The organism is Streptomyces sp. NPDC012466, from assembly GCF_042955215.1.
Taxonomy (GTDB): Bacteria; Actinomycetota; Actinomycetes; order Streptomycetales; family Streptomycetaceae; genus Streptomyces.
On record NZ_JBIBEQ010000008.1, the window covers coordinates 451240 to 506397 of the forward strand.

Consider the following 55158-nt stretch of genomic DNA (forward strand, 5'->3'; position numbering starts at 1 on the left):
AGGCGGACCTCGGCGCCGCCCTCGGCGCCGCCCCGGGCCGGGACTGGGTCGTCCACGCACTGGCCCTCGGCACCCGCCACGCCGACGAGGAGAACACCACGTGATCGTCCACCCCGAGCTGCTCCGCGCCGCCAGGGGCGCCCGGCGCCCCCTGCTCGCGTCCGCCTTCCTGCTCGGCGCCGTCACCCTGACCCACCTGGCGCAGGCCGCACTGCTGGCCCTCGCGCTCGCCCACCTGGCCCGCGGCGACACCGGCCGGCTTCCGTGGCTGCTGGCCGCGGTGCTCGCCGTCGTCGCCGCCCGCGCCGGGCTCGCCCTGTGGCAGCGGCGCACCGCCACCCGTGCCGGGGCCCGGGTCAGGGTGGCCCTGCGGGACGAACTCCTCACCCACCTGGGCCGGCTGGGGCCCGCCCACCTGACCACCGCGAGGGCCGGAGCCGTCCGCACCACCCTCGTCGACGGGGTGGAGGGCGTCGACGCCTACGTCTCCCGTTACCTGCCCCAACTGCTGATCACCCTCACCGTGCCGCCCCTGGTACTGGCCGCCCTGGCCGTGGTCGAACCGTGGGCACTCCTCGGCCTCGTCCCCGCCCTGCTGCTGGCCCTGGCCGGTCCGCGCGCCTGGGACCGGCTCCTGGCCGCCCGCGGCAAGGAGCACTGGGACACCTATGAAGGGCTCGGCGCCGACTACCTGGAGGCGCTCCAGGGCATGCCCGCCCTGCGTGCCGCCGGCGCCGTCGGGCGCACCCGCGCACGCCTGGAGGAGCGGTCCGCCGCGCTGCACCGGGCGACCGTTGCCAAACTGAGGGTGTCCCTGGTCGACACGGCCATCACCGACCTCGCCATCCAGGGCGGCACCGCCGCGGCCGCGCTCCTGGCGTGCTGGTCGGCCGTCACCGGATCCACCACGGCGACCGGCACCTATCTGGTGCTGCTGCTGGCCTCCGAGTCCTTCCGGCCGGTCCGCGACCTGGCCCGCGAATGGCACGCCGGATACCTGGGCGTGTCGGCCGCGGACGGCCTCGCGGCTTTGCGCACCGCCGAGCCGGCCGTCTCCGGCACCGGAGAGACCCCCGCCCACTGGACGACCCCGCCCGAAGTGCGCTTCGACAACGTCCGGTTCACCTACGACGGCACACGGGCGCCGGCCCTCGACGGCGTCTCCTTCAGCGCGCAGGCGGGACGGACGACGGCGATCGTCGGCCCTTCCGGCGCGGGCAAATCCACGCTGCTGGCCCTGCTCCTGCGCCACCATGACCCGCAGGAAGGCAGGATCACGCTCGACGGGCGCCCCACGGCCGAGTACACCCTCGACTCGCTGCGTCAGGGCATCGCCGTCGTGTCGCAGGAGACGTACCTCTTTCACGCCAGCATCGCCGACAATCTGCGCCTGGCCCGGCCCGGCGCCACGGACGACGACCTGACCCGGGCGGCACGCGTCGCCGGAGTCCACGACGAGATAGCCGCCCTCCCCGACGGCTACGCCACCGTCCTCGGTGAGCGCGGCGCCACCCTCTCGGGTGGCCAGCGCCAGCGTCTCGCCCTCGCGCGCGCCCTGCTCGCTGACGCCCCGGTGCTGGTGCTCGACGAGGCCACGAGCGCGGTCGACGAGCGCCGCGAAGCGGACATCCTCCGGGAACTGATGAACGCCGCGAGCGGCCGGACCGTCCTGGTGGTCGCCCACCGGCTGGCCGCGGTCCGGCACGCCGACCGCATCATCGTCCTCGACGAAGGGCGGGTGGACGCCGTCGGCGAGCACGCCGGCCTGGTCGAAGCCGGCGGCGTCTACGCGCGGCTCGTCGACGCCGGCCGCGCCCACCGAGGGGAACTCGCCGCATGAGCACCGTCACCACCGCCACCGCACCCTCCGCGGCGGACGTACCCGCGCGAGGCGCACTGCGGGCCCTCCTCCCCGCCCTCGCCGCACACCGCGCCATGACGGCCCGCACCTGCGCCGCCGCCCTCCTCGAACAGGGCTCCCTCGTCGCGCTGGTGACCCTGGCCGCGCACACCGTGGGTACCGCCGTCATCGAAGGGCGAGCCCCCTCGGCCGCCACCGTCACCGCACTGGTCGCCCTGGTCCTCGTCCGCGCCCTGACGACCTGGCGGGAGATGGACCTCTCGCACGACCTGGCCTACCGGGTGCTGGCCGTACTGCGGGTGCGCGTCTTCGACGGACTCGCCCGCAGCGCGCCCGCCCGCATCGCGGGCCGGCGCAGCGGCGACCTCGCCGCCACGGCCATGGCCGACGTGGAGGCGCTGGAATTCTTCTACGCTCACACCACAGCCCAACTGCTGGCGTCGGCAACGGTGTTCACCGGCGGCTCCCTGGTCCTCGCCGTGGTGGAACCGTGGCTGCTGGTGGCCGTACTCCCGGTCGCGGCACTGCTCGCCGCGGCACCCTTCGCAGACGCGCGCGAGCGCGCGGCACGCGGCGGACGCACCCGGGCGGCCGTGGCGAGGCTGTCCGCCGACACGGTGGAGACCGTCGACGGGTTGCGCGAACTGCTCGCCTTCGGCCGGCTCGCGGAACGCCGCCGCACACTGGCGAAGCGGGGACGGCAGGTGGGCGACGCCCAGCGCGCCGAGGCCACCTGGGAGGCGGTCGCCGCGTCGGTCCGCGACCTGCTCATCGTGGCCGCCGTCCTCGGCGTGGTCACCGCGGCGGCGCAGTCCGTGACCTCCGGACGGCTGCACGGCGCATGGGCCCCGGCGGCGATGGCCCTGGCCCTGTCCGTCCTCGGACCGGTCGCGGAGTCGGCCCGCGCCCTGAGCCAGGCCGTGGCACTGCGCGCCGCGGCCGCCCGCGTCGGCGCGGCCGTCAAGGCCCCCGCTCTCGCCCCACCGCCCCCCGCTCCCCGTCCCCTGCCGCCCGGCCCGTTGGGTGTCCGGCTGCACGGCGTGCGGTTCGACTACGGCGGACAGCCCGTGCTGGACGGCGTCGACCTGACCGTCCCCCCGGGTCGGACACTCGCCCTGGTCGGTGTCTCGGGAGCAGGCAAGTCGACCTGCGCCCACCTACTGGCCCGGTTCTGGGACCCCTCCCAGGGAGCGGTCCAGCTGGTGTCCGCCCACGGCGACCCCGTGGACATCCGGGACGTGAGCGACCCCGAACTACGGCGGGCGGTCGTCCTCGTGGGACAGGAGACACCCCTCTTCCACGGCACTCTCGCCGAGAACCTGCGGCTCGCCGCACCCGAAGCGGACGACGACCTGCTCGCCACGGCAGCGCGCCGGTGCGGCGTCGACCGGATCGCCGCGATGGACACCCTCGTCGGGGAGCGCGGCGCAACGCTCTCGGGGGGACAGCGGGCCCGCATAGCCCTCGCGCGTGCGCTGCTGGTACGCCCGCGCGTCCTCGTCCTCGACGAGTCCACCGCCCACCTGGACAACACCGGCGACGCCCAGCTCGCCGCCGCGCTGCGGGAGGAGGGCCGCACCACGATCGTCATCGCCCACCGGCCGGCGACCATCCGCCGTGCCGACCGCATCGCCGTCCTCGAGAAGGGCCGCATCACGGAAGAGGGAACCTGGGAGGACCTCACCAGCCGCCCCGGCAGCGCGCTCAACCGCGTACTCACCACCCCCTCCTGAGCGCGGGACGGCGCCCCGGGGTCCGGGCAGGGGGAGGCTGGCAGGGGGAGGAGTCCCACGTGTATGCGCCCTTGTGTCCGAGACCGAGGGCGGATTCGCCGCTCGCCGCGTCGCTGACGGACAGGCTCTTGCCGCACTCACTCGTCGACGCACCGGGGCCGCCCCTCCGTGTCGCCCGCACGTTCCACCTGGACGTCCGGCCGTCCCTGATGGTGGGGCCGGGCCGATGAGCGTCGCGTGGGGGGCGGTGCGAGCGCGCGCCCCGGTGCTGACCCTGGTGAGCTTCTTCGTCCTCGCCGGCGCGATGTCCGGCTGCGCGAGCGGCGACGACGACCGGCCACGGATCGTGGTGACGACCGACATCCTCGGTGACGTCACCCGGGAGATCGTCGGGCAGGAGGCCGACGTCAGCGTGCTGATGAAACCCAACGCCGACCCGCATTCCTTCGGCCTGACGGCCGAGACCACGCTGAGCAGGGGCATGAGCACGGTGCCGGGCGGCCGGCGCGGCAGGGTGACGACCGGGCTGAGAACTCGTCCGCCCGTCGGGGCGGGGGGAGTTCAGGCGTGCCGGTCCGTGAGGGCCGGTGTGGTGTTCCGGGTGAAGTGGCACCGGTCGCACACGCCACTCAGTTCTACCGTGTGCTCGACCTCGGCGAAGCCCATGACCTCGGCCACCTTTTCGGCCCATCGCTCGACCGTGTCCGCCTCCACCTCCGTGCTGAGGCCGCAGTCGCGGCAGACGAGGTAGTGGCGGTGTCCGTCGGCGGGTCGCGGCCGGTAGAGCCGTTCTCCGCTCCTCTCCCGCACGACGTCGAGCTGTCCGGAGCGGTCCAGGGCGTGCAGGGTCCGGTACACCGTGGTCAGGCCGATGGTGATGCCGTCGGCCTCCATCGCCTCGTGCAGCTCCTGGGCAGAGGTGAAGCCGGCCCGCTGATGCAGGGCGCTCAGGACGGCCTTCCGTTGCCGTGTCGTGCGCAACGGCGCCGGCAGGTGTGTGGCTGATGTTTCGCGCAGGGCTGCCCACCTCCAAGTGATGACGCACACGGTAATCATTTCCATCACGGAGTCAAAGAAGTCGAGGGCTTGGGAGGTTGGGGGCAGGGTGCGTGTTCACCATCCAGGGTTCGAGCGTCCGCGGGGTGTCGAGAGCCGGGTGCTGGGACTCATTCACGCCCGCTTCCTCCCCAGGAAGCGCCGTCGTCGGCTGTCAGGGCAGGTGCAGGAGGTTGAGCCGGTAGCCCTCGGCCTGGGGCAGGCGTTGCGCGGCGATCGCGGACACCATCTGCTGGTAGGGCAACGGAAGTTCGGCCAGCAGGGGGCCGGGGAGGCTGGTGAGGGTGTGTGACGCCAGCACGCCGATCCCGGGGCGCCAGTCGGCCAGTCCGGCCGGGTCGGGGCAGTTCCAGTGCATGCGGGCGTCGACCTTGCTGAGGGCGTCGTGCTGTTCCTGGGTGTCGAAGAAGCCCGGGCCGGCGGTGTCGAGGGCCAACAGGGAACCGGGGAAGCGGTCGGCGAGCAGGTCGACGACCCGGCGCACATCGGGTTCGTGCAAGTAGGGCAGTACGGCCTCCGCGACGAACAGGCACGGCCCGTCGGTGCGCGAGGCCACCTCGACGGCCCATGACTCGTCCGTCACCGAGGCCGCGATCATCGTCCGGCGCGGCGTGTCCGTGAAGAAAGTGCGCCGCAGGGCGATCACATCGGGCAGGTCGAGTTCGAACCACCGGGCGCGGCCGTTGTCCACGCGTTCGTGACGCGTGTTGAGGCCGGTGCCGATCTCCACCACGGTTCCGTCGGGGTGCTCGGAGAGGAAGTCCGTCACCCATCGGTCGAACAGGAGAGTGCGCAGCAGCGCGCCGGTGAGGCTGGGGAGGTCGTCGAAGCGTCCGAAGTCGTAGTCGATCGACGCGACGATCTCTTCGGCCCGCGCGTCCCTCAGCAGGGCGTGTTCCTTGCGGTTCTCCACCGCGCGGGCGTACAGCGGGATGAGGAGTGTCTCCTGCACCGTTCCCAGGCGCGGCTTTTCCCTGTCCATGAGCGGCCTCCCTGACACGGGTGTGTACCGGGCCGGACGGTGCCGTGGCTGCGACCACCGGCCGGCCCGGAGCTTCAGTGCCCCGTCACGGCGGTGAGGGGGTCGTGCTCGTGCGCGCAGCTCTCGTCGAAACCGTAGGTGTCCCACGCAGGGAAGGGATCGGTGGCGGGCGGGGCCTCGTCTTCCCGCATGAGGCAGTCGGCCAGGGCCGCCCGCAGGGATTCCGCGTTCAAATCGGTGCCGATGAAAACGAGTTCCTGGGCGTACGGGCTGTCGGTGTCTCGCGCGGAGGAGGGTTCGAAGCGTGCCACGGAACCGGCCTGGGACCACAGTCCCGTCACGCGCGGCCGGCTGGCCAGCGTGAAGAAGCCCTTGGACCGAAGGACCTGCCCGTGAGCGCCGCTGTCCAGTGCCTCCGTCACGAACGTCCACAGCCGCCCGGGATGGAAGGGCGCCGCGGAGCGGAAGACGGTCGAGGAGATGCCGTACTCCTCCGTCTCGGGCACGTGGTCGCCGTTGAGTTCCCTGACCCAGCCCGGAGCCTGCTGTGCCCGCTCCAGGTCGAAGCGGGCGGTGCCCAGGATCTCTCCGACCGGCACGCGGCCTCGTACGGCCGGCACGATGCGGGCGGCGGGATTGAGGCGGGCCAGGGTGGCCCGCAGCCGGTCGACGGACGCCGCGTCGACGAGGTCGAGCTTGTTGAGGACGATGACGTCGGCGAACTCGATCTGGTCCATCAGCAGGTCGCTGACGGTGCGTTCGTCGTCTTCGTACTGGTCCAGGCCCCGTTCGGCGAGTTCGTCGCCGCCGGCGAGTTCCGGAAGGAAGTTGGCGGCGTCCACGACCGTGACCATCGTGTCCAGCCGGGCCAGGTCGCCGAGGGTGGCGCCGTCGTCGCGGGCGAAGGCGAAGGTGGCGGCCACCGGCATGGGCTCGGAGATGCCGGAGGACTCGATGAGGAGGTAGTCGAAGCGGCCCTCGCGCGCCAGCCGGTCCACCTCTTCCAGCAGATCGTCGCGCAGGGTGCAGCAGATGCACCCGTTGGTCATCTCGACCAGGCGTTCCTCGGTCCGCGACAGCGCCGCCTCGCCGCCGCGTACGAGGGCGGCGTCGATGTTGACCTCGCTCATGTCGTTGACGATGACGGCGACGCGCAGGCCCTCGCGGTTGGTGAGGACGTGGTTGAGCAGGGTGGTCTTGCCGGCACCGAGGAACCCCGACAGGACGGTGACGGGCAGACGCTGCGAGGAGACGTTGGTCATGTGGCGATCAGCCTTCGGGGCGGAGGAGACCGCGCTCGTAAGCCTCGGCCAGCCGCTGGGGCACGCGGTACGGAACCGCGTCCACCGTGACCGTCACCAGCTCAGGCGTCACGGCCTTCCACTGCGCGCGACGGTGCCTGGTGTTGCTGCGGGACATCTTGTGTTTGGGCACGGCCATGGGGACCTCCGAGTACGAGCGGCGTGCGCCACCATACATGAAAATGGATGTCATTACGATTGACGCTCTGCGCACCCGGGCCGGATGATGGGTTTGACCAGAAGAGGGCCGCCGCCGACGCCGAGCGCGATCTGGGAGGGTGTGTAGGGGCCGAGCGGGATTCTTCCGGTCCGCGACCTTGCCGCGGACTCAAGGATGGCGCCTGGCGCCGGTGCAGAAACGTCCCACCCGCCCCGCGGCGGAGGCCGCGCTCACAGCCCACCCCTGGGGCCGATGGAGGACTCGCCCGCGGGCCGATCAACACCGCGCACGATGCCGGGGGCAGCGGGTCCGCCTGACATGGGCCTTCGTACCGTCGGTCGGCACATCCTCCGCGGGCCGCCTCCTCGACAGCGGGGAGCTGGGCGTCTGTACCGGAGCCCATGAAAACCGGGCCCTGACCGTCCTGCGGGCGGCCGGCAGTGAAGCTGCGGGTACGGGCACCCCTTCAGTGACCGACGTGGACATACCCGGCCCACAGTGAGGGGCTGGCCGGATACCGGTCACGCAGGGCGCGTACGGCCCGGTGCAGCGCCTGGGCCGACAGTTCGGTGCGGGGTGGGAGGCTGCCGCCGCGGGTGAGGTCGGTGTAGGTCGCGCGGGTGATCTCCATCGAGGTGGTGTCGTTGACCGGCCAGAGGGTGCCGATGACGCGCCGGTATCCGGCGAGTTGGAAGGCGCCGGTGATGTGCAGTGCCTCGTCGGCGTTGCCCGGGTGCGTGTTGGAGGTGCTGCAGGCGGACAGGAAGGCGAGGTCCGCGTAGGGCAGTTCCATGGCGGAAAGCTGTTCCACGGTCAGCGGTCGGGTGAGGTGGTCGTGGAGCAGCAGCATGCCGGCGCCGGGGTTCTCCCAGAAGGTGAGGCCGTGGCAGGAGAAATGGGCGATGGGGTGGGCGGGCAGCGCGCGGACGACGTTCTCGTACGTGGCCTGCGCGCCGGACAGGACCAGGGCGTTCGGCAGCAGTTCCGTGAGGGCCGCGGCCTCTGCCGCCGCGCCTGGCAGCGAGGGGGCGTTCTCGGCGTCGGGCACCGCCACGACCAGCGTCTGCGGGGTCGTACCGGCCGCCGGGGGACTGGTCCGGGCGGCTAAGGCGCGCACGGTGGTGGTGTAAGAGGAGACCGCCCGGTCCATCACCGTCGCCTTCCCGCCGCTGTCGTGTTGGCCGGCGGCATGGAGCGGGAAGTACGCCATCAGGCCGACGGGGCACCACCAGATGCGGGGCGGGGGCTGCGTATCGGAGGACGGGGCGGTGAGGTTCAGCGCGTCGAGCACGGGTGCGGTGACGCGGTCCCACAGCCAGCGCAGGATCTCGTCCAGGTCCCGCTGGGCGTCCCGACGGGTGAGCAGCGACGGGTCGTTCGGGGCGACGAAGACGGCACGAGTCAGGCGCAGGAGGTGAGCGATGACGTCGGCCTGGGTCAGGCCGGTCAACGGGACCGGCAGGACGGGCTGTTCGGCGTCCGCCCGCAGGATGAGTGCGTCGCAGCGGCGCTCGGTGACGTTCACGATCACTACGGGGCCCTGATCGGCGTGGCGGCGCAGCGCCTGGACGGAGGGCGCCCGCAGGAAGCCTGCCATGCCGTCGAGGCTCCGGATCCGGCTCATCAGGTCGTCCCAGTTCCCGTCGTTCCCGTCACGGGCAGGGGCAGGGGCGTTGAGGACGGTGCGCAGCCGCAGGAACTCGGCATGGAGCTGGGGTGCCCGGTGCCGCAACAGCCGGAGGTCACGGGCCTCCAGCGTCCGGCCGTGCAGGATTCCGCGCGACAACTCCAGAAGTTCCAGGGCCCGTTCCGGTCTGCCGAGCTCCAGTGCGGCGGCAGCGGCACCGTCCGGCAGTCCCTCGATCTGCCTGAGTGCGATGACGTTGCCCATGTAGGACAGCCAGTCCGGGGTGAGCTGCGGCAACAGGGCAACTGCGGCTTCGTAGGCAGCGAGCGCGGCGTGCGGGTCGCCGAGGGCGGCCTCCATGGCGCCCAGGTGCTGGAAGCTCTTGATCCGTACGTTGGGCGGTCCGGCGGCGGACGCGGCCTCGGCGAAGACATGCCGTGCCTGGCGCCGCCACGCGGCGGTGTCGCCGTCGCCGTGCCTGGCCAGGTCGCGCAGGGTGACGCCCAGATGCCACAGGCGATCGCCACGTTCCCGGTGGTCGGGCGGTGTGGCAGCCGCCACGTGCTGGAACAGCCCCAGCGCCTCATGCAGTGCTACGGCGTCCGTACCGCGCGCGTCCACGCTGGAGCGGTACAACAGGACCGTGGCGAGGGTGAATTGTGCCTCTGTGCGCCAGGGGCCGGGGTCGGGGGCGGCGGCCACGGCTGTGCGGGCGGTCAGTTCCGCGTCCCTGAGCGCGAGTTGGTCGTTGGTCATGGTATGCAGGGAAGCCAGCGACTGAGTGAGGTCGATGAGAGTGTCGGCGTGCTCGTCGGCGGCCGACGGTGTCTCGATCGTCGCCCGCATCAGGTCGATGGCCCGGCGCATCAGGTCGGGGTCCCTGCGGTCCTGGGCGAGCAGCCTGACGGCGGATGCGAGGCGTGTCCGGCGGGTGTTGAACCCGGGATCGCGCGCGGGTGTAGCCGCAAGGCACTGTTCGCTCACGTCGACCGCCTCGACCAGCAGTCGCGTGTCCGTCGTCGCGTCGTGCAGTGCCCTCAGAGCGCGTGCGAGATCGAATTGTGCCCCGGCACGGTCGGAGGTGCTGCTGGCCTCGGACAGCGCCTCGCGCGCGAGGTCGACGGCTTCCTGGAGCGGTTCGACGTGTGCGGTGGCGCCCGCAAGATGCCGCAGCGAGGTGATCAGGGCCGTCCGGAACATGGGGCGGAGCTCGTCGCTGGGCGGGACGGTGGCGTAGCCCTCGCGTGCCACCTGGACGGCCTCGACGGGTGCGTCCCGGTCTCCGCTCCGCTCGAAGTGCTCACCGAGCTGGACCACCAGATAGAATTGGTTCACCTGGCGCATGCTGTCGCCGTGCGGCGTCGCCGCCACGGCCTCGCGGAAGGCGAGCACCGACTCGGCCACGGGCTCGGGGGAGTCCGTGCCCTGTGCGACCGTGAACAGCCGTTGCCCCAGGCTGTTGAAGACCCGGCCGCGGTCGTGGTGGCCCGGCGGCACCAGCGGAACGCAGCGATGCAGCAGGGCGATCGAGGCCGCGAGGTCCGATTCCCGCGCCGTGCCGGTTCTGCGGCCGGCGCGGTCGGCGAGCAGTTCCGCGGCAGTGAGCAGCACTTCGAGATCGTACGGATCTTCGGCCGCCAGTTCGTGCAGCCCGGCCAGCACGTCGGACGGGTCGGTGCCCCGCCTCTCATGCACTTCGGCCATGAAGAGCAGTCTGCGGCGCTTCCATTTACTCATCGCTTCCTTGCTTCCTTCTGGTCCCCCGCGGCGTCCCGGCATCACACTGGCGCCACACCGCCGACCACCGTAGCGGGATGCGCCGGATCCTGGGGCCCCGTAGAGTCACCAACCCCGGGATCATGCAACTGACATGGCGGTCGCGAAGGCAGGGAGCGCTCGGTGGACGAACTCGCGGAACGGCTCAGTCGCGTGTGCACACTCATGGGTGCGGGCGAGCTGGAGGAGGCGGCGCGTGAGGCGGGCGCGGCGGAACTCGTCGGGGCTGTTCTTGCGGCGCTGCGCGGAGACGAACCTGTGGCACGCTCCGTGCTGGAGCGTCGGCTGGACACCCTGGACGAACGGATGGCCGCGGCCGGCTTCGGCATCGTGACCAGGGCGGCGAAGGGCTTGCCGACTCTGCCGGGGAACAGCGTCGGCCGTCCGGTGGTGCACCGGTGGATCTGTCCAGCCGCCTACCCCTGCGAGCGGTTGTCGAGTGCGGAGTTGTACCCGGAGGCCCCCATGTGCGCGATGACTGGCCGTCCCTTCGTCTATGGCCGGGCCCGACTGTGACCACCTTTCTGTCCGCCCTCGCCGGCAAGGCCGCCGAGAAGTGGCTCGCCTTGCTCCTCCTGCCCGGGGTGGTCTACCTCGCCGGTGTGGCCGCCGCCGTCGTATTGGGACACGCCCACGCCCTGGACCCGGCCGAACTTCAGCTCGCCATCGACCGGTTGGCCGCCCACCCAGGAGCGTCCAGCGCCGGTGCGATCCTCCTCGTGGCCGCCGGTGTGCTGGCGGCGGCCACGCTGGCCGGAATGTGCGCCAGAGCGTCGGCCGTCGTCGTGGAGTGCCTGTGGACCAGTCGGGGCGACCGGTGGCCCGGGCGCCTTCTCGTGCGGCGCCGCGTCCACCGCTGGCAGCGGGCTGACGCGGCGTGCGAGGCGGCCGGGACCCGCGCCGAACTCGCCAGGGCCATGGAACGGCGCGAGGCCATCGCCCTCGTCCGCCCCCGGCGGCCCACCTGGATCGGCGACCGCCTCCACGCGGCCGACCAGCGGGTGTATGACGCCTACGGCCTGGAGCTCGGCGCCGCTTGGCCCCGGCTCTGGCTGACGGTGCCCGATGCGGTCCGGGCCGAACTCCTCTCCGCTCGCGAGGCCTACGGCGCCGCTTTCGGGCTCGCCGGATGGGCCGCGCTGTACCTGCTGCTGGGCGCCTGGTGGTGGCCGGCGCTGTGCGCCGCCGCGGTCGTCGCGGCCACGGCATGGATCCGGGGCCGCTCGGCGACGGCGGTGTTCGCCGATCTCGTCGAGGCCACCGTCGACCTGCACGCCATCACCCTGGCCCAGGAACTCGGCCTGACTGGCGAACGGCCCGCCCTCACCAGGGAGGTCGGCGACGCCATCACCACCACCCTGCGCAAGGATCCGCCGCCCGATCCACACCGTGATCCGCCGGGCGCCGTCTGATCGCGGCGCCCTGCTTCCCGGCGGCACTGTCACGTTGGCTGACCGGTGGGATGATCTTCAGGTTGATCAACCTGGGAAGGGTCGTCCGCGGGGAGCGCGTCGCCGTCGTACAAGGCGCACCGGTACCCGGTCGAGGTCATCTCCCACTGTGTGTGGCTGTACTTCCGTTTCCCGCTGTCGTTCCGCGAGGCCGAGGAGCTCATGCTCGAGCGCGGGACCGTCGTCTGGTACGAGACGATCCGCCGCTGGTGCGGCAAGTTCGGGCAGACCTACGCAGGCGCGCTGCGCCGCCGACGGCCCCAGTCCGGGAACAAGTGGCACCCGGGCGAGGTCTTCATCAAGATCAACGGGCGGTTGCAGTACCTGTGGCGGGTCGTCGACCAGGACGGCAACGTGCTGGGCATAGCACTGGCAGTCGAAGTAACGAACAAACGGGCGGAGAACAGCCACCAGTCGGCCAGGCAGCGCGAACGTGCGATGAAGGGCTTGCGCTCCGTGGGCGGAGTCCAGCGGTTTCTGTCCGCGTTCAGCGGCGTCTCGCCCCATTCCGGCCCTGCCGTCATCTGATCCCCGCATCCGACTGTCGAGCCGAGATGACCGTCCGCTTCGCGACCTGGGAGCAGGTCACCGGCGTCGCCAGCCTGCCCACCGCGCCGTACACACACAGCCGGAACCCGACTCCACCACGCCCCGGCACACCGTCGGACACCCTCAGACCCGACAACGTGACGACGCCGTCCGGGGCCGTCGGTACCGCCCACTCACCGGGTGTTGTCAGTGAGGTCTGTGAGTATGGCGTGATGACTCACGCCATACCCGTGCCGCTGCCGTCCGCGCTCATCGGTCACCACTCGGTCGACCTGGAACGGAAGTACACCGACGGCTGGGGCGTGAGGGTCGACGACGTCACCACCGCGCCCACCGGTGAGATCTACGTTCTCTACGGCGTCCACCGTCATACCTACGGCGTGACTGATGACGAAGCCGATCCGGCGCAGGCGCACTTCGGCTACTCGTTGTTGACCAAGTACGCCCCCGACGGCACTGTGCTCGCCACCGCGGTCTCGGGACAGAGCGAGTACCTGCGCCAGGACACCACGTTCGGCGGCCCCACAACCGGGCTGGGCGAGGACCTGTGGTGGGCCAAGGGCCTGTGCGTCCTGCCCGACGGAACACTCGCGGCCACCGGGCCGGGTGACCAGACCCATCTGCTCACCGCGGATCTCACGGCGGTGACCGCGCGCCACCGTATGCCCCTCAGAAGCTACGATGACGGCCCGCGCGACCCGTTCGCCTCCTGGATCAGCACGACCCCGGCGGGCCGCCTGCTGTGCACGACCGGCGAGTACGGGCTCTACAACTACGCCAACCTGCTCGACAATATCGTGTCGATCACCGACCAGCCCCTCACCCCCACCTCGAAGCCGACGCTGCGGGCCCTGGCATCCATGGAGGCGGAGCCCGTCAAGCACACCGAAGCCGACCTGAGGCCGGACGTCCTGTTCAACGGCGAGCCGGTCGGCATGGACCACCGGCCGCGGCCCTCGCTGACCGAGCACCTCACCCAACTCGAACAGACCGCGCGGCAGTGGGACTGGCACGACGCCCGGCTCGGCCGGCCCGCAGTGGTACGGGAGGACCTGTTCGTCGTCCCGATCTTCGGGCACCTCTACCGGGGCGGCAGCCGCGGCCAGCGGTTCGCCTTCGTTCTGCTCAGCGACGAAGGCGAGTTCGTCGGCCGGCTCGGCGGCATGCACCTGCACCGCGACAGCCCCTTCACCGGCCACTGCTTCGAGATCGCCGCCGACCCCGTACGGGAGCGGATCTACCACCTCAACCGGTACGGGCTGTTCGCCTGGACGGCCACGGGCGTGCGCGCCCAACGTCTCGACCTGGAGGACAAGCGGTACAAGCTGCTCAAGCACTTCACGCTCGTGGACTGCACCCCTGCGGGCGAGCTGATCCTCCTTCACCGCACACAGCACCTGATGCTCCGCATCCCCTGCCCCGCCTCCCTCGGCGACCTCGACCAGGCGGTGGAGGACGCGCTGCGCTCCTACGCCAAGGAACGCGCTGTCCTCAAGCGGCAGTGGCACCCTGTGAATTGGCACTGGACCGACAGCACGGCTCGCCTGCACCGCCTCTGATCGCATAGCGCGGGCCGGGATCGCGTCGGGGGCGGCGACGCGTCCTGGCCACGTCGCGGAGTCCGGCGGCGCCGCCTCTCCGCAGCCCGTCAGTATCCGTCAACCCCGGTTACGCCGCTCGTTTGACAGACCCACGGCGGCCCGAGCGGGGCCGGGCCCGGCCGGGGAACGGCCCCATCCGCCGCCTTGCCCCGATCAGCCGGGAGCTGGGCGGAGGGCCCGTGTCGTACCTCCGTGGTACTCATGCCCTATGAGCCAGTTCCGCGACTTCAACCTCAAGCTGCTCGTCATCGAGGAGCTCATGTACCGCCCCGAGCCGCTCCTACCGGTCTACGACCTGCCCGCGCGGCTGGCCGAGCGGGGGATCGGCGACCCCGCGTCCTACGTCCTGGAGAACGGCCTCCACGCGGAGGTGCTGCCGGAGTCCCGAGCCCATTTCGAGTCCCTGGAGATCCCGGCCGAGCTGCTCGCCCGCGTCGAGGAGCTGTGCTTCGACGCCGGGGCGGACGTCTTTCGGCACTGTGCTCCCGCCTGGGACGGCGAGGACGATCTGTTCGACGTCCGCTCGCTCGACGACCTCGCCCTGCTGCCCAACCTTCGGGAGGTCACCTTCGTGGAGGACGGTGTCCTGGCGGTGCCGGACGCGGCGGAGGTCTTCGCTGCGCGCGGCATCGACGCCGACTGAGGCCCGGCACCCCTTCGTCACCCGCCGCCCCGGCTGGGCCCTCAGGGGCCCCAGCCGAGGAAGGCCGCGCAGAGGATCATTCGTTACCAAAACAGAGCTCGGAAGCCCTTCCGAAAGTTTTGCTTTTGTGATATTCTGTCAAATTATTGGGCTAATGTCCGGCATCATGATGAACAAGGGGCAACCCAGCCGGACAGCTCTCATGTCGGCCGCAGCACGCGCGGCACATCTCCTCGTCGACAAGACTCCCTCGATCTTCGCCGACACCCTGGCGCAGACTTTCCTGGGGGAGCGTGCTGAAGAACTCCTCGGCTACCACCGGTCCTATGGTGGGCACCCAGTCCTGTCCGGCGCGCGGGCGACGGCCGTTACCCGCAGCCGCTACACCGAGGACCGACTGGCCGAGCTGGTCGACCGGGGCGTCGACCAGTACGTGATCCTCGGTGCGGGGCTGGACTCCTTCGCTTACAGGTCGGAACTGGCCGACGGCGTGCGGGTGTTCGAGGTGGACAAGCCGACGACCCAGCACTGGAAGCGAGCGCTGCTGGTCGAGACGGGGACGACGGTGCCACCGTCCGCCTTCTTCGTCCCGGTCGACTTCGAGACGGAGTCCGCCCGGTCACTCACCGATCACCTCGTGCGGGCCGGCTTTGACCCGGGCCGACCCGCGCTGGTCAGCTGGCTCGGGGTCACGATGTACCTGACCTCGGAGGCGATCAGGCAGACCCTGGCCGTCATCAGCGGCTTCGCACCCGGCACAGAGCTCATAGTGGAACACCTCCTCCCGGCCGGGCTCCGCGACGAGGCAGGTCAGTCGTATGCGGAGCTGGTCATGGCTGCGGCGGCCGAGCAGGGCGAGCCCTGGCAAACGTTCCTCAGCATCGAGCAGATGGACGCCCTCCTGCTCGAGCACCGTCTCCAGCCGATCGAGTACGCCCGGCAACGCGAGACGATCGACCCTGCGGAGTGGGAACGTACCGACGCGCTCCGCCCGTTCGAGTTGTCCGTCCTCGCCCGTGCGAGCGTCCCCACCCGCTAGGTGTGTTGCCTGGAACCGCCTGGCCTTCCTGGACCCGCTCACCGGGCAGGTCATCCGCTGTCACGAACGGGACCGGCCCGGCTAACTACTCCACGTCGACGCCAGGACCGGCCACGCTGGAGTAAGCCGTCGCCGCCGTCAGCGCACCACCGGCGTGCCTCGAAGTGCCCGACGAACTGTCGGCGCAGGGGTATGCCCGTCGACAAGATCGCAAAGGTGACATTCCCCGACCAACTCAGGGCTGTGAGGCCGACATCCTGCGGCGCCACGAGGAGCGGGAAGGACGGTGGGTGTGGAGGACCAGCAGCGCCAGGGCGCCGGTCGCCGCGGACCAGGTGAGGGAGAGCAGGCCGTGGGACCAGGGGATATCGGAGCTGAGGGCTGAGCTCAGCGCCAGCTGGTTCACGCCGTACAGAGGAAGAGCCGACACCCCGGCCACATCCATGAGTGTGTTGAAGACGGGATTCTGCAGGCCGGTGTCGACCAGGCTGAGCATGATGATAAGGAAGAAGCCCTCCAACTCGCCCCGGACCAGGGAGCCGAGCAGAAGGCCGATGCTGCCGTAGGCGAGTCCGGCACCTGCGAGGGCCAGCGCCAGAGGGCCCGCATGGTGTACGGGCAGCGAGATCGACAGCAGGATCGTGGTGTAGGAGGCCAGCAGGACGGCGGTGAGGGCGACGGCCGCCAGTTTGGCGATCAGCATCGGCAGCCGGGGATAGCCGGCCAACAGCAGTCGGCGGTCCATCTGCCGGGACAGGAAGGTCTCCGTGAAAGTGATGAAGCCGGCGACCATGGTGACGGCGCCCAGCGCGCTGGCCACCTGGCCCACCTGGCTGGCACGGGCGGAGACGGGTGCGCTGATGGCGTCCAGCCAGATGCGCACCACTCGGTCCGAGGTGCACACGCGTGCCACGGCGATCCAGATGGGGATGAACGCGACCGCCAGAACCAGGGCCAGCCGGTTGCGCAGGTGGCCCCTCAGAGTGCAGCGCAGCAACTCGGTGAACGCCGTCCAGGACAGCCTCAACGGTCGGCCTCCTCGAAGTGCAGACGGCCCTGGCGCAGTTGAGCGATCACGTCGAAGTGGTGCAGGTCGTGCAGCAGGTGCGAAACCACGATGATCGACCGGCCCCGGTCACGCAGATCGGCGGCCAGCGTCCAGAACCGCTGGTGGGTGTCCCAGTCGAAACCCTGATACGGCTCGTCCAGGACCAGCAACTGCGGATCGTGCATGAGGGCGATCAGCAGGTTCAGCTTCTGCTGTGTTCCGCCACTGAGCTCACCTACCGGCTGTCGCCGGCAGCCGGTCAGCGCCAGCACTTCCATCAGCTCGCCGGCGCGCTCCAGCGTCGGCAGCCGGTAGGCCATCTGGAACAACCGCAGATGCTGTCCGATGGTGAACGCACCGTTCAGTACCGCTCGTTGTGGGCAGTAACCCACCGCCCCGGTCCGCGTCACCGTTCCGCTGTCGGGCGCGAGTTGTCCCACGGCGATCCGCAGCAGCGTGCTCTTGCCCGCGCCGTTCTCGCCGACGACTCCGACCAGCGTCCCGGCGGGTACATCGAGGTCGACGCCGCGCAGAACTTGCCTGCCGCCGTACCCCTTGCAGACTCCGCGGATCCGCAGCGGCGGCCGGTGGTGCGTCGTCGTCACTGCCTGCACATGGGCCCCTCGAGGATCGGACAGGTGTAGCGAGCCGGCGCGCTGCTGCCCGGTGTCCAACGAGTCCGTGCCACCTCCGTAACGGCGGCCTTCCGCTGCCGCGTTGAACAGCCGAATCGCCACTCCACATGTTCTGCGCTCCCGCGCCGGCCGTTACGTGAGCCGCGGCCCGCCGTTGTAGGAGGCGATGCCCCAGACACCGATGCGAGACGTCGCCGCTCCCGTGATCGTGATCGGAGCCGGCCCCCACGGCCTGGCGGCAGCCGCGCTGCTGCGCCGCTCCGGAGTACCGGCCGTGGTCCTGGAACGGTCGGACCGCGTGGGAGCGAGCTGGGCGCAGCGCTATGACCATCTGCGCCTGCACACCCCTCCCGGCGCCTCGAACCTTCCCGGCCTGTCGGTACCGCGCCAGTCGGGCCCGTGGGTGAGCCGGGACGACTATGTGCGATACCTGGAGCGCTACGTCGCCCATCACCGGCTCGACGTCCGGGTGACCACCCCGGCGCAACGCGTCGAGCGGGCCGAAGGCCGTTCGGGAGTTCAGTGGCTCGTCCACATCCCCGACGCTACGGTGGCCACCGGTGCGGTCGTGGTGGCCACCGGCCGCTGCCACACCCCGAACGTCCCCGAGTGGCCCGGGCGTTCGACTTTCACCGGCACGCTGCTGCACTCGGCCCACTACCGCTCTCCGGCCCCCTACCGCGGGCGGGACGTTCTGGTGGTCGGCGCCGGTAACAGTGGTACCGAGATTGCCGCCGTCCTGGCCGGGGCCGGAGCCGGACGGGTACGGATCGCGGTCCGTACCCCGCCCAACATCCTGCCCCGCTCCAGCGCCCGGTGGCATGCGGTCGGCCGGCTGACGGAGGCCCTCCCGCTCGCGTGGCGCGACAGCACCTCGCTGCTCACGCAACGCCTCGCGGTGCCCGACCTGACCTCGTGGGGCCTGCCACGACCGCGCTCGGGCCTGTACACCCGCAATATCCGCGAAGGGGTCAACCCGGTGCTGGACCACGGCTTCGTGGACGCCGTCCGGTCCGGACGGGTCGAGCCGGTCGCGGCGGTTCAGGCCTTCGACGGCCCCGACGTGCTGCTGGCCGACGGTGCCCGCCTGCGACCCGACACGGTCATCGCCGCCACCGGCTACCGGCCCGGCCTGCACGACCTGGTCGGATCCCTGGGCGTACTCGACGAGGCCGGGCAGCCCCTCGCCGTAGGGGGGAGGACCCTGGCGGGCGCCGCACGCCTGTACTTCGCCGGCTACACCAATCCCCTGACAGGCGTCCTCCGCCAGGCGGGCATCGACGCACGCGCCATCGCCCACGCGTTCCGCCGCGAGGAGGCGCGGGCCCCCCTCCCCGCCCCTCGCGTCGGCGACCGCGCGACCGACACACGCCCCGAAGGACACCCACCGAGCTGACGCCGCCCCTGAGTCCCGGCTTTCGGTCGGGACCGCCTCGTGATGCCGGCAACCGAACGCTGCCACGCACGGTGGCGCCCGGATCGCCGCCCTCCTGGACGCCGCCCCGGACGCCGAGCATCCCCGGATGGCCACCAAGTACGTCGAGGGGCTCGGCCTGAGCGAACACCGCTCGCAGCCGCTCTCCGCAGGGGACTCTGTTAGCGAGTTGTGCCGCCCGCTCCGACATGGCCGCAGGGCGGAGACCGGCGGCGGTACGGCGACCGCGAGGCACTGGCCACGATCATTTTCGGGCCACGGCAGGGTTCACCCTGGCGGCACTGCCTTCGGCGTTCGGTGCGTCCGGGCCGACCGCTCACCGTCGCATCACCGGGCGGACTGACCCCACCGGTCTGCTCGCGCGGTACGCAGGTGACACGGTGAACATGCGGGTCATGAAAGGACTTCGGGAACGCGGTCCGGTGACGTCCAGCTGCGGGTGACCGCCGTCGCATCGCCGTCGTGGCCGGCGCTCGGCGGTCACCCGCTGTTAGGCCGTCACGCTTCAGCTCGCACTCCTCGCGGCGGGGCGGCGCGCATGCTCGTTTGGGATCATCCCTGGTCCTCGGACGAGGGGTAGATCCGCCACAGCTGGGAGAGGTTCGGTCCGCCCCACATGCGGGTCAGGCCCACCAGCCGGTCGTTGCCCTGGAGGTGGTCGGCGATGGCCAGGGCGTAGCGCGGGTGCACGACCGAGACCATGTAGAAGTCGTTGCCTCGATCTGCGTGGGAGACCAGCCGCCAGTGCTGGTTGAGGCTGTCGGTGCGTTCTCGAAGGGTCACGATGTCGGGCGGGTTGGCCCCTGCGGTGAGGCAGCGGTGGTTGGCATACGACTCGATGCGCACGGTGGCGTCGGCGTTCTGCCGCAGGAACCACCGGTGCGAGTTGTTGTCCTTGGCGAACGGGTCCTGTGCCCAGGTCTGGGTGTGGTTGCCGACACCGTCGTGCCAGTCGTTGCACATGAAGTAGGTGCCGGTGACGTGGTGGGTCATCGTCACCGATCCGCCGGCGAGCAGTAGGAGGTCGCTCAAGTCAGTGCTCCTCAGCTGCGAGAATTCTCCTCAGGGACGGGCGCCCCTGCAACTCAGCGTAGGGAGCGGGCTGTTGCTCCACAGGGTGGCGAACCGGTCGTTTCCCGAGGCCAGAGCCTGTCCAGGAGGTCTCGAACGGGTGGGCGGTGCTACGTGGATCACCTGACCGAGCGTCACCCTCATGTCCCGCACGCAGCGCATCGGGGTGGCAGGGCACCGCTCGATTCGAACAGGCAGCGGAATGACACGCGACAGGCTGGAGCGGCAAGAACGAGAAACTGACAGCCGTCCCGACGAGCTGGCTGTCTCATACCGGCGATGATCAGCCAGGCCGCCAGGTCGGCTGCCACTGGTTCCCGCAGCCCGGACTTCGTCCAGCCGGGAGTGTGTGGGCAGCGACAGGCCTACGAGCGAGCAGCTCCAGGCGTTGCCCGCCTCCATGGTCCTGATCGGATTCGGCACCGACGGGCATCCCGTCCGCGCCAGCGTTACGCGCTTTGAATCGAGGAGACTGCGGCTGTGTAGAGGCAGAGGCTCTCGCGAAACGCGTTTGCGAATGCCTCGAAGGCTTCCCCGTTCCCTGACTGGACGGGTGCGGCTGGGGTCGACGTTGAAGGCCGAGCGTGCCCTCCAGCTCGACCCCTCCAACCACACCGTGCAGACCCGGGCTCTCCCCGCCTACCTGCGCTGGCGCAACGCCAACGCCCGCCACCCGGGCGTCCTGGCCGCCGAACGCGAGGAACGCGCCCGCATCCGGAGCGAGAAGGGCATCCGCTGGGGCGGACGTCCCCTCAAAACTGCAGTGTGACCGCCCTTCCCGCCGAGCGCGCAGCTCCTTGTGAAAGGCTGGGAGCATGATGGGCGGACGGTCCGAGAACCCGGAACTCTGGGCGTTCCTGGAATCACTGCACTACGGTGACATCCTTTCCGGCACCGTCACAGCGATCGAACGGTTTGGCGTGTTCGTGGCACTGGACGACGGCCCCGACCACCCGGTCTTCCCCGGCGTCGGGTTCATCACGATCCCCGAACTGTCCTGGCGGCGCATCGAAACCGCCTTCGACGTTGTGCAGGTCGGACAGCGCGTCTCAGCCGAGTTCCTCCAGTTCGACACATGGAACCTGGAGGCCAGACTGTCCTTGCGGGCGACACAGCCAGATCCCTTCCAAACATTCGCCGACCGCACCACAGTGGGGCAGAAACTGCACGGACGGGTCACCAAACTGGTCCCGTTCGGCGTCTTCGTCCAAGTCACCGACGGGATCGAGGGACTGGTCCACCTGCGAGAGCTCACATCGACGCCCCTGGAAAGTCCGTCAGATGTCGTCCAGGCCGGCGACGAGGTCACCGTCGTCGTCACTGAGATCGACCGGGAGCGACGCAGGCTCGTTCTCTCCCGACGACAAAGCTCATCCGACCACCGGTGACTCTTTCACGTTCCCGCGACGGTTCCTCGCACGAGCGTTCCTGAACGTCTGAGCGCCCGCTCGGCGCAAGGGTGGAAGTGATTGCGCGTGAATCCAGGGCGCAAATCCAGAAAGAACTCGGGGACCTCTTGCGAACGGCCGTCCCGTCCCCACCCGGACAGCGACTGCCCCCATGCACCTGGACTGCAGCCCCTCTACCAGTCCTCGACGTCTCCAGGACGTTCTGAGGTGCTGGAGCGGCACCGCATCACCTGCCACCGGCTCCTTCCCTGGGAGGTCCCGCACGGGGCGAGATCAAGAGTGACCTTCAACGGAGCTCTACCGGCCTCCAGGCGCCTGTGCCAGTCGGCTTGTGACGGGCCTGGGCGCTGGTCGCGTCGATCGCCACTCTCACCGCCCGTTCGATCAGCGAGATGCCGCCTCGCTTCGACGTGTGGCCGCTGCTGAGGACCGAGACCAGGTACCGGTGCTCGTGCAGCGTGACCTGTCCGATGCTGTTGATGACCCACAGTCCGGTTGTGGACCGCTTCAGCCAGCCGTTCTTGAGTGACCATCGAGACGATGCGGCAGACACTCCCCAGTCCTGGCCCTCCGCGATGTCGCGCATCAACTCTCGGATGTACCCTCGAGCTTCTGCGTTCAGCCCTTCGTGTGAGCGGGCGGAGTCCGCCGGCCCATGGGAAAACACCGACTGCAACAGCCGGATCTGGTCCTTCGCTGTCGTCTGGGTGAGGCCCCAGTGGACGCCGGAGCCGCCACGGGTCGAGGAAAGCCCCAGCCGTTCGTTCGCCGCGTCGAGGCCTCTTCCCTCACCGATGTCCCGCCACAGGAGGTCCGCCGCGTCGTTGTCGCTCGTCTTGATCATCGCCTCGGCGGTCCGGCGTTCCTCAGCCGTCAGTCTCCGGCCTTCATCCTGCGCCTGGAGCAGCAACGCCGCGAGAATGTCCACCTTGCTGATGCTCGCCGTGCTGAACAACGCGTCGCCCTGGTAAGACGCGATTTCCTGCTCAGCGCTGTTCAGATCGAGCACGGCCACGGCCAACCGGGTGTCACCGCCCCTCAGTGCCGACTCGAGCGACCGCTCGAGAGCCGCGCCAAGGCTTACCGACGATGGCCCCGCAAGTGCGGCGGCTGGCGCATCGCTGTGTGCCGAGGGCGTCTGCACCTCCTCGAATGTGCCAGTGGATGAACAGCCGGCGAGCGACGCCATGACCGCGGCGGTGGCGCAGGCTGCCAGCGCGTGCGGACGGAGGGCGACGCAGCGGGATCCTTCGAGCTCCTCATAAGCCCTGTCGAGCTGTCCATCGGGCATGGCAGGCAAGCCTCGGTATTCCTGGGAAGGGATAGGACAATATACCCGGCAAATATGACATATCGACCTCGAGCCCGTGATCAACAGCACGGCAGGCGTGTCGTTCCTCAGATTGCGACGTGGTGCTTCGGAGTCAACGTGCGCCCTAACTGCTGGTTTCTCACATGGACGCACGCCCGAGTCGTTGCCGCAGTGAGTTCGACGCGACGGTTGGAGGGGCGACATGTTCGTACGCAGGTCGGACGGTGAGGTGGCGATCGACGGCGACACCCACGCCTATGCGCGCGGCCGAGAGGAATCCCCGCCGCGCTTTTCGCCGTCGCCCTCGGAGTCCACACCGACGTCGCCTGACAACGGCTCTCCGCAGGCGACTGGGGCACCGGCATCCCCGGTCTCGCAGCGGCCCGCCTGCTGGAACCGCCGACCAAGCCCTTCGCGCCCAACCGCAGGGACACGGTCGTCGTCGCGTACGACCTGAACGAGGCGGCCGGCGCCGAGCAGGGTCCCGAGATCCTCGGCTGGCTCTTCGAGCAGACGCCGGGCCAGATCCTGCACGAACACGCGAGCGACTGGTTCGACCCACCGGTGGCCACCGCCGACAGCGTCACCCTGCCGCACCCGCCGACGACGGCGCCCTGGGAGGGGCTAGGCGTCGATCAGTGGCTTCATCCGCCGGCAGAAGAGCACTTTGGTCTGCTGGCGAAGCTGCGGGCCCGAGCGAACCCTTCGGTAGTGTGAACTGCCGCTCAATGAGCAGGGGTTCGAGCCAAGGAGGCATTTTGGCATTCTTGCTGTACTACCCGTTGGTGAAGCCGCCGACGGAGGTTCTCCATCAGGCGTTGCTCTACTGGGATGGCATCGCGACTGTCGTGCCGCGGGCCCCATCGGTATACGACATCGCCGTGCCCGAGGAACTGAAGGAACTGCGGCAGCGGCGACTGTACGTCCCTTTGACCTTCGACCAAGGCTCAGTGGATCGACTGGAAGAGCCCCACTGGCCAGAAGGTACCCCTTACAGCAGTCCAGCCTCGCGAGCACTGCAGCACGAACTGCGGAGGATGGCTTCGAGGCCCGACCGCCCCCGACTTCCATCCCCACCGGAAGCCTTTCTCTACTGCAGCAAGATCAGTTACTGGCTCAACCGCGAACTCCTCTCCCTGGGCTTGGCCGAACGTCAGCGAAATCCTTTTGCCCTCGCTGTCCCAAAGGAGGTACAGCAGCTGGTCATCGGCACCCTGGCCCGAGAGCTCGCCGCCAGTAGCCGGGATCCGTACGTCCCGTACACCGATCGCCCGCAGGCACACGCCCACGCCCTCGAAGGTCCTGGCGAGAACCTTCGGCCGGCCTGGGAGCTGGAGTTCGGCCGACTGCTCCCTGTACCCGCTCCCGGCACTCCAACCGCTGACGTCCTTGCCTTCCGGGACCGTCACGCCGACGAACGCCAGCGTCTGATGAGGGCCCTCCACCGCCTGCTCGGTGAGCTACGCCGGGACTACGAACACCCTGCCGATGTCCTGTCCCAGCTGCGCCGCGAAGTGGACCAGTCCGTGGCGGACTACCATGCCGCAGCCAGAAGCACCCGGATGGCGTGGGTGACTCGGTCAGTGACCGTGACTATCGCCTTGGCGGCCGCCGCGGGAAGCGTCGTGCAGCCAGGCCTGACCTGGGTGTTGGGTGCGGTTGGTGGCTACGCCCTGAACGTCTCCACTCGTGAGATCCGCTCTTTGGCCCGAGCCCGTGATGAACACGACTTCAGCTATTTGCACAGGGTCACCAACATGTTGACCTGATGTCTCAGCCGACTCGCCACCGAACCGATCCGGGACATGCTGGGAGGCGTGACCGGCGCGCCAAACATCGTGGGACTACACCAAGTGAATGCCGAAGGTGCGCTGCGTTCCCCCACCTGGAAGCGGGCCGAAGGCGTAGGAGTTGACGCTCATGGCGCTCCCTCCTCGTCTGCGTCGCAGCGACGCCAGCGCCGCTGGCTGCTGGAAGGTAGGCGTGCCCGGGATACGCCTTTCCCCACGCGGGCGGCAGTGGTCCGTCAGTTCGGGCAGCGTCTGCTTCGCTTCGCCGACGGGCGGCCGGTCGCTGGTGAATCCGGATGCGGCCATGGTCGGGGTCCTCACCTGGGTCGGGGGCGGCGTTGCCCGCCGCGCTCACGGGTGCTTCCGGCGGTGTCGCCGCGGAGCCGGTTCGGCTCCCGGCCGATCTGCTCGACGACCCGCCTCCGCCGGACGTGCCTGGCCCGCGGTGAGTGGTGGGACGGCGAAGTACCGGACACGGCATCTGTCCACTGCACGCCGCTCACTGAAATACCTCTGGGCTGAGGGTCGTCAGTTGTCCGTGAACGGGCCGGTCGTGGGGGCTGCGCATTTACCGATGACGGTCTTCTCGCAGGCCGCCGAGTCCCAGCGGCCAGGCCGGTGAGCGGGCTCCCAGCGTTCCATGTTCCTCGGTGCAGCCGCAGCCCACAACGAATGCCTCAACGGGTGGAGTACCCGGTTCTGGGCCGAGACGTGACGGTGGGCGCGAGGAGTGATGGCGGCGACGGGGGTGGTGGCCGACGCAGGCGTGGACGAGGTTGTGCGCTGCCTCGACCGCCCCGCCTTCACGGGGCTGTCTCCCGGCATGCTGACGGCGTGGGGCCGGGCACCGGGATGACGGCCGGGCGACGCGCCGCAGCCGGCACCGGACGCAGGCCCGGGACTTGCGCGGGGATCCGTTCCAGCACCCCGCCGGCGAAGACGTCGTACAGCGGCAGCGTCTCCAAGTGGACATAGCCGATGTGGCAGTCGCAGACGGCGAGCGGGCAGGCGCGCGGACGCAGGGCGGCGCGGTACGAGCCGTCGTAGAGGTTGCCGAGCGGGGTGCGGACGAAGTGGCAGCGGCGGACGGTGCCGTCGCCGTCCACCGAGATCACGGAGTCGCCGGTGCGGCAGGGCAGACCGGCGCTGGTGTGCGGGTGACGGCTGTACGGGAAGAGCGGGTCCAGGGCCGTCCACAGGTCGGCTTCGGCGTCCGTGTAGGAGTGGCCTTCGGCGGCGTTGACCCACAGGTAGACGTGCACCGGCAGGTCGGCGCGCAGTCGGCGGGCCGCATCGAGGTGCTCGGGCAGTCCGACGACGCCGACGCTGAACCGGATGCCGCGCGCGGCCAGGTCGCGGCACTTGGTCAGGAAGCGGTCGTAGGGGGTCTGGCCCGGGTGGTAGGTGCACCACAGGGCGACGGTGCCGGGATCGGCCTCGGCGAGCCAGTCGGTGCGGCAGCTGAGGTTGGTCTGGATCGCCACTCGCCGGATGTGCGGCAGACGGGAGAGGTCCGCGAGGGCGCGCCGGTACCAGGACCGCACCAGGCCCTCACCCCAGGGGGTGAACAGCAGGGACAGACGGTCCTCCGTCCGGTCGGCGGCCCAGGCGGCGAAGCGTTCGAGAGCGGCGCGGTCGGCCCGCAGCTGGGCGCCGGTGTCGCGGCGCTTGGCGAACGGGCAGTAGGGACAGTCGTAGTCGCAGGAGGCGAGTGGGCCACGGTAGAGGAGGGTGAGGTCCATGAGGGCCGGTCACTTCCTCTCGTAGGCGGCCATCGCGGCGCGCACGGCGGGGGAGAACAGGGCGGGGCCGATCGCGTCGGAGTGGGCGAGGCCTTCCGGGCTGAGCCGGAGGGTCTCGGAGTCGCCGTCGGCCAGCCAGCCGAGTTCGGCGAATCCGGCCAGTTCGGGGAAGTCGTCGGCGGGGGTGACGCCGAAGCGGGCCCGGTAGTCGTCGAGGCGCAGTCCCTCGGCCTGGAGGAGCGACTGCAGCAGGTGACGGCGGCGCGCCTCGTGGGCGTCCATGGCGTAGCCGACCTCGGCATGGGAGAAGTCGGTGGCGCCGACGTAGTCATCGATGATCGCGCGGATCTCCTGCATGCTCACGGCGTAGTCGAAGGAGTAGTGCAGGCCGGCGGTGTACGAGCGGGCGCCGCAGCCGAGGCCGATCATGCCGTCCGTCTGGCAGGCGTAGTCGTCGGCGCCCTGCGGCGGGGCGTCGGCACGGCGGAACATGCGCATGGACTGCTGGGTGTAGCCGTGCGCGAGAAGGTGGTCCCGGCCGGCGCGGTACAACCGGAGCCGCTGCTCGTCCCAGGCGGGGTCGGGGCCGCCGCCGCGGCGGCCGAGGCCGGTGAGGGGGCGCACGTACAGGGGGTAGAGGTACAGCTCCTCGGGCCGCCAGGCCAGGGCCGCGTCCAGGGACCGGCGCCAGGTGTCCTCCGTCTGGCCGTCGATGCCGTAGATCAGGTCGATGTTGAGCACCGGGATGCGGGCGTCGCGGACGCGTCCGAGCGCGGACTCCACGTCGGCACGTCGCTGCGGGCGAACGGCGGCGCGGGCCTCGGAGTCGACGAAGCTCTGCACGCCGAGGCTGAGGCGGGTCGCGCCCCGGTCGGCCAGCACCGCCAGCCGGTCGGCGGTGGCGGTGGCGGGCGACGCCTCGACCGACAGGGGGACGGCGCGCAGGTCGGCGCCCATGCGGTGCTCGGCGATGTCGCAGAGGCGTTCCAGCTCGGCGGCGGTGAGGAAGGTGGGGGTGCCGCCGCCGAAGGCCGCGGTGGCGAAGCGGACCTCGTCGCCGTCCCCGAGCGCCTCGCGTACGGCGTCTGCCTGGCGTTCCAGGGCGTCCAGGTAGGCGCCGGTCAGGCCGTCCGGGGCGCCGATGCGGGTGAAGAGGTTGCAGAAGCCGCAGCGGACCTCGCAGAAGGGGATGTGCAGGTAGAGGGAGAGGGCGTCCTTGGGCTCGGCGGCCCACAGGGAGGCGAGCTGGGGCCGGTGGGGGAGGGGGCGGTAGGCCGTCTTGTGGGGGTAGGCGTAGACGTAGCTCTGGTAGGGGCCGCCGGCGGGGGTGGCCGGTGCGGCGGACGTCTCCAGGGCTTGTTCCGGGGCTGTCGGAGACGTGGTGGCGGTGGCCGGGGCTTGGGCCGAGGCTGTCGGAGACGTGGTGGCGGTGGCCGGGGCTTGGATTGCGGTGGTCGGAGATGCGGTGGCGGTCATCGGGTGGCCTCGGTCGGGCGGGCGTCGGGGTGCGTCGCGGGTTCGGTCGTGGAAGGTGCGGGTTCGAGGAAGAAGTGGCCGTAGGGCACGGTCCAGACGCAGTCGTGACCGAGACGGTGGCCGGTGTAGCCGCCGTCACCGTAAGCGGTTCCGTGGTCGGAGCAGACGATCGCGAAGCAGCGGCGCCGGCTGCTCGCGGCGGCGAACAGTCGGCCGATGTGCCGGTCGACGTACTCCAGTGCGGCGGCGTGCGTCTCGCGGGTGTCGCCGTCCTCCCGGGTCGCGCCGGGCCGGTGGAACCAGTTCGGCTGGTGCAGGGCGGACACGTTGACGAAGAGGAACAGCCGCCGCTCGTCGGGGAGTTCGCTGATCACGCGTTCCGCGCGGGCCACCTGGTTCTCGAAGGACGCGGGTGAGGTGACGCCGAACTCCGGCTCCCAGTGCGACTCCTCGAAGAGGCCGGGCAGGACCGAGCCGAGCGGGCCCTGCTTGTTGAAGAAGCCCACCCCTCCGACGCAGACGGTGTGGTAGCCCACTTTCGCCAGCCCGGAGACGAGGTCGGGGGTGTCGTAGACGAAGGTCTTCGAGGCGGTGGTCTCGCTGCCCGCGAAGCTCGCCGCGAACAGCCTCGGGTGCGGTCCGGGCGCGGCCGGGGTGGGCAGGAAGCCCGCGAAGATCGCCTGATGCGAGGCGTAGGTGAAACTGCCCGGGGCGTGCCGCTGCTCCCATCGGCCGTCGGGCAGGTGGCGGGTCAGGTTGGGTATGCGTCCGGCGGCGGCGAGTTCTGCGGCGACGTCGTAGCGCAGGGTGTCGAGGGTGACGAGGAGCAGGTCGTGGCTGCCGACGATCTCGTTCATGTCCGGCTCGCCCGCTGCCGGCGTGGGCGGGAGCGGCTCAGGGGTCGGTGCGGGCGAGGGCATGGGCGCTGGTTCCTGTTCTGTTGGCGTGCTGGTCGTGCTGGTCGTGCTTGTTGCGGGGGGAGGGGGGCTGTGGTCACTCGGCGGGTCGGCCGCCGTAGGCGTGCAGGGCGGCCGCGACCTGGGTGGCGTACGTGTCGAGGCCTTCCGCTCCGCTGCCGGGCAGGCCGGTGAGCCGGGGCAGCAGATCACCGAACGCGTTGACCTCGCCGATGGCGGCTCTGCGCCACCCGACGGCCGGCAGCAGGTCGACGCCCACGCACAGGGTGCGCGGGAAACAGGCCGCGGCCCGCTCGCACACGTCCAGCAGGTCGGCCCAGCGAGCGCCTGCCGCCTCGACGGCCTGCCGGGCCGTGTCGAGGTCGCCCCGGCTGCCGCCGAGGTGGAGATTGGTCAGAGGCCAACGGCTGGTGCGGACCACCGCGTGGGTGGCTCGGCCGGCCACCACGACGACTCTCAGGTCCGCGACCCGACTCTGCTGCGAGGCCTTCGGCAGCCAGCGTTCCAGGTGCAGGCCGTCCGGAGCGAGCGCGTCGACGATGGCCGCGATGTCCCCCTCACGCTCGTAGCGGCGCACCTTGAGCGAGTTGAAGAGTCTTCCGTCTGCCGTGAGTTCCACCGAGGTGGTGGCCCGGATGCGCCCGGCCCCCGCCGACTCCACGGCCAGCACGCCCGACGCGGACGAGCCGTGCGCGGGCTTGACGAACAACCGGTGCATCCGGTGCTCCCGCATCAGCGTCCGTACGTCGTCCCAGCCGTGGACCGGTGCGGCCCCCGGCCCCGACGTGGGCGAGGTGGGGACCGGCACGCCTGCCGCGTCGAGGACGGCGTGGCAGCGCCGTTTGTCGAAGAGCACGGCCAGGTCGTCGGGATCGTCGAGCCGTATGCCGCCGCGCAGGGAGCGCAGCGCGGCGGTGAACCCGGCGTACCAGCGGGCCGAGCCCTCCACCCGGGTGGGATCCTCGACGCCGCGGAGCAGCCGGTCGACGTCGGTGTTCTCCCCGGGGGAGTCGATACGGACGATCTCCCCCGCGCCGAACTCGGCTCCGCCCGCGCGTAGTACGTCCGGCCACGGGACGACACGCGGGGCCGGCAGCCCGGCCGCGCGCACCGCCTCGGCGAAGAGGGTGACCCGGCGGTTCTCCGGATTGCCCACGACCGCGAAGCGGCGGCCGGGGGGACGGCCGGATCGCACGCCCGTGACGCTCATTCGCCCACGGCGACGTACCGCCACACCGTGCCGTCACCGTCCTGGTCCTCGTCGGCGTCGTCGCGGTCCAGGTTCACGGCCACGCCGGCGGGTCCGAGCGTCTGTCGCAGGCGCTCGAGGAGGGGCTCGCTGATGTAGTGGTGGTGCAGGTCGAGTTCCTTGAGGTGGGTGAGCGGCTGTCCGGCGAGGAGGGCGGCGGCGCCGTCGTCGGTCAGGACTCCCATGGACAGGTCCAGCACTTCGAGGCGGGCGACCACAGGGGCGGCGGCGATCGCGGCGGCGATGGCGTCCTGCATCTCGCTGTTGCGCAGGGCAAGGTGGCGCAGGCGCGGCAGTCGGGCGCCGGACAGGATGGGCGCCAGGTCGGCGGCCTCGCTGTCGCCGCCGTAGTCGGGCGTGCCCAGCCACAGGTCGAGTACTTCCAGAGCGGGCAGGTCGCTGTGGGCGACACCGCGGACGGCCTCGGCGGGCAGCCCGCCGGACTCCATGGTCAGCTTGCGCAGGCCGGTGTGGCGCAGGGCGGGGAAACGCAGCCCGGAGCCGCCGCGGACGCCGAACTCCTCCAGCTCGGGGAAGGCGGTGAGAAGCGGTGTGACGTCGGTCTGGTTGATCCAGGAGATCTCGCACTCCTCCATCACCATGTCGCCGAGGAACAGCGCCCGCAGAGCGGGGAAGCGGTCCCGTGCGGCCACCAGCGCCTCGATGACGTCGGACGGGTCGGTGTCGTACGCCTCCTGCCAGGCGCCGACTATCAGCGCGCGCACGCGCGTGGTGTCGACGGTGGCGCGGAATCGCGCGAAAGCCTTGGTCCAGTCCTCGTCGGCGTCGTAGACGTCGCTGGTGACGCGCCAGGCGACGGAGTCCGCCTCGGGCAGGTCGTCCGTCCGCTCGTCGGGGCCGGGAAAGGTGTGGGCGGGCAGCCGGTGGAGCGCGTCGAGATGGTCAACGATGGTCATGCGGCTGCTCCTGTGAAGAGTGTGAAGAGGACGGGGTGTTCCGTCGTGACCGCAGTTCTACCAACTGGCACTGACAGGGCCCGTGACGGGGCCCGCGGTTCCTCCCGTTGTCAGTGGCTGCCCCTACGGTCATGAGTCATGAGGCCGGTGCGTGGGCGCCGGTGGGAGGGAGGCTGCCGTGTACCGGCAGGGAGACGTGCTGATCGTGCCCTTGGACGAGGAGGCGGTGCCGGCGCATGTCGCCGCCTCGCCCCGGGAGCCGCGCGACGCGCGGGGCCGGCTGGTGCTGGCGCTGGGCGAGGTCACCGGCCACGCGCACGCGGTCGTCGGGCCGGGTGAACTGGTGCGGGAGCCGGGGCCGTTCGGTCCCCTGCTCCTGCATTTGCCCCAGGGCGGACGGGTGGTGCACGAGGAGCACGCGTGGATCCCTCTTCCCCGGGGGTGGTACCGGGTGATCCGGCAGCGGGAGTACGTGCCGGGGTCCGTGCGGATCGTGGCGGACTGAGGGGACGGGCTCGATGGGTTCGACGGGGTCGATGAAGTCACTGAAGTCAATGGGGCCGACGGGGTCGATGGGTTCCCCACCAACGGCGACGGAGGGTCGGATGACCGTTTCGGGCGGGCTGGACGAGGGGGAGGGGCCGGAGGGTTTTCAGGCGAGGGCCGGCGCTTGCGGGGACGTGGAGTTCTGGCGTGGGTGTGCCACGGCGACGGCTCCGGCCGAGCGCGCGGCGGCAGAGGCAGGCGTACGCCTCGCCTACCGGCGGGCCGGTCTTGCGGAACCTGAGCGGGTGCTGTGGGCCGACTCCCCTCGCGGCGCGGTCACGCTGCTGCTGGGCCTGGAAGACAAGGGCCCCAGCGTGCGTGAGGAGATCCGGACGAAGCCGTGGGCGCTCGAACGCGACCGGCTGTACCAGGAGTTGGGCCCTGCCGGTTGGTCGGCGCACTGGGGGGCGACCGGTGGCCGCCTCTGGGAGTCCACGCAGACGCTGGTCGACCGGATCAGCACAGGGCTGCTGAACGACCTGTGCGGCGGCGCCGGCGACACGGCCGACTCGGGTGACACGGCGGGCGCGGGCGGCGCTGTGGGCGCGGGGGTTGTTGCGGAATCGGGCGGTGCGGCCGGAACGGGCGGCGGGCCCGGCTCCACGGGTCGGGGGAGTGCCGCCGACCGCGCTCAGGAGACCGCGATTCGGCTGCTTCTGCTGGACGCGGTGCTGGGTCAGCACGACGCTCCCTGGCTGGCCGCCTTTCCCACCGACCGTGCGCCGTTGGACGGCCTGGGCGCGGTGTGCCGCAGCGCGGGCTGGTGGTGGCCGTTCGCATCAGTCGCGGTCGTCTGCGAACGCCCTGTCGCCCTGCACCGCGACGAGGCGGGCCGCCTCGACCGCGGGGACGGCCCCGCCCTCGCCTACCGTGACGGGTTCGCTCTGCATGCCTGGCGTGGCATGCCGGTCCCCGCCGCCTTCCTCGCCGAGCTGTCCACGCTGACGCCGGACCGCATCCGGGCCGAGGAGAACGCCGAGTTGCGCCGGGTGATGCTGGAGTACTACGGCTACGAGCGCTACCTGGCGGACTCCGGCGCGCGTCCTCTGCACTCGGACGAGACGGGCACGCTGTGGCGGATCGACCTGAACGGCGACGAGCCCGTGGTGATGGTCGAGGTCTTGAACAGCACACCGGAGCCGGACGGCACCCGGCGCACCTACTGGTTGCGTGTCCCGCCCTCGACCCGCACGGCCCGGCAGGGCGTCGCCTGGACGTTCGGGCTCGGCGCGGACGTGTACGCGCCGAGCCGCGAGACCTGACCGCGTCGGCCGACGCGGTCAGGTCTCGCGGCCCTCCATACTTCGGGCTGTGAGCCGTCCGGGCCGACGGCGGAAGCGCTGCGCTTGGTTTGCGACGCGTGGGTCTCGGCTGTTACCGCCCGGCCTTACTCTGCGCCGGAATGAGGCCCGCCCCTCCCCGAGGGAGTCGGTCGAGCGCAGGCACCAGAGCTGCGCACACTGTCCACCAACACCTCGACGGGACGCGATCCTGGAGGGTGCGCCCGGCGAGCGGTGGTCCACCCCACAAGCATCCGCCCCGCCCGCCAGGGCTGGACTTCGCACCCCGCACTACGAGCGGAGCTCCGCCGTGCCGGCCAGTTCATGCGAGGTCGAAGGCGCGGCGGGCGCGTTCCACTTCGGGCATGTGGGTCGCGACCCACTCCAGGAGCACCTCGATTGGCTGCCGCATGGTCTTGCCCAGGGGTGTGATCCGGTACTCGACGGCGACGGGGCGGGAACTGAGGAGCACGCGTTCCACGATGCCGTTGCGTTCGAGTCGGCGCAGCGTCGCGGTGAGCGACTTCTGAGTCACTGCGGGGATCGCACGGCGCAGGTCGTTGAAGCGACAGGGGCGTTGGCAGAGTTCGTTGAGGACGCTCAGTGACCACTTGTCGAGCACTTGGTCGAGGAACTCCCGGTGGGGGTGCTCGATCCTGAGTTCGTCGTGGTGGCTGTGCGTAGTACCCGGCACGATACCTGGTCTCCTTGAAGTGTCCTTCGTCTACCAGGTAGCAAAGGTATACCGAGTTTGCCGACGTGAGGAGACCTCCATGTCCGTCCTTCGTTTCACACCCGAAGGCTTGATGCAGCCCACCCCGTACGAGCATGTGGCCGTGGGCACCGGAAGGCGTCACGTGCATGTCAGCGGCCAGGTCGCCCGGTCGGCGGACGGGTCTCCCGTCGCCCCGGGAGACCTCGCCGGACAGGTCGCCCACGCGCTGCGGAACACCGGGAAGGGCCTAGCGGGGGCGGGTGCGTCGTTCGACGACGTCCTGAGGCTCACGTTCTACGTCACGGACTGGGCTCCCGAGAAGATCGACGCGTTCATGGCAGGGGTCGGCCAGGTGGCGGAGGAGATCGGGCTGACGGTGCCGCTTCCGCCCTCCTCGCTGATCGGGGTCGACTACCTCTTCGAGCCCGACGTCCTGGTCGAGGTGGAGGCGACCGCGATCCTCGACTGAGCCGGCCCCCGGCGCGACGCGGATTGCGTTTTCGCGGCGGCGCATGCGGATGTGGGCGGCGCGGAACTCTTGCGTCACCGTCGCCCCTCACCACAGTCGGGTGCCCGGGGCACCCTTGAACGGCCCCCGCACCTCCGCGGTGATCCAGCCGCCGTAGAAGTCCCCCTCCTGCGCCGTGACCTCTTCTCCGTCGACCGTGCAGCGGTCCATGCGGTTCGGGTAGAAGGCGAAGAGGTCGGCGAGGGCTGCGTAGCCGGGCTCGGGACGGGGATAGCTCCAAGCGGCGCGAGCGCGTACGTCGTCTCCCACGACGACGTCCCAGTACCGGGCCGCCCCCTTCCATTCGCACCAGGTCCGGCCTGCGACCGCCGGGAACAGAAGCTCCGTACGGACGTCCCGCGGAGGGATGTAGAACACGGGGGGATGGGTGGTCTCCAGTACCCGGACGGCCCTGCGGGTCTCGGCCACCACCTGGCCGGCGCACTCCACCCGCACGTCACGGTCGTCCTCCCGCATGACGGGCGGCCGCGGGTAGTCCCAGACCGACTCGGGCGTCCGCGGGGCGGAACGCGGCAAGGGCTCTTCCAGCGGGTCCAGATACACCTCGTCCTCGTAGCACCAGGCCCATTCCCGGTCGTGTGCCAGGGTGCGTGCCACCGGGTGTGCGCTGGAGCCGAAGTGCGCCGTGGCGTGAGCCCCACGAGAGCTGTCGCCGCAGCCCACGTGGCCGCAGGTCAGGCACAGCAGCAGGTCGGCCGGTGCGCGTCCGCGGGTCGCGCAGGACGCGCACGTCTCACTCAGCGGCGGTGGGTCCGCCGTCCAGGTGTGGGAGCAGGGTTTCCCCGAGGGCCGTCCGCCATCGGGCCGGGGTGCCCATCTCGTCATCGGTGATCACCGGCCGGTGCAGTCGACGTCGTCACGGTTCTCGGCGGCACTGCGCCCCGGTCCACGCCCGTGTCGGTCACGATCTCTCCTCCGCGGTCCTTGTTCTCCACCCTGTTTCGCCCCGGGACCGCGCAGGAGATGCAGGCCACCGGACACTCCGTCCCCAGCGGCGACTCTTCACGCCGGAGGCATGCGCCACCTGGAAGTGACCACGGTCAACATCGTCTGGGAGGGAACCCGCAGCCAGGCGGTCGACCCCGGATGGGTGCCCACCCGTATGGCAGAGGCGGGCGCGCCGGACGATCTGCAGCCGGGCACCGGACCCAAGACGTGGCTGGCGGTCGCCGGCGGCGTCGTCCCGCGCAAGGGCGGCCGCTGATACCACCGGCGTCCCGGGCGCCGCATCCCGTACGCGAGGACGAACGGTTCCAGGCTCGTCTGCTTCAGGCCTTGGAGCTGCAAACGCGTGGGGTGCCCGACCAGGAGCCAGACCTTCCTCACATCTCACTTGCCATGGAGTGCGCTCGAAGTCATAACGTCGAGGACACAACGGCGCACGAGGCCGTCTCCCCCCTCGGCTGCCGGGTGCTGGGATCTGTGCCTGGATGGACGGGAGACTTCGTGCCGCCCGAAGGACGATCAAGCGTGCAGGGAAGGCTGGACACGACATGCAGAAGCGCAGTCTGCGGGAATTGCAGGTATCGGCCATCGGTCTGGGGTGCATGGGCATGTCCGCCTTCTACGGAACCGCCGACGAGGAGGAGGGCGTCGCGACGATCCGGCGCGCCCTCGACCTCGGGGTGAACTTCCTCGACACCGCGCAGATGTACGGCCCGCTCACCAACGAGTCCCTCGTCGGCGAGGCGATCCGGGGGCGCCGCGACGAGTATGTGATCGCGACGAAGTTCAACTACCGGATGGACGACGCTGTACCGGGCGACATCAGCACGGTCGGCCCGCAGGACGGCTCGGCCGAACACGTCCGCAGCTCGGTCCACGGCTCCCTGAAGCGTCTGGGAACCGACCACATCGACCTGTACTACCAGCACCGGGTCGACCCGAACGTGCCCATCGAGGAGACGGTCGGCGCGCTGGGTGAACTGGTCGCCGAGGGCAAGGTGCGCTACATCGGGCTGAGCGAGGCGAGCGCCCGGACCATCCGGCGTGCGCACGCCGTGCACCCGGTCACGGCCGTGCAGAGCGAGTACTCGCTGTGGTCGCGGGACGTGGAGGCCGAGGTGCTGCCCGCCTGCAGGGAGCTGGGCATCGGCTTCGTACCGTACTCGCCCCTCGGCCGCGGCTTCCTCGCCGGGCGGTTCACCTCGCCGGACGACCTGGACGCCAACGACTGGCGCCGCCAGAACCCGCGCTTCCAGGACGCCAATCTGGAGGCGAACCTGCGCTTGGCGGTGAAAGTGAAGGAGATCGCCGCCGAGAAGGACGTGACGCCGGCCCAGCTGGCCATCGCGTGGGTGCTGGCCCAGGGCGAGGACCTGGTGCCGATCCCGGGCACCAAGCGCCGCACCTACCTGGAGCAGAACGCCGCCGCCGTCGACATCGACCTGACGAAGGACGACTTGGCCCGCATCGAGGCGGAGCTGCCCGAGGCGGCCGGTGAGCGGTACGACGAGGCAGGCATGCGGTCCGTCAACCGGTAGGCGGAGGAGGCGCACACACCATGTGGGGGCTCCGTTGGGAACGCGGGGGGGCATCGGTCTCCCCTGGGATGTGCGCCGCGAGGACGCCGTCGCCCTCAAGGACCTGCTCCTCTACCCCGCCTGCACCGCGGGGAAGATCGCCGCTCTGCTGCGGAGGGGTGCCGCCGGTACGGCCGAAGTATCTGAACCGATACCGAAATCAGGCCGCGAGGAGCTCCTGCTCGCGGGCCGGCGTTTTGACCTTGGGCTTCTTGTTCGGCAGCGAGAGCCGGAAGACCTTGTGCCACGCGGAGAACACCTGCTTGGGCAGCGGCCCGGTGACGTACTCCAGCTCATACTTTTCGAACAACGCGCGCACCTTCACCGCGACCTCGGCATACCGGTTGCTCGGCAGGTCCGGGAACAGGTGGTGCTCGATCTGGTGCGACAGGTTGCCGGTCATGAAGTGCATGGCCTTGCTGCCGCTGATGTTCGCCGAGCCCATCATCTGGCGCAGGTACCACTGGCCGCGCGTCTCGCCCTTGATCGACCGGCGCTCGAAGACCTGTACACCCTCGGGGAAGTGCCCGCACATGATCACCGAGTGGGTCCAGAGGTTGCGGACCAGGTTCGCGGTGAACGTGGCGGCGAGCGTGGGCAGGAACGACGGGCCCGACAGCAGCGGGTGGATCACGTAGTCCTTGAGCACCTGCTTGCGGATCTTGCGGCCCACGGCCTTGGCCCGCGCGCGGAACTCCGGGTTCTTGCGGCGGCGCTTGTGCAGGTTCTTGCCGAGCTCCAGGTCGTACGCTGCGATGCCGTACTCGAAGAAGCAGGCGTTGATGAAGTTCCACAGCGGCTGGCCGAGGTGGAACGGGTGCCACTTCTGGTCCTCGTCGACGCGCATGATGCCGTAGCCGAGGTCGTTGTCCTTGCCGATCACGTTGGTGTACGTGTGGTGCAGCTCGTTGTGCGAGTGCTTCCACTGGTCGGCCGGCGAGACGTGATCCCATTCCCAGGTGGTGGAGTGGATCTTCGGGTCCCGCATCCAGTCCCACTGGCCGTGCAGGATGTTGTGCCCGATCTCCATGTTGTCCATGATCTTCGCCACGGACAGACCGGCGGTGCCGATCAGCCACGCGGGCGGGAAGATCGAGAACAGCAGCACGCCCCTGCTGACCAGCTCGAGCTTGCGCTGCGCCGAGATGACCTTGCGGATGTACGCGGCGTCTTTCTCGCCGCGGTCGGCGATCACCTCGTCGCGGATCGCGTCCAGCTCGCGGCCAAGCTCCTCGATCTGCTCCGCGGTCAGGTGGGCGGTGGGGTCGATGGCGGTCAAGGTGCTCCTACCGTTCGATGTCGCAGGGGCCCGCCGCGGCGGACACGCAGGTCTGGATGAGGACGCCGGGCTCGGCCTCGGTGATCTCGCCGGTGCGCAGGTCGCGGACGGCGCCCGCCTTGAGCGGCGTGATGCAGCCGAAGCAGATGCCCATGCGGCACCCGGAGGGCATGAGCACGCCGGCCTCCTCGCCGACGTCCAGCAACGGCGTGGCGCCGTCCGCGTCGGCGGTCTTGCCGGTGGCGCTGAACGTGACCTCCCCGCCGTCGCCGGCGACGACGATGCTGGGGCGGAAGCGTTCGGTGTGCAGGCGCTCTTGGGCGCCGTGCTCGCTCCAGTGCTCTTCGGCGGCGTCGAGCAGGCCCGCGGGCCCGCAAGCCCAGGTCTCGCGCTCGGCCCAGTCGGGCACGAGTTCGTCGAGACGGGCGATGTCGAGCCTGCCGTCTGTGTCGGTGTGCACCTCGATGAGCCGCAGCTTCTTGTCCGCTACCAGGTCGTGCAGTTCGTTGCGGAAGATCACGTCTTGCGGCTGTGGCGCGCAGTGGACCATGACGACGTCGTCGAACTCGATGTCGCGCAGCATGCCCATCACGGGCGTGATGCCGCTGCCGGCCGTCAGGTAGAGCACCTTGGCGGGCTTGGTCTGCGGCAGCACGAAGTCACCGGTCGGCTGGTCGAGCTGGATCAGCGTGCCCGGTTTCGCCCTGCGGACCAGGTGGTTGCTGACCTTGCCGTCCGGAATCGCCTTCACGGTGATCGTGACGCGGCCGTCCTGACGGTTTGTCGGCGAGGTGATGGAGTAGGCACGCCACAGGCGCACCCCGTCGACGTCGACCCCGATCCGCACGTACTGACCGGCCGTGTGGCCGCGCCAGCCCCGTCCCGGCCTGATCACGACAGTCGCGGCGTCACCCGTCTCGGGGTGCACGGCCTCGATGCGCCCCCGCAGGTCAGCGCCCGCACGCAGCGGGCTGACCAGGTCGAGGTAGTCCGACGGCAGCAGCGGCGTCGTGACCATCTCCAGCAGTTTCCACGCCCTGGTGCGGAGGGCTGTACTCGTCATGACTCCAGCTTGCTGCGTCTCAGGGCGTAAAGTCCTGACCGTAGGACGTGAATCTGGTCGGTCGAATTGTTCGCAGGGAATAAAAAAGTGAGCCATGCAATCCGGAGGGCCAGTGAACTGGCCCTGGATGAGACGACGGTCACCGCACTTCGGGCTGCGCTGAAGGCCACCGCCGACGAGGTCGTCCAGGCGATCATCGACGAGGTCCCTCCCTACGCCAACGCCCTTTCGGGTCACATGGGCGCCACCATCCGCCGAGCCGTCCGCACCGCCCTGGGGCACTACCTGGACCTCGCGAGCGGGAACGCCACCGGCGGCGACGGCGGTGACGCGGCCTACGAGCTGGGCCGCGGCGAGGTGCGTGACGGCCGTTCGATGGACGCCCTGCTCAGCGCGTACCGCGTCGGCGCCCGAGTGGCCTGGCGATGCCTGGCAGCGGGTGCTGTCTCCACAGGTCTGCCCGCCGCCGAGGTCGCCAAGTTCGCCGAGCTGACCTTCGCCTACATCGACGAGCTCTCTGCCGCGAGCGCCGCGGGCCACGCCGACGAACTGGCCGCCCGGGGCAGGGACCAGGAGCGCCACCTGGAGCACTTGGCCCGCGATCTCCTCGCCGGCGCGAGCCCGGACGTGCTGCTCGTCTCCGCTCAACGGGCCGGGTGGCAGCCTCCGGATTCGCTGACCGCGGTTCTGCTGCCCGCCGCCCAGGCCCGGCCTGCCTACCGCGCGCTCGACCCGAGCACCCTCGTCCTCGACGATCTGCCGGACGCCACCGGTGTGCTGCTCGTCCCCGATGCCGACCGATCACATCTCTTGCGGCAGCTGACCGACCGCACCGCCGTGGTCGGCCCGGCCCGGCCATGGACTCGTGCGTCCGCCTCCTACGCGCGAGCCGCACGCGCGCGCTCCCTCTCCTCCGATATTCGCGACACCGAGGACCACCTGCCCGAACTGGTGCTGAGCGCCGACACGGACGCGTTCGCAGACCTGCGCGCCCGAGCCCTCGCACCGTTGCGTACCTTGCCTGTTGCGACCGCGCGGCGGCTTGAGGAGACGTTGCGGGAGTGGCTGCTGCACCAGGGCAGGCGGGACGAGGTGGCGGCGGCGTTGTTCGTCCATCCCCAGACCGTCCGGTACCGGATGTCGCAACTGCGGGAGCTGTTTCCGGATCTCGCATCGCCGCACCGGGTCCTTGAACTGACGCTGGCGGTCGGCCTTCGGGTCAGCTGACGCGTTCTTCGCCCCCCGCTGTCACTCCCTTTATGGTGCCCGGGAACGGCACGGCGAGCCGCCCGAGCGGCATCGCCCGGCAGACCGGGGTCGACCGCGCCTTCCTCTACCGCCACCGCAACCTGCGCGCCCCCATCCACGCCGCCGAACGGCAACCCTCTGCGTCGGAGCCCGGGGCCGGGCCCCGGTCGGCCTCGCCTCGCTCCAGGCAGACCTCGCCGACGCACACACCCGCAACACCCGGCTCGTCAGCCGGACCCAGCGCCTTGAGCGCCGGCAGGCCGAGCTGTTGGGCGAGCAGGCGTGGCGGCAGCCGGGCCTCGGTGCCCCCACCGACCAGGAAGAGCTTCAGTGCCAGGTCTCCCGCCTGGAAGAGGCGAACACCGAGCTGTTGGCGCGGCTGGAGGAGAGGGACGCGGAGCTGGAGGCTGCTCGGGCGGTCAACCGCGAGCTGAGCCGGGCCCTGAACCAGAAGGGAACCGCGCACCGCCACGGCCTGGCCGGCCGTCCGGTTTCCGGTCGAGGCAGTCCTTGGCCGCGCAAGGGGTGCCCTGGCGGGGCGCCTCCCGCTTCGACGGCCGCCCCGAGGAGGCCGACGCGACCATGACCGGTCTCGCGCAGCCCATTGGCTAATACTTGGCTAGCCACATATTTGCTGTTACGGTGATTATGTGTCCAGCCACCTAAATGGGTGGTGGCACGAGAGGAGTCGTCATGAAAGCCATCCTGTTCGACCGTTTCGGAGGCACGGACGTGCTGCGCGAGGCGGACATCGAGATCCCGCAGCCCGGCCCGGGACAGGTCCGCGTCCGCGTCAAGGCGGCCGGGCTGAACGCGCTGGACGGCAAGATCCGCTCCGGCGCACTGGAGGCAGTGTTCCCCACGCCGCTCCCCTCCGTCCCCGGTCACGAGCTCGCCGGCGTGGTGGACGCCCTGGGCGAGGGCGTGCGGGACATGCAGGTGGGCGATGAGGTGCTGGGCTGGTCGGACACCGGCTCGTACGCCCAGTACGCGCTGGCCACCACCGTGGCTCCCAAGCCCGCCGGCCTCGACTGGCAGCACGCGGCCGCACTGCCCGTGGCGGGCGAGACCGCCGAGCGGGTCCTGAACCTTCTGGGCGTCGCCGAGGGGGAGACGGTGCTGATGCACGGCGCGGCCGGAGCGGTCGGAACCCTGGCGGTCCAGCTCGCCACTGCCCGCGGAGCACGTGTCATCGGCACCGCCGGCCCCGCCAACCAGGACTACCTCGCCTCGCTCGGCGCCACCGCGACCCTTTACGGCGAGGGTCTGGTCGAGCGGGTCCGCGCGCTCGCTCCCGACGGCGTGGACGCGGTGTTCGACCTGGCCGGGAAGGGGGCCCTCGAGGACTCCATCACCCTGCGGGGCGGCACCGAACGCATCGTCACCATCGCCGACTTCCGCGCGCACCAGCTCGGCATCACCTTCGCCAACGGTCCCAAGGAACGCTCGGCCGCCCGCCTGGCCGCCCTGGCCGAGGACGCCGCGACCGGCAAGGCCGTCACCACCGTCACCGCCTACCCGCTGGACCAGGCCGCCACGGCCCAGCAGGTCAGCGACGCCGGGCACGTCCGGGGCAAGCTCGTCCTCACCCTCGACTGATCACGCCGTCTCTTCTTCCGCGACGCTCCGCTTACCCGATCATCACCCGTTCACCACCGCACCCAAGGACCACTCATGCTGAACTCCCTGTGGACACCCACCACTGTCGGTGCCCTCTCCCTCCCGCACCGCCTGGTCATGGCCCCCATGACCCGTGACCGCTCCACCCCTGAAGGCGTACCGACCGAGCTGAACGCCGAGTACTACGCCCAGAGGGCCTCGCACGCGCTGATCATCACCGAGGGGACACAGCCCTCCGCCGACGGCCAGGGCTACCTCCTCACCCCCGGCATCCACAATGACGAGCAGATCGCCGGGTGGCGCAAGGTCACCGACGCCGTGCACGCGGCCGACGGACGGATCGTCATCCAGCTGATGCACACCGGACGCATTGCCCATCCCGACAACACCCCCCACGGGCGTCTGCCGGTCGCCCCTTCGGCCATCCGGCCGCAGGGCACGATGTTCACCGCGTCCGGGCCCCAGGAGATGCCGACCCCCCGTGCGCTGTCGACGCGGGAGGTCGCGGCGACCGTCGACGACTTCCGCCGCGCCGCAGCGGCCGCCGTCGCGGCAGGCGCCGACGGCGTGGAGATCCACGGCGCCAACGGCTACCTGGTGCACCAGTTCCTGTCCGACAACACCAACCAGCGCACCGACCGCTACGGCGGCTCCCTCGAGAGCCGCATCCGCTTCGCCGTCGAGGTCGCCACCGCCGTGGCCGACGAGATCGGTGCCGACCGCACCGGCCTGCGCGTCTCTCCCGGAAACCCCTACAACGACATCGTCGAGTCCGACACCGCCGAGCTGTATCCGGCGCTCCTGCGCGCCCTCAGCCCGCTCGGCCTCGCCTACCTCCACGTCCTCCACGCGGGCGACGACGCGCTGCTGGGCACCCTGCGCGCGCTGTGGCCGACCACGCTGATCCTCAACCGCGGCGGCACCGACCTGCCCACCCGCGCCAAGGACATCGACCACGGCACGGCCGACCTCGTCTCCGTCGGCGCCCTTGCGCTCGCCAACCCGGACCTGGTCGAGCGGCTACGCTCTGACGCGCCGCTGAACACCCCCGACCCGGCGACCTTCTACGGCGGCGGAGCGGCCGGCTACACCGACTACCCCACCCACACCGCTTGAGGAACCGAACCATGCCCGCCCCCACACCCCGCATCCCGAGTACGGCCAGCGAGGGGCCGATGAGCTACGCGATCTTCCAGCTCGCCCGTGCTCACCGTGCCCGCGCTGCCGCCATGCTCCGCGAGATGGACCTGCATCCCGGACAGGAGCTGCTGCTGATGCAACTCCTGGACCGGGACGGCCAGACCCAGTCCGAGCTGCTGGAAAGCGTCGGCCTGGACCACTCCACCGTCTCCAAGTCCCTACGCCGCATGCAGGACGCCGGTCTGCTCATCCGCGAGCCGGCCGCACACGACCGGCGCGTCATGGTCGTCCACCTCACCGACAAGGGCCGTGCCATGCGTGAGCCCTTGGCCGCCATGTGGCGGGCCCTGGAGGAGACCTCGGCGCTGAACCTGTCGGCGGAGCAGGCGGAGTCCTTCGTCCGCACCGCCTACGCCATCGCCGACGCGATCAACAACCGTGCTCTTCCGCGGGAGGAGTCCGAGTAACTCACCTCGGCGTGCACCCGGGTTCCCGCCTGGAGTGCGAGGCGCTTCCGGCGTCCTGCGAAGTGGGCGGAGCCGCAGAGCACTCGGCTCACGAAGACCAGCGTTGAACGGATCCGGGCTTCCCACGTGTGGGAAGCCCGGTGAGGCGAGCCAGCCGATCGGGCGGGACCCCCGCTCACCGCCGTACGTCCGGGAGAACGGGGACGAGCGGGGAGTCAGGGGCAAGCGCGAGCCGTCCCGGTGCAGGCAGCAACACCTCTCCCACGGGAATGTCGAGCCCTTTTCCGACGTCGACCGACCGCACATAGAGGACGGCCGGATCAGCCGCGTCCGGGTGACCGCCGACCTCCGCAAGCTCCTGCAGGCCGGCGACGACCCGCGCCGCGAATCCGCCCATCACAAGCCCGCCCCTTGAGCAACCCGCGTCGACGACGCCTACGTCGGCGGCCACCTACTGAGGTTGAAGTCGTGGTGTCGTGGAGGGCTGACGGGACGCGGTCCCTGCCGTATGACCGAGCATGAGGTATCCACAGGGTGGCGGGCTGACCGCCGAACGTCAGCAGTTCCGCGCGGAGTTACGGCTCCGGGCGGCCGAGCGGTTCGCCAGAGGCGAGCCGAGCTCAATGTTCGGCCGCCACCACGACCCCCGCGACAGCGGGCCCCACCCGCTGGTGATGCTCGCCGTCCGTACCGCGGCGATGTGTCCGATGCCCGCTGGGCTCTGATCGAGCCGGTCTTCATCGCTTGGCGGGCGGGGCGGACAGGTGGCGGCCCGGGGGCACGACCTACGGAAGATCGTCAACGCGATCCTCTACCTCAACCGCACCGGCATCCCATGGGAGTACCTGCCTCATGACTTCCGCCGCACGAGACCGTCTACGACTCCTACGCGAAGTGAGAAGCGACCCGGGGCCGGAAGGGTTCGACGAATTCAGGGCGGGCCAGCAGAACCACGGCCCGGAATCCGGGCGCACTCGGGAACGGCGGATCCAGGTTGACGTCCACCAATCGGGAAGCGGGCGAAGGCGTCAGCAGTGCGTCGTCGGCCCCGTCACGCCGTGCCCAGGCGGTCTCACCGTCGGTCAATTCTCGGCCAGCCGCAACAGGTCACGCACTCGGACGTCGGGGGAGTTGCCTTTCCTCTTTTCCTCCGGGGCGACCGGGGTGAAGATACACGGGCGCCCAAACCCGCGTCATGCAGCCCCTGGCCTAGGAGACGCAAGTGACTGTCTACGTGTGCTCGTTGAAGACCGAAGCCGCGCAGTCGATCCCCGCCGACGGCGCCTACCACATCGTCCGCTTCCCGTTCGGCTCCGGCGAGCCGTACGACGCGCACAACATGCACCAGGCCGTCCAGCCGGACGCCTACACCGTCACCAACTGGGCCACGGACGACCGCTCCGGCCTCATCTGGCCCTCCACCGCGGGCTGGGGCCAGATTTACGCGATGATCCAGTGGGAAGACGGCTCCTACACTGAGCTGCGGGACCGCTTCGTCCGCGACCCGCTGAACCTGTCCACCGGCTACGACTCTACGGCCACCGACCACCGTCCGCCGTCGCCCGGCATGCAGTGCTTCACCAAGGCCCACGGCCTGTTCACCTCCATCGGCACGCCACTCGCGCTGCTCGTCTCGCACAATGACAGCACCGCCTGCGACCTCGTGCTCGCCGAATTCAAGCTCGCCATCCACACCTGACCGGAGGGCCAACGCGGACCGCTTCTGTGGCTGTGGGCGACCCCGGCTGCGTCTCTACTGCGGACGGCGACACCGGCCCATGACGGTTCTTGGTCGCGGTGGATCGGCAGCAGCCGCAGAGCATCCCTGAAGTGGTAGTGCTCGCGAGAACGGGCCTCATCTCCGCGCGTTGTACCCGACCTATTTCCCAATCGGGCCGTCCCGTATGGTTAATCGAGTGACGCTTCCCCATGCCCCGCGCGGGCGCCCCCGAGACAGCCGGGCCCATCAGGCGATCTTGACCGCCACAACCGAGCTGGTGACTGAACTCGGCTACGCCGCCACCTCCATCGGTGCGGTGGCGGCTCGGGCCGGCGTCGGCAAGGACACCATCTACCGCCGTTGGTCGGGCAAGGCCGAGTTGGTGTACGAGGCGGTCTTCACTCAGACCGAAGCAGCCCCGGCACCGGATACCGGCAGCCTGACCGGCGATCTCACCGCCCTGCTGGAGGCACTGATCCAGGAGTTCTCCACCCCGGCCGCGGCCGCTGCCCTGCCGGGCCTGCTGGCCGACTTCGCCGCCGGCCCGGAATTGCAGGTCCGCATTCGCTCCGACTTCCTGACCCCGGCCAAGGACGGGCTGGCGCCGGTGTTCGAGCGAGCTGTGCAGCGCGGGGAGGCCGACCCCGGCCTACCGGTCGACCTGGTTCTGGACACGCTGGCTGGCGCCGTCTTCTTCCACGTCGCCCTGGTGGGCGAACAGCCCGGCCCACGGCTGGCCACACAACTGGCGGCCCTCGTCGGCCGCGGAATCGAGACCCGATGAACGCCTGGTTTCTCGCCGCCGGCATAACGGCCGGCGCGGTCGCAGCCATCCATGCCGTGGCTGGCGGTCGGGATGTCATCCGGCCACTGCTGGCCGGCAACCTCCCCGACGAGCCCCGCCGTGTCCTGCACGCGGTCTGGCACATGGTCACGGCCGACCTGCTCCTGGCCGCCGCCGCCCTGATCTGGCTGGCGCTGGGCAACCGCTCCGGCGGTGACACCATCGCCTGGCTCCTGGCCGCCCACTTCGTGGCCTACTCCGGCGTGTTTCTCATCGTGTCCCTGGCGGCCAACTGGTCGAAACCGCTGCTGCGCCTGCCGCAATGGATACTGCTGTTGCCGGTGGCGCTGCTCGCGGCGGCCGGCGCAGCGTGAACCGCGGGAGCGCGGGCCGGAAGCATCTCCGCCAAGGCGGGATCCGCGCCGTCGTTCCCCAGCCGCCCGACCAGGCCGGTCACCGTCGGCGCCGAGGCCGCTCGGGTGGCCGGCCGGCCGCCTTCGGCGCCGAGGCGTACAAGCAGCACAACGCGGTCGAACGATGCATCAGCCGGCTCAAGCAGTGGCGGGGGCTGGCCATGCGGACGGACAGCTCGCGATCGCCTACCAGGCGGCGCTCTACGTCGCTGCCGTCCTCATCTGGGCCCCGGCACAGGGGCGTCGGGCCATATATTTCGGAGACGACCTTCTCAGTCCAGCATGGCAGCATGCGGCAATGGTCTTTCGACACCCCGACGGCGACTACGCGATCACCGTGATGTACTCCGTGCCTGAGGACGCCTGGTATCCGGAACTGGATCTCGTGGCCGGGCAACGGACGCCCGGGACCGCAATCGTCCCCGACGAGGATCCGGCACGGGAACCCCCGACGTTCCAGAGGCCGCCTTCGGGCGGGCTCCTGACGGCACCCCCATGGACCACCCGCAACGTCCCAGCCTGTAGACGGTCAAGGAAACAGGGCTTAGTCAGCTCCGACCACGGCTGGTCAGCGAACGGCCGGCGCCCACGGAGGCTGCCCTCTGTGGCGATGCCATGAGAGACACGGTGCGTGCCGCCGGTACGTACCCGCCGCCTTCGCTCAGGGAGCGGTCGTCGAGGCTCGGGCGTCGGCGCGCAGCATGGAAAGACCGGCCGGTGTGAGGGTATGCAGAACGTTCCCGCCGTGTCGGCTGCTGATCAGCAGTCCCGCGCCGCGCAACACCCCGGCGTGTTTGCTGACGGAGGACGGGGAGATCCCCGCCGCGCGGGCGATCTCCCCGGTGGTGGCGCCCGCTCCCGACGCTGCGACGCGCAACACGGTCGCCCGGGTACGCCCGAGCAGTGCAGTCAGCGGGGTGGTGAGGGTCGCCGCGGCCGGTTCGTGCAGCAAGGGGTAGAGCAGCACGGGCGGCAGCCGGGGGTCCCCCTGGCAGCCCGCGCGTCACCTCAAGACCCCCAGGGGATGAGTCCGCCGGGCCGGCGCGCACCTTACGCCGGGAAGGAGATCAACGGCCGCAAGCGGCACCTGCTCACAGGCGACCCTGACGGCGGAGCGCCCTGTGTCCTGGAAGATGCGGCCGACCACAGCGGGCAGTAGACACTGTCTACCGTGCTTGGTAGACAGTGTCTATGAACGAGCCGAACACGGGACTGCGGTCCCGGCTGGTGGACGTGGGAGTGGAGTTGGTGACGACGGAGGGCGTTCAGGCGCTCTCCCTGCGGAAGATCGCGCGGCGGGCGGGCGTGTCGCACGGGGCGCCGCGCCGCTACTTCCCGACCCACCTGGAGCTTTTGTCGGCCATCGCGCGCCGCGGGTTCGAGGAGTTGGCGGGGCAGGGGGTCGCGGCGCTCGGGGACGGCACGGCCAGCCCGCGCGAACAGATCTCGACGCTGGGACGCGTGTATCTCGACTTCGCGCTCACCCACCGGGGCATGCATGAGCTGATGTTCCGTCACGATCTGCTCGAGAGTAATGAGTTGGGTCTGCGAGACGCCAGTTTGCCGATCTTCTCCCTGCTGGTGGATCTCGTCGGACAGGCCCGGCCCGACGCCGATGCCCCCCTCGTCGCGGGCGCACTGCTGGCGAATTTGTACGGCATCGCCCAGCTGTGGACGTGGGGCAGCCTTCAACTCACCACGGGAGCGGACAACTTCGTCCCGTTGCTCGACGCCGCTTTGGAGGCACATCTGGGGAGGGGAGGACGATGACGGCGTCCACCACGGAGGCCGACGTCGACCGGGACGGGCCGAAACGCGCGCCGCACCCCCGCCTCACGCTCGCCAACAGCGTGCTCGGTGCCGTGATCGTCGCCCTCGACGGGACGGTACTGACGATCGCCCAGCCCACCCTGCGACGCGACCTCGACGCGTCCCTCACCGAGGTCCAGTGGACCAGTACCGGCTATCTGATCGCGGTGGCGGGCCTCCTGGTGTTCGCCGGGCGGATCGGTGACCGGTTCGGTCATCAACAGGTTTTCGCCTGGGGGGTGTTGGGGTTCGGCGCGGCCTCCGCGGGAATCGGGTGCGCGCCCGAAGTGGGCTGGGTGATCGGGTTGCGGGTCGTCCAGGGCATCTTCGGAGCGTTGTTGCAGCCCGCCACGCTCGGGATGCTGCGGGCCGCGTTCCCGTCCGACCGCTTGGACATGCCCATCGCGTTGCGGACCAGCGCCATCGGGGTCGCGGCCGCGGCCGGCCCGCTGGTCGGGGGTGTGCTCGTCGCCCAGCTGGGCTGGCGGGCGGTCTTCTTCCTCAACGTCGTACCGGCGCTGGTCATGGGTCTCCTGGCGCTGGCGTTGCGTCCCCCGGAGACGAAGCGGACGAGGCCGGGGCCCATGCCCCGGCTCGATCTGACTGGCGCCGCGCTGCTCGCCGTCGCCCTGGCGGCTTTCGTGCACACGCTGGTCGGTGTGTCGGAACACGGCCGGATGGCGACCGGTGCGGTCGGCCTGCTGATCGCGGCCGTCTCGGCCGGTGCCCTCGTCCGCCACGAACGGCGTACCCCCGACCCGCTGTTGCCGCCGGCCTTGCTGGGGTCGGCGACGATGACCGCGGCGCTCGGGGTGTTGGTGGCCGCGTCCGCGGCGATGCTCGGCACGCTGTTCGTGTGCAGCTTCGTCCTCCAGGACCTCCTCGGCATGGACCCGCTGCGCACCAGTCTCGTCGCGTTACCCGGCGGTGTGATGATGGTGCTCGGGGCGCCCCTGTCGGCCGTACTGCTGCGCCGATGGGGCGCCCGTCCCACCGCCCTCGCGGGGACGGCGCTGCTCGCCACAGGGGTGCTGGCGCTGTCCCGGCTCGGCCCCGAGTCGTCGACGCTGCTGATCGGTGGTGGGTTCCTGCTGCTGGGAGCCGGATTCGGCGCGCTGATGGTCACCGCGACCACCGTCGCCGTACGGCATGCGCCGCCGGAGTCGGCCGGGGTGGCGGGCGGCCTCCAGCAGACCGCGATGAACGTCGGCCCGACCCTGGGGGTGGCGGCCGCGAGCACGCTGATGCCCCTCGGCACGGGCCCCGCGCTCCTGGTCCTGGCCGGCGTGGCCGTGCTCGGTGCTCCTCTTGCCATACGAATGCCCCGGCCCGCCCGTCACGCAAGGGATGGAACGCGATCAGTACGAAGGAGCACGTGATCGGCCGCGCTGCTGTCCCCTGCCGAGTGCCCGGCAGGGGTGGGCCGTGAGGCGTGATCGGCGCAGCAGGGTGTGGGGTCGGGCACTTCGAACGGCGCGAGTACGCCACCGGCGGCCGGGAGCACGGCGAGGGTGAGCTGCCCGTCCCGCCAATCGGGTCGTACGTGGTCGCGGGTGAGCACGGGGGTGGCAGGATCGGGCCCCTGTGCGTGCGTCGACGGTTGCCCGACCACGGTGATCCGGTCGATGGCGGTCAGGCCGAGCAGGTCGGCCACGGTGACGGTGCCGGTGAGGCGGTCGACGCCGGGATAGACCACGGCCCGTCCATTTCGCCGGTGGGCGTGTTCCGTGGCGGCCAGTGCCGCCGTGCGGGCGGCCTGGTCAGGACTGCGTACGGCGACTGGCCGCCCACCCCGCCTTCGGTACCCACCTCGACCTGGACGGCATCGCCCGCCGACACCATGCCCGCTGCCAAGGGCTGGAGGCCGCAGGGCGGCGGTGCAGATCCTGGACTGGTCCGTACACATCTGGACCGGGCCGCCGTACAGCCCGCCCAGTGGTGTCCGGACGGTTTCACGGAACCGCAATACGCCCTCCGCCTCCGTCCGTCCGGATTCGCCAGTTGAGGTGGCCGAAGCGGCTCCGGGAAGCCCGGGGCGCCCGGCAGGTCGGACCGTGGTGAGTCGGTGTGCTGGCTCCGCAACCAACCGGGTTCAGTACGCAGTCATAGGGGGCCGGATGACCGGGTGGGGCTTCGATGTCGGCGTCCGACATGGGACGAGCGGACATGGCTCATCCCCGGACCGCTTCGTTCGGCGGACCGGATGCTGGCGGGGCCCGAGCCCGGGATAAGGGGTGGCCGGCGGGACGACTCGGGCCGGCGACCCGCATGGGCCTGGAGTACGCCCGGTTCTGCCGGATGGTGAACGGGCGGATTCCAAGACTCAGTTGGTGGTGGCGGCCGTGTCCCATTAGGCGTGGGCCCAGCACGCGTCGTAGGGCAGGGTGAGGATCACGGAGCGGATGGCCAGATCGGGCTCGCCCAGGGCACGCAGCCGGGCGGCGCCGGGACCGGCCAGCCAGGCCCGCAGGTTCGCGACGCCCGCGTCCTCGCTGTCGTCGTACCACCAGGTGAACGGGGGCGCGTCGCTGAGCAGGTCGTGGAGCCAGGCGTCGGCGCAGTGGACGAGGTGCGCGTCGGCGGTGGGGCCCTGGATCCAGCCGTCGAGGAACGGGGTCACGGTCCCGGCGATCGTGACGCAGGTGTCGAAGACGTCGTATGGCGGCTAGGGCGTCGCGGGGCCGTCCTGCCACCAGGCCTGCTTGACGCGTCGATGGCGGCGGCCTGCTCGGCCGGCCGGGAGCGCCAGTCCAACCGGGTCAGCCCGTGGGCGCCGTAGCCGATCATCCCCAGGGCACCGTCGGCCACCGCCCGTGCCGCCTGCGGAACGAGGCGGCGCATGGCGGAGGTGTGGTCGTCGAAGTGGTCGTGGACCTCGAAGAGGTACCTCTGCAGGACGTCCAGGGGAACGTGGGTGTAGGGGGTGCGCAGGTAGGCGGTCTTCTCGGGCGCGTGGCACAGGGGGCAGCCGGATCCGTGCGAGCCGGCGAAGCCGTTGAAGACGGTGTCGATATCGGCGAGGGCCGCGTCGAGGGCGGGCGACGGCGTGGGGGTCGGTCCCGTCAGGACTGCGCGCACGGCTGGGGCGCTGGCCGAAGAGCGTGACGCTACCAGGCGCTAATCCGTTGGACCCACCCCTTTCCCGTGCGGAGAGTGGGGAGCGATGAAACCCACGTAGGTACCTGGAGGAGCCCCCATGTCGACGCTGCGCGTCACAGCCGAAGTGTTGACCGTGCACGAGCACCCGAACGCCGATGCGCTCGAGCTGGCCCAGGTGGGGCTGTATCGGGCCGTCGTCGCCAAGGGCGCGTATCGCACGGGTGAGGCTGCGGTGTACATCCCCGAGCAGTCGGTGCTGCCGCCCGAGCTGATCGAGGAGCTGGGGCTGACCGGGCGGCTCGCGGGCGGCAACGCGGACCGGGTCAAGGCGGTGCGGCTGCGGGGGGAGCTGTCGCAGGGCATCGTGTGCCGGCCGAAGGCGCTCGCGGGGTTCGATCTGGCCCGGGCGGCGCTGGAGGGGACCGACTTCGCCGCGCTGCTCGGCATCACCAAGTGGGTGCCGCCGGTGCCGCCCATGATGAACGGCGACGTGGAGGCCGCGCCGGAGCTGCTGCCGTGGGTCGACATCGAGAACATCCAGCGGTTTCCGGGGATCTTCACCCCGGGCGAGGATGTGGTCCTGACGGAGAAGCTGCACGGGTCGGCGTGCCTGCTGACGTATGTCGCGGGCGAGGGACGGGCGTACGTCTCGTCCAAGGGCTTCGGCGCGAAGTCGCTGGCGCTGAAGGAGGATCCGCGCAATTTGTACTGGCGGGCGGTGCGCGGGCACGGCGTCGCCGAGGCCGCGGCGCGGCTCGCCGAGCGGTTGGGGGCACGTCGGGTGGGGATCTTCGGCGAGGTGTACGGCGCGGGCGTGCAGGACCTGACATACGGCGCGGACGGGCGCCGCGACACGCTCGGGTACGCCGTGTTCGACGTGTCCGCGGAGATCGACGGGCAAGTGCGGTGGCTGGACGCGGCGGAACTGCTGGAGGGGGAGCTGCCGTTGGTGCCGCGACTGTTCCAGGGGCCGTACGACATCGAGCGCGTGCTGGAGGTCGCTGACGGGCGGGAGACGGTGTCCGGGCGGGGGCTGCACTTGCGGGAGGGTGTGGTGATACGGCCTTCCAGTGAGCGGTACAGCGCGGTGACCGGGGGGCGGGCGATCGCCAAGGCGGTGAGTCCGGCGTATCTGACGCGGAAGGGCGGCACGGAGTACGAGTGAGGCAGGCGGGAGTGGGCCGGGGCGGGTCGCGCCGGCCCGCGCCGGATCATGACTTTGGCGGGCCCGCGACCAGTCCAGCTGGTTCTTCGACCGCAGCTTGTTCCGCAGAGCTGGTGCAGCTGGTCCCAGACACCGGCCTCGTTCCAGGCCACCAGGCGCCGCCAGCAGGTCATGCCCGAGCCGAAGCCGAGCTCCTGGGCGCTCTTCTCACTTCCTCATGATGAAGCAGATTCAGTATCAGCGTGGCCGCCCCTCAGGAAGAGGCCACACGATCCGGTGAATGGGCTTCCTTTCGCCAGGTGGCGTCGTTCACCAGGCATGACTCCCATCGACCGACCGACAGTGCGCTCCCGTGGTTCCGGATTGTTATTGCTACGTACTGCCACGACCGTGCAGAAGCGGGAGGACGCTCGCCCTCGCGGCCTGGGGGCACGACACCGCCTGTCGCGCCGGTCGGAGCAGGTGCTCGCATGCCTTGTCGCCGCTGGCGGCCTTCTGATCATCTGCCTGGTCGAGCCCCACTTCGGGCTGTTCGGTCAACTGGTTATCGGGCTGGCTGTCGCCTGCTGTGTGACGTTCATGGCCTGGCACGAGAGCTCCTGGGTCCAGCTGCAGGTCCTGTGTGCCGTCGCTGTGGCCTGCACGGTGGAGTTCGTGGGAACCCATGACATGGAATGGTGGGACTATCGGCTCGGCAACTTCCCGGCCTGGGTTCCCCCCTGCCACGCGGGTATCTTCCTGACCAGCGTCGTCCTCGCCCGCACGCCTGCACCTCGAGGGCTCCATAACGCCGCTTACGCTGGCCTGGCGGCGTGGTCACTGTGGGGGCTCCTGCTGGCCGAGCGGAGGGACTACAGCGGCGTCATCGGCCTACTCATCATCGCAGCGGTCCGTCAACACCCCGTAATGCGAGCGCGTGTTCCATGGATCATCGCGGTGACCGTTCCCTGCGAGTTCGCCGGCACCCTCTTCGGCCTCTACAGCTACCGGCCCCACGACATCACCGGACTGCTCCTCATGGGTAACCCGCCCTCCGGACTTCCCGGCGGCTACGCCCTTGTCGACTTCGCGGCACTCCTCATGGCCAGCGCTGTGCACCAGGCGTGGCACCGGCACCGTGGCTCGGCCGAAGCCCGCAGCGCGGTCGCGTCCCTGCCCCCCACACAGTGATCCCCGCAGGCAATCACCCGCTAAAAGTAGAGAGCGAGTTCAGTTGCTGTCTGGGCTGGCTCGGCCTGCTCAGCCTTCGTCCGCGGGCATACGATCACGCGACGGACGGTGCGAAAGGTCAGCAGGCCCGCCCCGTTGTACCCGGTCCGGTGAACGCTGTCCCGATGCGAGAACCTCGGCAGGCGTCGGAGCGTCGCTCCGGGTATGAGGCCGATCAACGAGGCTCTACGGCCCTGCCCACAATCTGGACGCCCTTCGGGACCGGACCCCACGCCTGCGCCGCCGCCCAGCTTGCCCACGCCCAAGTCCGAGCGCTCATGCACGCCCTCCCCGGCCGAGGCGACCTCGAACCGGCCTCGCCCCGAGGCGAGCGCCTTGGACACCGATCGGGATCGGAGATCTACCCAAGGCAAGGTTGCCGCGTCATCCTCCGCAAACGGCGATGAACCGCCGGCAGTGTCACCGCCACGCCAACGCCTGAACCACTCTGAGATGGCCGGTATCTCCGTCAAGTAGTCGAGCGGCGGACGTCTGTGACCGTACTGGCCGGCCACGAGCCCCTCGTCCTGGTTGCGTCGTCGGCCAAGTGGCAACACGCGGCGACCGTCTGCAGAACCTGTGGCAGCCGCGGTGGCGAACCGAACGGGCACCGACCGCTACCAAGGCCTCCGCAGCCACTCCGCCGGATCGCACCGGGCCCGCGGCACGGAAGCGCCCAGCGGGATCAGCCGGCCTCCACGTATTGGTGGCCCTGCTCATGGCGGCGGACCTTCTGCGCGGCCCGGTCATTGAGAACCGTGCCGTAAGGCAGGACTTTGATGGTCCGCGCGGTCGCTCTGCGAGCGTAGATCCCGTTTGTGGCCTGGTGGATCCGGCCACAGTGTCCCGGCATGATCGGGGTGCCGGAGGCGGTGCGCCGGGGGACGGGGTCGGCGAAGGACACCACCCCACGCACGCCTGCGACGAGCAGCTCGGCGTGGCAGCGCGCCAGGAGCCAGCTCTCGGAGTTGCCCGGGCACTCGTCCAAGAGCACGAACCGCGAGCATTCCAGGGGCTCCGGGTACGGGATGAGCTCCGGCAGAGCCGCGGTGAGCACGGCCTGGTTGACCGGCACGCCGAACACCGCAACCGCCCTGCGGGCCGGGGCCCTGAGGGGCGGACTTACGGAAGACGAGGTTCCCGTGGCGGTCGCCCCGCCAGGCCCGTACGACGGCGAAGTCGGTGGTGATGCCGTGCTCCAGGACGTACGTGCGGTCCGCGAAGTCGCGCATCTCCTTGGCCGGGGAGGCCACCGCCACCGTGCCGTCGTCCGCGTGGCGCCAGGGCAGTCCGCCGCGGGCGGCCTGGGTGCCCGCCCCCGCGGGGGTGTAGAAGGCGGGGATGCCCGCTCCTCCGGCCCGCAGCCGCTCGGCGAGCGTGTCCTGCGGCACGAGCTCCACCTCCCGTTCGCCCGACAGGTACTGACGGGCGAACTCCTTGTTCTCGCCCACGTGACTGCCCGTGACGCGGGCGATCCGGCCGTCGGCCAGCAGGACTCCCAGTCCGCGCCCGTCCACTCCGCAGTTGTTCGACAACGACCTCCAGGCCGGTGGCGCCCTGGGCGTGCAGGGCCTGGATGAGTACATCGGGGATGCCACTGAGGCCGAAGCCACCGACGGCCAGGGACGCGCCGTCGGGGATGTCGGCGACCGTCTCCGCGGCGCTCGCGCGGACCTTGTCCATGGGGGGAGGGCGTTTCTGTCGTGCGTTGTCGCTGGTGTCAGGCGCCTGGCCGCAGAGCGTCCGAGATGGGCTTGGCGCCGCCGTGTG

Annotated in this window: 53 protein-coding genes and 10 pseudogenes (2 of these 63 cut by a window edge); 34 read left to right on the top strand and 29 right to left on the bottom strand. The window is 70.5% G+C overall.

From position 1 onward, the window contains the following. From ACFY9E_RS29525 to ACFY9E_RS29540, 4 genes and pseudogenes are all read left to right on the top strand, one after another. On the top strand, nucleotides 1-104 hold the 3' portion of the coding sequence (locus tag ACFY9E_RS29525; protein WP_390989034.1) for a SagB/ThcOx family dehydrogenase. The gene continues 1123 nt to the left of window position 1, outside the view; only the last 104 of its 1227 coding nucleotides appear in the window; its start codon lies off the left edge, out of view; the stop codon is at nucleotides 102-104. Next, nucleotides 101-1840: an ATP-binding cassette domain-containing protein gene (locus ACFY9E_RS29530; protein WP_390989036.1), complete on the top strand. Its 1740-nt coding sequence runs from the start codon at nucleotides 101-103 to the stop codon at nucleotides 1838-1840. The genes ACFY9E_RS29525 and ACFY9E_RS29530 overlap by 4 nt, the downstream gene beginning before the upstream one ends. After that, nucleotides 1837-3594 carry an ATP-binding cassette domain-containing protein gene (locus ACFY9E_RS29535; RefSeq protein ID WP_390989038.1) on the top strand — a complete coding sequence of 586 codons (1758 nt, stop codon included), beginning with the start codon at nucleotides 1837-1839 and terminating at the stop codon, nucleotides 3592-3594. The genes ACFY9E_RS29530 and ACFY9E_RS29535 overlap by 4 nt, the downstream gene beginning before the upstream one ends. A gap of 226 nt (nucleotides 3595-3820) precedes the next feature. Continuing rightward, nucleotides 3821-4054, top strand: a pseudogene (locus tag ACFY9E_RS29540) (metal ABC transporter solute-binding protein, Zn/Mn family); the annotation flags it as partial. A gap of 101 nt (nucleotides 4055-4155) precedes the next feature. On the opposite strand, the gene ACFY9E_RS29545 reads toward ACFY9E_RS29540, so the two are convergent. The 5 genes from ACFY9E_RS29545 to ACFY9E_RS29565 form a co-directional block, all read right to left on the bottom strand. Then, nucleotides 4156-4575 (bottom strand): transcriptional repressor, encoded by a 420-nt coding sequence (locus tag ACFY9E_RS29545; protein ID WP_390989182.1) that lies wholly within the window; start codon nucleotides 4573-4575, stop codon nucleotides 4156-4158. Between the two features lie 229 nt (nucleotides 4576-4804). Next, a complete protein-coding gene (locus ACFY9E_RS29550; protein WP_390989040.1) occupies nucleotides 4805-5632 on the bottom strand; it encodes a class I SAM-dependent methyltransferase in 828 nt (275 codons plus the stop codon). Nucleotides 5633-5706: 74 nt separating this feature from the next. Beyond that, entirely contained in the window at nucleotides 5707-6894 is a 1188-nt protein-coding gene (locus tag ACFY9E_RS29555) for a GTP-binding protein (RefSeq protein ID WP_390989041.1), read from the bottom strand. Between the two features lie 7 nt (nucleotides 6895-6901). After that, nucleotides 6902-7072, bottom strand: a complete 171-nt coding sequence (gene rpmF, locus ACFY9E_RS29560; protein ID WP_390989042.1) for a 50S ribosomal protein L32 — start codon at nucleotides 7070-7072, stop codon at nucleotides 6902-6904. 487 nt (nucleotides 7073-7559) lie between these two features. Further along, nucleotides 7560-10424, bottom strand: coding sequence for a CHAT domain-containing protein (locus ACFY9E_RS29565; protein WP_390989043.1), 2865 nt, complete (start codon nucleotides 10422-10424; stop codon nucleotides 7560-7562). A 195-nt stretch (nucleotides 10425-10619) separates the two neighbouring features. Here ACFY9E_RS29565 and ACFY9E_RS29570 point away from each other — a divergent pair, with 195 nt between their 5' ends. From ACFY9E_RS29570 to ACFY9E_RS29595, 6 genes and pseudogenes are all read left to right on the top strand, one after another. Further along, nucleotides 10620-11012: a hypothetical protein gene (locus tag ACFY9E_RS29570; RefSeq protein WP_390989045.1), complete on the top strand. Its 393-nt coding sequence runs from the start codon at nucleotides 10620-10622 to the stop codon at nucleotides 11010-11012. Then, a complete protein-coding gene (locus ACFY9E_RS29575) occupies nucleotides 11009-11908 on the top strand; it encodes a hypothetical protein (protein ID WP_390989047.1) in 900 nt (299 codons plus the stop codon). Before ACFY9E_RS29570 ends, ACFY9E_RS29575 begins: the two co-directional genes overlap by 4 nt. Before the next feature lie 138 nt (nucleotides 11909-12046). Continuing rightward, nucleotides 12047-12564: pseudogene (locus tag ACFY9E_RS29580) on the top strand (transposase); the annotation flags it as partial. Nucleotides 12565-12708: 144 nt separating this feature from the next. Next, a complete protein-coding gene (locus ACFY9E_RS29585; protein WP_390989193.1) occupies nucleotides 12709-14055 on the top strand; it encodes a hypothetical protein in 1347 nt (448 codons plus the stop codon). A 250-nt stretch (nucleotides 14056-14305) separates the two neighbouring features. Next, on the top strand, nucleotides 14306-14740 hold the full coding sequence (locus tag ACFY9E_RS29590) for a DUF6892 domain-containing protein (RefSeq protein WP_390989049.1): 435 nt from the start codon (nucleotides 14306-14308) through the stop codon (nucleotides 14738-14740). A 202-nt stretch (nucleotides 14741-14942) separates the two neighbouring features. Continuing rightward, nucleotides 14943-15779, top strand: a complete 837-nt coding sequence (locus ACFY9E_RS29595; RefSeq protein WP_390989051.1) for an SAM-dependent methyltransferase — start codon at nucleotides 14943-14945, stop codon at nucleotides 15777-15779. 235 nt (nucleotides 15780-16014) lie between these two features. Here the strand turns inward: ACFY9E_RS29595 and ACFY9E_RS29600 are convergent, their stop codons facing one another. Next, entirely contained in the window at nucleotides 16015-16806 is a 792-nt protein-coding gene (locus tag ACFY9E_RS29600) for a hypothetical protein (RefSeq protein WP_390989053.1), read from the bottom strand. Continuing rightward, nucleotides 16803-17432 (bottom strand): ATP-binding cassette domain-containing protein, encoded by a 630-nt coding sequence (locus tag ACFY9E_RS29605; protein ID WP_390989184.1) that lies wholly within the window; start codon nucleotides 17430-17432, stop codon nucleotides 16803-16805. Before ACFY9E_RS29605 ends, ACFY9E_RS29600 begins: the two co-directional genes overlap by 4 nt. Nucleotides 17433-17628: 196 nt before the next feature. On the opposite strand from ACFY9E_RS29605, the gene ACFY9E_RS29610 reads away from it, so the two are divergent. Beyond that, nucleotides 17629-18858, top strand: a complete 1230-nt coding sequence (locus ACFY9E_RS29610; protein WP_390989054.1) for an NAD(P)-binding domain-containing protein — start codon at nucleotides 17629-17631, stop codon at nucleotides 18856-18858. 591 nt (nucleotides 18859-19449) lie between these two features. On the opposite strand, the gene ACFY9E_RS29615 is transcribed toward ACFY9E_RS29610, so the two are convergent. Further along, the gene (locus tag ACFY9E_RS29615) at nucleotides 19450-19929 is read right to left on the bottom strand and encodes an RICIN domain-containing protein (RefSeq protein WP_390989056.1); all 480 of its coding nucleotides are present in this window, start codon (nucleotides 19927-19929) and stop codon (nucleotides 19450-19452) included. Between the two features lie 646 nt (nucleotides 19930-20575). Between ACFY9E_RS29615 and ACFY9E_RS29620 the strand changes: the two are divergent. After that, a pseudogene (locus ACFY9E_RS29620) lies at nucleotides 20576-20737 on the top strand (IS630 family transposase); the annotation flags it as partial. Nucleotides 20738-20783: 46 nt separating this feature from the next. Then, the gene (locus tag ACFY9E_RS29625; RefSeq protein WP_390989058.1) at nucleotides 20784-21356 is read left to right on the top strand and encodes a S1 RNA-binding domain-containing protein; all 573 of its coding nucleotides are present in this window, start codon (nucleotides 20784-20786) and stop codon (nucleotides 21354-21356) included. 307 nt (nucleotides 21357-21663) lie between these two features. On the opposite strand, the gene ACFY9E_RS29630 is transcribed toward ACFY9E_RS29625, so the two are convergent. Further along, nucleotides 21664-22668: a serine hydrolase gene (locus tag ACFY9E_RS29630; protein ID WP_390989060.1), complete on the bottom strand. Its 1005-nt coding sequence runs from the start codon at nucleotides 22666-22668 to the stop codon at nucleotides 21664-21666. 779 nt (nucleotides 22669-23447) lie between these two features. Between ACFY9E_RS29630 and ACFY9E_RS29635 the strand changes: the two genes are divergently transcribed. Next, nucleotides 23448-24458, top strand: coding sequence for a hypothetical protein (locus ACFY9E_RS29635; protein WP_390989062.1), 1011 nt, complete (start codon nucleotides 23448-23450; stop codon nucleotides 24456-24458). Between the two features lie 824 nt (nucleotides 24459-25282). Here ACFY9E_RS29635 and ACFY9E_RS29640 read toward each other — a convergent pair. From ACFY9E_RS29640 to ACFY9E_RS29660, 5 genes are all read right to left on the bottom strand, one after another. Beyond that, nucleotides 25283-26221, bottom strand: a complete 939-nt coding sequence (locus tag ACFY9E_RS29640; RefSeq protein ID WP_390989063.1) for an STM4011 family radical SAM protein — start codon at nucleotides 26219-26221, stop codon at nucleotides 25283-25285. Nucleotides 26222-26230: 9 nt separating this feature from the next. Then, nucleotides 26231-27574 (bottom strand): STM4012 family radical SAM protein, encoded by a 1344-nt coding sequence (locus ACFY9E_RS29645; RefSeq protein WP_390989186.1) that lies wholly within the window; start codon nucleotides 27572-27574, stop codon nucleotides 26231-26233. 119 nt (nucleotides 27575-27693) lie between these two features. Next, the gene (locus ACFY9E_RS29650; RefSeq protein ID WP_390989187.1) at nucleotides 27694-28554 is read right to left on the bottom strand and encodes an STM4013/SEN3800 family hydrolase; all 861 of its coding nucleotides are present in this window, start codon (nucleotides 28552-28554) and stop codon (nucleotides 27694-27696) included. Between the two features lie 136 nt (nucleotides 28555-28690). Beyond that, complete coding sequence (locus ACFY9E_RS29655; protein ID WP_390989065.1) at nucleotides 28691-29809, bottom strand: STM4014 family protein; 1119 nt, start codon at nucleotides 29807-29809, stop codon at nucleotides 28691-28693. Between the two features lie 11 nt (nucleotides 29810-29820). Further along, nucleotides 29821-30780, bottom strand: a complete 960-nt coding sequence (locus ACFY9E_RS29660; RefSeq protein ID WP_390989067.1) for an STM4015 family protein — start codon at nucleotides 30778-30780, stop codon at nucleotides 29821-29823. A gap of 178 nt (nucleotides 30781-30958) precedes the next feature. On the opposite strand from ACFY9E_RS29660, the gene ACFY9E_RS29665 reads away from it, so the two are divergent. Continuing rightward, complete coding sequence (locus ACFY9E_RS29665) at nucleotides 30959-31285, top strand: hypothetical protein (RefSeq protein ID WP_390989069.1); 327 nt, start codon at nucleotides 30959-30961, stop codon at nucleotides 31283-31285. Nucleotides 31286-31385: 100 nt separating this feature from the next. Further along, nucleotides 31386-32588 (top strand): DUF6745 domain-containing protein, encoded by a 1203-nt coding sequence (locus tag ACFY9E_RS29670; protein ID WP_390989070.1) that lies wholly within the window; start codon nucleotides 31386-31388, stop codon nucleotides 32586-32588. 340 nt (nucleotides 32589-32928) lie between these two features. Here ACFY9E_RS29670 and ACFY9E_RS29675 read toward each other — a convergent pair whose 3' ends face one another. Continuing rightward, nucleotides 32929-33300: a winged helix-turn-helix transcriptional regulator gene (locus ACFY9E_RS29675; protein WP_390989071.1), complete on the bottom strand. Its 372-nt coding sequence runs from the start codon at nucleotides 33298-33300 to the stop codon at nucleotides 32929-32931. Between the two features lie 79 nt (nucleotides 33301-33379). On the opposite strand from ACFY9E_RS29675, the gene ACFY9E_RS29680 reads away from it, so the two are divergent. Beyond that, nucleotides 33380-33790, top strand: a complete 411-nt coding sequence (locus ACFY9E_RS29680) for a Rid family hydrolase (protein ID WP_390989073.1) — start codon at nucleotides 33380-33382, stop codon at nucleotides 33788-33790. 87 nt (nucleotides 33791-33877) lie between these two features. Here the strand turns inward: ACFY9E_RS29680 and ACFY9E_RS29685 are convergent, their stop codons facing one another. After that, nucleotides 33878-34675: a DUF427 domain-containing protein gene (locus tag ACFY9E_RS29685; protein ID WP_390989074.1), complete on the bottom strand. Its 798-nt coding sequence runs from the start codon at nucleotides 34673-34675 to the stop codon at nucleotides 33878-33880. A 190-nt stretch (nucleotides 34676-34865) separates the two neighbouring features. Between ACFY9E_RS29685 and ACFY9E_RS29690 the strand changes: the two genes are divergently transcribed. From ACFY9E_RS29690 to ACFY9E_RS29700, 3 genes and pseudogenes are all read left to right on the top strand, one after another. Then, nucleotides 34866-35054, top strand: a complete 189-nt coding sequence (locus ACFY9E_RS29690) for a hypothetical protein (protein WP_390989076.1) — start codon at nucleotides 34866-34868, stop codon at nucleotides 35052-35054. Between the two features lie 289 nt (nucleotides 35055-35343). Continuing rightward, on the top strand, nucleotides 35344-36333 hold the full coding sequence (locus tag ACFY9E_RS29695) for an aldo/keto reductase (protein ID WP_390989078.1): 990 nt from the start codon (nucleotides 35344-35346) through the stop codon (nucleotides 36331-36333). A gap of 76 nt (nucleotides 36334-36409) precedes the next feature. Continuing rightward, nucleotides 36410-36505: pseudogene (locus ACFY9E_RS29700) on the top strand (fic family toxin-antitoxin system, toxin component); the annotation flags it as partial. Nucleotides 36506-36532: 27 nt separating this feature from the next. Here ACFY9E_RS29700 and ACFY9E_RS29705 read toward each other — a convergent pair. Then, nucleotides 36533-37651: a fatty acid desaturase gene (locus ACFY9E_RS29705; RefSeq protein ID WP_390989080.1), complete on the bottom strand. Its 1119-nt coding sequence runs from the start codon at nucleotides 37649-37651 to the stop codon at nucleotides 36533-36535. Between the two features lie 7 nt (nucleotides 37652-37658). Beyond that, the gene (locus ACFY9E_RS29710) at nucleotides 37659-38714 is read right to left on the bottom strand and encodes an FAD-binding oxidoreductase (protein ID WP_390989081.1); all 1056 of its coding nucleotides are present in this window, start codon (nucleotides 38712-38714) and stop codon (nucleotides 37659-37661) included. A gap of 87 nt (nucleotides 38715-38801) precedes the next feature. Between ACFY9E_RS29710 and ACFY9E_RS29715 the strand changes: the two genes are divergently transcribed. Beyond that, the gene (locus ACFY9E_RS29715; protein ID WP_390989083.1) at nucleotides 38802-39941 is read left to right on the top strand and encodes a helix-turn-helix domain-containing protein; all 1140 of its coding nucleotides are present in this window, start codon (nucleotides 38802-38804) and stop codon (nucleotides 39939-39941) included. A gap of 106 nt (nucleotides 39942-40047) precedes the next feature. On the opposite strand, the gene ACFY9E_RS29720 is transcribed toward ACFY9E_RS29715, so the two are convergent. Continuing rightward, the gene (locus ACFY9E_RS29720; protein ID WP_390989084.1) at nucleotides 40048-40428 is read right to left on the bottom strand and encodes a hypothetical protein; all 381 of its coding nucleotides are present in this window, start codon (nucleotides 40426-40428) and stop codon (nucleotides 40048-40050) included. A 227-nt stretch (nucleotides 40429-40655) separates the two neighbouring features. Here ACFY9E_RS29720 and ACFY9E_RS29725 point away from each other — a divergent pair, with 227 nt between their 5' ends. The 3 genes from ACFY9E_RS29725 to ACFY9E_RS29735 all read left to right on the top strand — a co-directional run bounded on the left by ACFY9E_RS29725 (nucleotide 40656) and on the right by ACFY9E_RS29735 (nucleotide 43189). Further along, complete coding sequence (locus tag ACFY9E_RS29725; protein ID WP_390989085.1) at nucleotides 40656-41561, top strand: alcohol dehydrogenase catalytic domain-containing protein; 906 nt, start codon at nucleotides 40656-40658, stop codon at nucleotides 41559-41561. A 75-nt stretch (nucleotides 41562-41636) separates the two neighbouring features. Then, nucleotides 41637-42698: an alkene reductase gene (locus ACFY9E_RS29730; RefSeq protein ID WP_390989087.1), complete on the top strand. Its 1062-nt coding sequence runs from the start codon at nucleotides 41637-41639 to the stop codon at nucleotides 42696-42698. An 11-nt stretch (nucleotides 42699-42709) separates the two neighbouring features. Further along, complete coding sequence (locus tag ACFY9E_RS29735; RefSeq protein WP_390989088.1) at nucleotides 42710-43189, top strand: MarR family transcriptional regulator; 480 nt, start codon at nucleotides 42710-42712, stop codon at nucleotides 43187-43189. 175 nt (nucleotides 43190-43364) lie between these two features. Here the strand turns inward: ACFY9E_RS29735 and ACFY9E_RS29740 are convergent, their stop codons facing one another. Beyond that, the gene (locus tag ACFY9E_RS29740; protein ID WP_390989090.1) at nucleotides 43365-43640 is read right to left on the bottom strand and encodes a hypothetical protein; all 276 of its coding nucleotides are present in this window, start codon (nucleotides 43638-43640) and stop codon (nucleotides 43365-43367) included. Between the two features lie 249 nt (nucleotides 43641-43889). Here ACFY9E_RS29740 and ACFY9E_RS29745 point away from each other — a divergent pair. Beyond that, nucleotides 43890-44081, top strand: a pseudogene (locus tag ACFY9E_RS29745) (transposase); the annotation flags it as partial. A gap of 5 nt (nucleotides 44082-44086) precedes the next feature. Here the strand turns inward: ACFY9E_RS29745 and ACFY9E_RS29750 are convergent. Further along, nucleotides 44087-44272, bottom strand: a pseudogene (locus ACFY9E_RS29750) (phosphatase); the annotation flags it as partial. A gap of 139 nt (nucleotides 44273-44411) precedes the next feature. On the opposite strand from ACFY9E_RS29750, the gene ACFY9E_RS29755 reads away from it, so the two are divergent. The 4 genes and pseudogenes from ACFY9E_RS29755 to ACFY9E_RS29770 form a co-directional block, all read left to right on the top strand. After that, nucleotides 44412-44888 (top strand): hypothetical protein, encoded by a 477-nt coding sequence (locus ACFY9E_RS29755; protein ID WP_390989091.1) that lies wholly within the window; start codon nucleotides 44412-44414, stop codon nucleotides 44886-44888. Between the two features lie 277 nt (nucleotides 44889-45165). Then, complete coding sequence (locus tag ACFY9E_RS29760) at nucleotides 45166-45693, top strand: TetR/AcrR family transcriptional regulator C-terminal ligand-binding domain-containing protein (RefSeq protein ID WP_390989093.1); 528 nt, start codon at nucleotides 45166-45168, stop codon at nucleotides 45691-45693. Between the two features lie 56 nt (nucleotides 45694-45749). Further along, complete coding sequence (locus ACFY9E_RS29765) at nucleotides 45750-46067, top strand: hypothetical protein (protein ID WP_390989094.1); 318 nt, start codon at nucleotides 45750-45752, stop codon at nucleotides 46065-46067. A gap of 17 nt (nucleotides 46068-46084) precedes the next feature. Beyond that, nucleotides 46085-46332, top strand: a pseudogene (locus ACFY9E_RS29770) (IS5/IS1182 family transposase); the annotation flags it as partial. A gap of 435 nt (nucleotides 46333-46767) precedes the next feature. Here the strand turns inward: ACFY9E_RS29770 and ACFY9E_RS29775 are convergent. Beyond that, nucleotides 46768-47073: a helix-turn-helix domain-containing protein gene (locus ACFY9E_RS29775; RefSeq protein WP_390989096.1), complete on the bottom strand. Its 306-nt coding sequence runs from the start codon at nucleotides 47071-47073 to the stop codon at nucleotides 46768-46770. 224 nt (nucleotides 47074-47297) lie between these two features. Between ACFY9E_RS29775 and ACFY9E_RS29780 the strand changes: the two genes are divergently transcribed. Both ACFY9E_RS29780 and ACFY9E_RS29785 read left to right on the top strand, forming a co-directional pair. Next, on the top strand, nucleotides 47298-47876 hold the full coding sequence (locus tag ACFY9E_RS29780; protein ID WP_390989097.1) for a WHG domain-containing protein: 579 nt from the start codon (nucleotides 47298-47300) through the stop codon (nucleotides 47874-47876). Further along, nucleotides 47873-49294, top strand: coding sequence for an MFS transporter (locus tag ACFY9E_RS29785; RefSeq protein ID WP_390989099.1), 1422 nt, complete (start codon nucleotides 47873-47875; stop codon nucleotides 49292-49294). The genes ACFY9E_RS29780 and ACFY9E_RS29785 overlap by 4 nt, the downstream gene beginning before the upstream one ends. On the opposite strand, the gene ACFY9E_RS29790 is transcribed toward ACFY9E_RS29785, so the two are convergent. Continuing rightward, the gene (locus ACFY9E_RS29790) at nucleotides 49252-49611 is read right to left on the bottom strand and encodes a hypothetical protein (RefSeq protein WP_390989101.1); all 360 of its coding nucleotides are present in this window, start codon (nucleotides 49609-49611) and stop codon (nucleotides 49252-49254) included. The two genes, ACFY9E_RS29785 and ACFY9E_RS29790, sit on opposite strands and share 43 nt — an antisense overlap. Nucleotides 49612-49688: 77 nt before the next feature. On the opposite strand from ACFY9E_RS29790, the pseudogene ACFY9E_RS29795 reads away from it, so the two are divergent. Further along, nucleotides 49689-49819: pseudogene (locus tag ACFY9E_RS29795) on the top strand (glutathione S-transferase family protein); the annotation flags it as partial. 446 nt (nucleotides 49820-50265) lie between these two features. On the opposite strand, the gene ACFY9E_RS29800 reads toward ACFY9E_RS29795, so the two are convergent. Together ACFY9E_RS29800 and ACFY9E_RS29805 are read right to left on the bottom strand one after the other, a co-directional pair. After that, complete coding sequence (locus ACFY9E_RS29800) at nucleotides 50266-50535, bottom strand: hypothetical protein (protein WP_390989102.1); 270 nt, start codon at nucleotides 50533-50535, stop codon at nucleotides 50266-50268. After that, on the bottom strand, nucleotides 50532-50993 hold the full coding sequence (locus ACFY9E_RS29805) for a hypothetical protein (RefSeq protein WP_390989103.1): 462 nt from the start codon (nucleotides 50991-50993) through the stop codon (nucleotides 50532-50534). Before ACFY9E_RS29805 ends, ACFY9E_RS29800 begins: the two co-directional genes overlap by 4 nt. A gap of 118 nt (nucleotides 50994-51111) precedes the next feature. Between ACFY9E_RS29805 and ACFY9E_RS29810 the strand changes: the two genes are divergently transcribed. Further along, a complete protein-coding gene (locus ACFY9E_RS29810) occupies nucleotides 51112-52179 on the top strand; it encodes an RNA ligase (ATP) (protein ID WP_390989105.1) in 1068 nt (355 codons plus the stop codon). A 115-nt stretch (nucleotides 52180-52294) separates the two neighbouring features. Here the strand turns inward: ACFY9E_RS29810 and ACFY9E_RS29815 are convergent. Further along, nucleotides 52295-52385 (bottom strand): annotated as a pseudogene (locus ACFY9E_RS29815) (IS5/IS1182 family transposase); the annotation flags it as partial. Between the two features lie 184 nt (nucleotides 52386-52569). On the opposite strand from ACFY9E_RS29815, the gene ACFY9E_RS29820 reads away from it, so the two are divergent. Further along, nucleotides 52570-53349 (top strand): hypothetical protein, encoded by a 780-nt coding sequence (locus tag ACFY9E_RS29820; protein WP_390989106.1) that lies wholly within the window; start codon nucleotides 52570-52572, stop codon nucleotides 53347-53349. Between the two features lie 724 nt (nucleotides 53350-54073). Here ACFY9E_RS29820 and ACFY9E_RS29825 read toward each other — a convergent pair. The 3 genes and pseudogenes from ACFY9E_RS29825 to ACFY9E_RS29835 all read right to left on the bottom strand — a co-directional run. Next, the gene (locus ACFY9E_RS29825; protein ID WP_390989195.1) at nucleotides 54074-54463 is read right to left on the bottom strand and encodes a hypothetical protein; all 390 of its coding nucleotides are present in this window, start codon (nucleotides 54461-54463) and stop codon (nucleotides 54074-54076) included. Nucleotides 54464-54503: 40 nt separating this feature from the next. Beyond that, nucleotides 54504-55071 (bottom strand): annotated as a pseudogene (locus tag ACFY9E_RS29830) (CoA transferase subunit A); the annotation flags it as partial. 37 nt (nucleotides 55072-55108) lie between these two features. After that, nucleotides 55109-55158: the final stretch of an SDR family oxidoreductase gene (locus ACFY9E_RS29835; protein ID WP_390989189.1), read on the bottom strand. Its footprint extends 718 nt past the window's final position; only the last 50 of its 768 coding nucleotides appear in the window; its start codon lies off the right edge, out of view — the gene reads right to left on this strand; it ends in the stop codon at nucleotides 55109-55111.

Excerpts from the sequence above, each read along its gene's own strand:
- ACFY9E_RS29785 (WP_390989099.1), top strand. The coding sequence starts at position 47,873 with ATGACGGCGTCCACCACGGAGGCCGACGTCGACCGGGACGGGCCGAAA.
- rpmF (WP_390989042.1), bottom strand. The coding sequence starts at position 7,072 with ATGGCCGTGCCCAAACACAAGATGTCCCGCAGCAACACCAGGCACCGT.
- ACFY9E_RS29585 (WP_390989193.1), top strand. The coding sequence starts at position 12,709 with ATGACTCACGCCATACCCGTGCCGCTGCCGTCCGCGCTCATCGGTCAC.
- ACFY9E_RS29625 (WP_390989058.1), top strand. The coding sequence starts at position 20,784 with ATGATGGGCGGACGGTCCGAGAACCCGGAACTCTGGGCGTTCCTGGAA.
- ACFY9E_RS29590 (WP_390989049.1), top strand. The coding sequence starts at position 14,306 with ATGAGCCAGTTCCGCGACTTCAACCTCAAGCTGCTCGTCATCGAGGAG.
- ACFY9E_RS29690 (WP_390989076.1), top strand. The coding sequence starts at position 34,866 with ATGCGCCACCTGGAAGTGACCACGGTCAACATCGTCTGGGAGGGAACC.
- ACFY9E_RS29710 (WP_390989081.1), bottom strand. The coding sequence starts at position 38,714 with ATGACGAGTACAGCCCTCCGCACCAGGGCGTGGAAACTGCTGGAGATG.
- ACFY9E_RS29730 (WP_390989087.1), top strand. The coding sequence starts at position 41,637 with ATGCTGAACTCCCTGTGGACACCCACCACTGTCGGTGCCCTCTCCCTC.
- ACFY9E_RS29630 (WP_390989060.1), bottom strand. The coding sequence starts at position 22,668 with ATGCCCGATGGACAGCTCGACAGGGCTTATGAGGAGCTCGAAGGATCC.
- ACFY9E_RS29735 (WP_390989088.1), top strand. The coding sequence starts at position 42,710 with ATGCCCGCCCCCACACCCCGCATCCCGAGTACGGCCAGCGAGGGGCCG.
- ACFY9E_RS29670 (WP_390989070.1), top strand. The coding sequence starts at position 31,386 with ATGACCGTTTCGGGCGGGCTGGACGAGGGGGAGGGGCCGGAGGGTTTT.
- ACFY9E_RS29535 (WP_390989038.1), top strand. The coding sequence starts at position 1,837 with ATGAGCACCGTCACCACCGCCACCGCACCCTCCGCGGCGGACGTACCC.
- ACFY9E_RS29650 (WP_390989187.1), bottom strand. The coding sequence starts at position 28,554 with ATGAACGAGATCGTCGGCAGCCACGACCTGCTCCTCGTCACCCTCGAC.
- ACFY9E_RS29550 (WP_390989040.1), bottom strand. The coding sequence starts at position 5,632 with ATGGACAGGGAAAAGCCGCGCCTGGGAACGGTGCAGGAGACACTCCTC.
- ACFY9E_RS29780 (WP_390989097.1), top strand. The coding sequence starts at position 47,298 with ATGAACGAGCCGAACACGGGACTGCGGTCCCGGCTGGTGGACGTGGGA.
- ACFY9E_RS29565 (WP_390989043.1), bottom strand. The coding sequence starts at position 10,424 with ATGGCCGAAGTGCATGAGAGGCGGGGCACCGACCCGTCCGACGTGCTG.
- ACFY9E_RS29680 (WP_390989073.1), top strand. The coding sequence starts at position 33,380 with ATGTCCGTCCTTCGTTTCACACCCGAAGGCTTGATGCAGCCCACCCCG.
- ACFY9E_RS29695 (WP_390989078.1), top strand. The coding sequence starts at position 35,344 with ATGCAGAAGCGCAGTCTGCGGGAATTGCAGGTATCGGCCATCGGTCTG.
- ACFY9E_RS29725 (WP_390989085.1), top strand. The coding sequence starts at position 40,656 with ATGAAAGCCATCCTGTTCGACCGTTTCGGAGGCACGGACGTGCTGCGC.
- ACFY9E_RS29555 (WP_390989041.1), bottom strand. The coding sequence starts at position 6,894 with ATGACCAACGTCTCCTCGCAGCGTCTGCCCGTCACCGTCCTGTCGGGG.
- ACFY9E_RS29610 (WP_390989054.1), top strand. The coding sequence starts at position 17,629 with ATGCCCCAGACACCGATGCGAGACGTCGCCGCTCCCGTGATCGTGATC.
- ACFY9E_RS29810 (WP_390989105.1), top strand. The coding sequence starts at position 51,112 with ATGTCGACGCTGCGCGTCACAGCCGAAGTGTTGACCGTGCACGAGCAC.
- ACFY9E_RS29595 (WP_390989051.1), top strand. The coding sequence starts at position 14,943 with ATGTCGGCCGCAGCACGCGCGGCACATCTCCTCGTCGACAAGACTCCC.
- ACFY9E_RS29685 (WP_390989074.1), bottom strand. The coding sequence starts at position 34,675 with ATGACGAGATGGGCACCCCGGCCCGATGGCGGACGGCCCTCGGGGAAA.
- ACFY9E_RS29660 (WP_390989067.1), bottom strand. The coding sequence starts at position 30,780 with ATGACCATCGTTGACCATCTCGACGCGCTCCACCGGCTGCCCGCCCAC.
- ACFY9E_RS29640 (WP_390989063.1), bottom strand. The coding sequence starts at position 26,221 with ATGGACCTCACCCTCCTCTACCGTGGCCCACTCGCCTCCTGCGACTAC.